The 57,671-nt window shown below is 66.7% G+C and carries 49 protein-coding genes (1 of these 49 running past the window's edge); 14 read left to right on the top strand and 35 right to left on the bottom strand.

All coding sequences use genetic code 11. The annotated features are described in order from the left end of the window. The 8 genes from AC1RQG_RS13355 to AC1RQG_RS13320 form a co-directional block, all read right to left on the bottom strand. A protein-coding gene (locus AC1RQG_RS13355) for a succinylglutamate desuccinylase (protein WP_493132052.1) crosses the window boundary here: on the bottom strand, positions 1-280 show its 5' portion. It extends 752 nt beyond the left edge of the window; only the first 280 of its 1,032 coding nucleotides appear in the window; it begins with the start codon at positions 278-280; the stop codon falls past the left edge of the window. A gap of 10 nt (positions 281-290) precedes the next feature. After that, entirely contained in the window at positions 291-5,003 is a 4,713-nt protein-coding gene (locus AC1RQG_RS13350) for an NAD-glutamate dehydrogenase domain-containing protein (RefSeq protein WP_493132050.1), read from the bottom strand. A gap of 315 nt (positions 5,004-5,318) precedes the next feature. Next, positions 5,319-6,662, bottom strand: coding sequence for an N-succinylarginine dihydrolase (gene astB, locus AC1RQG_RS13345; protein ID WP_493132048.1), 1,344 nt, complete (start codon positions 6,660-6,662; stop codon positions 5,319-5,321). Positions 6,663-6,670: 8 nt separating this feature from the next. After that, entirely contained in the window at positions 6,671-8,164 is a 1,494-nt protein-coding gene (gene astD / locus AC1RQG_RS13340) for a succinylglutamate-semialdehyde dehydrogenase (protein ID WP_493132046.1), read from the bottom strand. Next, the gene (astA, locus tag AC1RQG_RS13335) at positions 8,157-9,215 is read right to left on the bottom strand and encodes an arginine N-succinyltransferase (protein WP_493132044.1); all 1,059 of its coding nucleotides are present in this window, start codon (positions 9,213-9,215) and stop codon (positions 8,157-8,159) included. Before astA ends, astD begins: the two co-directional genes overlap by 8 nt. Positions 9,216-9,241: 26 nt before the next feature. Further along, on the bottom strand, positions 9,242-10,279 hold the full coding sequence (locus AC1RQG_RS13330) for an arginine N-succinyltransferase (RefSeq protein ID WP_493132042.1): 1,038 nt from the start codon (positions 10,277-10,279) through the stop codon (positions 9,242-9,244). Between the two features lie 99 nt (positions 10,280-10,378). Beyond that, positions 10,379-11,599, bottom strand: a complete 1,221-nt coding sequence (astC, locus tag AC1RQG_RS13325; protein ID WP_493132524.1) for an acetylornithine/succinylornithine family transaminase — start codon at positions 11,597-11,599, stop codon at positions 10,379-10,381. 158 nt (positions 11,600-11,757) lie between these two features. After that, positions 11,758-12,849 carry a porin gene (locus AC1RQG_RS13320; protein WP_493132040.1) on the bottom strand — a complete coding sequence of 364 codons (1,092 nt, stop codon included), beginning with the start codon at positions 12,847-12,849 and terminating at the stop codon, positions 11,758-11,760. Between the two features lie 77 nt (positions 12,850-12,926). Between AC1RQG_RS13320 and AC1RQG_RS13315 the strand changes: the two genes are divergently transcribed. Then, positions 12,927-15,527, top strand: a complete 2,601-nt coding sequence (locus AC1RQG_RS13315; RefSeq protein ID WP_493132038.1) for a transporter substrate-binding domain-containing protein — start codon at positions 12,927-12,929, stop codon at positions 15,525-15,527. A 136-nt stretch (positions 15,528-15,663) separates the two neighbouring features. On the opposite strand, the gene AC1RQG_RS13310 is transcribed toward AC1RQG_RS13315, so the two are convergent. Both AC1RQG_RS13310 and AC1RQG_RS13305 read right to left on the bottom strand, forming a co-directional pair. Then, positions 15,664-16,617, bottom strand: coding sequence for a GlxA family transcriptional regulator (locus AC1RQG_RS13310; protein ID WP_493132036.1), 954 nt, complete (start codon positions 16,615-16,617; stop codon positions 15,664-15,666). A 42-nt stretch (positions 16,618-16,659) separates the two neighbouring features. Then, on the bottom strand, positions 16,660-17,571 hold the full coding sequence (locus AC1RQG_RS13305) for a DMT family transporter (RefSeq protein WP_493132034.1): 912 nt from the start codon (positions 17,569-17,571) through the stop codon (positions 16,660-16,662). A 107-nt stretch (positions 17,572-17,678) separates the two neighbouring features. Between AC1RQG_RS13305 and AC1RQG_RS13300 the strand changes: the two genes are divergently transcribed. The 3 genes from AC1RQG_RS13300 (at position 17,679) to AC1RQG_RS13290 (ending at position 19,363) form a co-directional block, all read left to right on the top strand. Then, positions 17,679-18,143 (top strand): MarR family winged helix-turn-helix transcriptional regulator, encoded by a 465-nt coding sequence (locus tag AC1RQG_RS13300; protein WP_493132032.1) that lies wholly within the window; start codon positions 17,679-17,681, stop codon positions 18,141-18,143. Beyond that, positions 18,140-18,421 (top strand): hypothetical protein, encoded by a 282-nt coding sequence (locus tag AC1RQG_RS13295; protein ID WP_182157007.1) that lies wholly within the window; start codon positions 18,140-18,142, stop codon positions 18,419-18,421. Before AC1RQG_RS13300 ends, AC1RQG_RS13295 begins: the two co-directional genes overlap by 4 nt. A 105-nt stretch (positions 18,422-18,526) precedes the next feature. Next, positions 18,527-19,363 (top strand): HDOD domain-containing protein, encoded by an 837-nt coding sequence (locus AC1RQG_RS13290; protein WP_493132030.1) that lies wholly within the window; start codon positions 18,527-18,529, stop codon positions 19,361-19,363. Positions 19,364-19,498: 135 nt separating this feature from the next. Here the strand turns inward: AC1RQG_RS13290 and AC1RQG_RS13285 are convergent, their stop codons facing one another. After that, on the bottom strand, positions 19,499-20,194 hold the full coding sequence (locus tag AC1RQG_RS13285; protein WP_493132028.1) for a helix-turn-helix transcriptional regulator: 696 nt from the start codon (positions 20,192-20,194) through the stop codon (positions 19,499-19,501). A gap of 166 nt (positions 20,195-20,360) precedes the next feature. Between AC1RQG_RS13285 and AC1RQG_RS13280 the strand changes: the two genes are divergently transcribed. From AC1RQG_RS13280 to AC1RQG_RS13270, 3 genes are all read left to right on the top strand, one after another. Then, complete coding sequence (locus AC1RQG_RS13280) at positions 20,361-20,798, top strand: lipocalin-like domain-containing protein (protein WP_493132026.1); 438 nt, start codon at positions 20,361-20,363, stop codon at positions 20,796-20,798. 88 nt (positions 20,799-20,886) lie between these two features. Continuing rightward, positions 20,887-21,099 (top strand): antitoxin MazE family protein, encoded by a 213-nt coding sequence (locus tag AC1RQG_RS13275; RefSeq protein WP_493132024.1) that lies wholly within the window; start codon positions 20,887-20,889, stop codon positions 21,097-21,099. Beyond that, the gene (locus AC1RQG_RS13270) at positions 21,096-21,419 is read left to right on the top strand and encodes a type II toxin-antitoxin system PemK/MazF family toxin (protein WP_493132022.1); all 324 of its coding nucleotides are present in this window, start codon (positions 21,096-21,098) and stop codon (positions 21,417-21,419) included. Before AC1RQG_RS13275 ends, AC1RQG_RS13270 begins: the two co-directional genes overlap by 4 nt. Before the next feature lie 76 nt (positions 21,420-21,495). On the opposite strand, the gene secF is transcribed toward AC1RQG_RS13270, so the two are convergent. The 7 genes from secF to queA form a co-directional block, all read right to left on the bottom strand. Next, on the bottom strand, positions 21,496-22,518 hold the full coding sequence (secF, locus tag AC1RQG_RS13265) for a protein translocase subunit SecF (RefSeq protein WP_493132020.1): 1,023 nt from the start codon (positions 22,516-22,518) through the stop codon (positions 21,496-21,498). A gap of 48 nt (positions 22,519-22,566) precedes the next feature. Next, on the bottom strand, positions 22,567-24,432 hold the full coding sequence (gene secD / locus AC1RQG_RS13260) for a protein translocase subunit SecD (protein WP_493132018.1): 1,866 nt from the start codon (positions 24,430-24,432) through the stop codon (positions 22,567-22,569). Between the two features lie 87 nt (positions 24,433-24,519). After that, positions 24,520-24,849, bottom strand: coding sequence for a preprotein translocase subunit YajC (gene yajC / locus AC1RQG_RS13255; RefSeq protein ID WP_493132016.1), 330 nt, complete (start codon positions 24,847-24,849; stop codon positions 24,520-24,522). 126 nt (positions 24,850-24,975) lie between these two features. After that, positions 24,976-26,115: a tRNA guanosine(34) transglycosylase Tgt gene (gene tgt / locus AC1RQG_RS13250; protein ID WP_493132014.1), complete on the bottom strand. Its 1,140-nt coding sequence runs from the start codon at positions 26,113-26,115 to the stop codon at positions 24,976-24,978. A gap of 27 nt (positions 26,116-26,142) precedes the next feature. After that, on the bottom strand, positions 26,143-26,748 hold the full coding sequence (locus tag AC1RQG_RS13245; RefSeq protein ID WP_493132012.1) for a DUF4276 family protein: 606 nt from the start codon (positions 26,746-26,748) through the stop codon (positions 26,143-26,145). After that, a complete protein-coding gene (locus AC1RQG_RS13240; protein WP_493132010.1) occupies positions 26,748-27,947 on the bottom strand; it encodes an AAA family ATPase in 1,200 nt (399 codons plus the stop codon). The genes AC1RQG_RS13245 and AC1RQG_RS13240 overlap by 1 nt, the downstream gene beginning before the upstream one ends. 95 nt (positions 27,948-28,042) lie before the next feature. Continuing rightward, positions 28,043-29,068, bottom strand: a complete 1,026-nt coding sequence (gene queA, locus AC1RQG_RS13235) for a tRNA preQ1(34) S-adenosylmethionine ribosyltransferase-isomerase QueA (RefSeq protein WP_493132008.1) — start codon at positions 29,066-29,068, stop codon at positions 28,043-28,045. A 129-nt stretch (positions 29,069-29,197) separates the two neighbouring features. Between queA and recG the strand changes: the two genes are divergently transcribed. Then, a complete protein-coding gene (gene recG, locus AC1RQG_RS13230; protein ID WP_493132006.1) occupies positions 29,198-31,258 on the top strand; it encodes an ATP-dependent DNA helicase RecG in 2,061 nt (686 codons plus the stop codon). A gap of 27 nt (positions 31,259-31,285) precedes the next feature. Here recG and AC1RQG_RS13225 read toward each other — a convergent pair whose 3' ends face one another. The 9 genes from AC1RQG_RS13225 to AC1RQG_RS13185 form a co-directional block, all read right to left on the bottom strand. After that, positions 31,286-31,414, bottom strand: coding sequence for a hypothetical protein (locus tag AC1RQG_RS13225; RefSeq protein WP_493132004.1), 129 nt, complete (start codon positions 31,412-31,414; stop codon positions 31,286-31,288). Then, on the bottom strand, positions 31,411-32,628 hold the full coding sequence (locus tag AC1RQG_RS13220) for an MFS transporter (protein ID WP_493132002.1): 1,218 nt from the start codon (positions 32,626-32,628) through the stop codon (positions 31,411-31,413). Before AC1RQG_RS13220 ends, AC1RQG_RS13225 begins: the two co-directional genes overlap by 4 nt. A 42-nt stretch (positions 32,629-32,670) precedes the next feature. Continuing rightward, positions 32,671-33,666: a Gfo/Idh/MocA family protein gene (locus AC1RQG_RS13215; RefSeq protein ID WP_493132000.1), complete on the bottom strand. Its 996-nt coding sequence runs from the start codon at positions 33,664-33,666 to the stop codon at positions 32,671-32,673. A gap of 29 nt (positions 33,667-33,695) precedes the next feature. Further along, positions 33,696-34,496: a DUF3025 domain-containing protein gene (locus AC1RQG_RS13210; protein WP_493131998.1), complete on the bottom strand. Its 801-nt coding sequence runs from the start codon at positions 34,494-34,496 to the stop codon at positions 33,696-33,698. 3 nt (positions 34,497-34,499) lie between these two features. Beyond that, positions 34,500-35,552, bottom strand: a complete 1,053-nt coding sequence (pyrC, locus tag AC1RQG_RS13205) for a dihydroorotase (RefSeq protein ID WP_493131996.1) — start codon at positions 35,550-35,552, stop codon at positions 34,500-34,502. A gap of 132 nt (positions 35,553-35,684) precedes the next feature. After that, complete coding sequence (locus AC1RQG_RS13200) at positions 35,685-36,377, bottom strand: amino acid ABC transporter permease (RefSeq protein ID WP_493131993.1); 693 nt, start codon at positions 36,375-36,377, stop codon at positions 35,685-35,687. Between the two features lie 2 nt (positions 36,378-36,379). Continuing rightward, positions 36,380-37,111, bottom strand: a complete 732-nt coding sequence (locus tag AC1RQG_RS13195) for an amino acid ABC transporter permease (protein ID WP_493131991.1) — start codon at positions 37,109-37,111, stop codon at positions 36,380-36,382. Between the two features lies 1 nt (position 37,112). Next, on the bottom strand, positions 37,113-38,030 hold the full coding sequence (locus AC1RQG_RS13190; protein WP_493132522.1) for an amino acid ABC transporter substrate-binding protein: 918 nt from the start codon (positions 38,028-38,030) through the stop codon (positions 37,113-37,115). A 126-nt stretch (positions 38,031-38,156) separates the two neighbouring features. Then, complete coding sequence (locus AC1RQG_RS13185) at positions 38,157-38,882, bottom strand: amino acid ABC transporter ATP-binding protein (RefSeq protein ID WP_493131989.1); 726 nt, start codon at positions 38,880-38,882, stop codon at positions 38,157-38,159. 249 nt (positions 38,883-39,131) lie between these two features. On the opposite strand from AC1RQG_RS13185, the gene AC1RQG_RS13180 reads away from it, so the two are divergent. Continuing rightward, positions 39,132-40,391: a dicarboxylate/amino acid:cation symporter gene (locus tag AC1RQG_RS13180; protein WP_493131987.1), complete on the top strand. Its 1,260-nt coding sequence runs from the start codon at positions 39,132-39,134 to the stop codon at positions 40,389-40,391. A 142-nt stretch (positions 40,392-40,533) separates the two neighbouring features. Here AC1RQG_RS13180 and AC1RQG_RS13175 read toward each other — a convergent pair whose 3' ends face one another. After that, the gene (locus AC1RQG_RS13175) at positions 40,534-42,408 is read right to left on the bottom strand and encodes an ABCB family ABC transporter ATP-binding protein/permease (RefSeq protein ID WP_493131985.1); all 1,875 of its coding nucleotides are present in this window, start codon (positions 42,406-42,408) and stop codon (positions 40,534-40,536) included. A gap of 61 nt (positions 42,409-42,469) precedes the next feature. Between AC1RQG_RS13175 and AC1RQG_RS13170 the strand changes: the two genes are divergently transcribed. Genes AC1RQG_RS13170 through AC1RQG_RS13160 form a run of 3 tightly spaced genes read left to right on the top strand, consistent with a single transcriptional unit; the run spans position 42,470 to position 44,851 of the window. Further along, positions 42,470-42,907: an acyl-CoA thioesterase gene (locus AC1RQG_RS13170; protein WP_493131983.1), complete on the top strand. Its 438-nt coding sequence runs from the start codon at positions 42,470-42,472 to the stop codon at positions 42,905-42,907. 13 nt (positions 42,908-42,920) lie between these two features. Beyond that, positions 42,921-44,504 (top strand): alkaline phosphatase D family protein, encoded by a 1,584-nt coding sequence (locus AC1RQG_RS13165; RefSeq protein WP_493131981.1) that lies wholly within the window; start codon positions 42,921-42,923, stop codon positions 44,502-44,504. 59 nt (positions 44,505-44,563) lie between these two features. Beyond that, entirely contained in the window at positions 44,564-44,851 is a 288-nt protein-coding gene (locus AC1RQG_RS13160; RefSeq protein WP_493131979.1) for a hypothetical protein, read from the top strand. A 104-nt stretch (positions 44,852-44,955) separates the two neighbouring features. Here the strand turns inward: AC1RQG_RS13160 and AC1RQG_RS13155 are convergent, their stop codons facing one another. The 4 genes from AC1RQG_RS13155 to AC1RQG_RS13140 form a co-directional block, all read right to left on the bottom strand. After that, complete coding sequence (locus AC1RQG_RS13155) at positions 44,956-46,626, bottom strand: long-chain fatty acid--CoA ligase (protein WP_493131976.1); 1,671 nt, start codon at positions 46,624-46,626, stop codon at positions 44,956-44,958. A 111-nt stretch (positions 46,627-46,737) separates the two neighbouring features. Further along, a complete protein-coding gene (locus AC1RQG_RS13150; protein WP_493131974.1) occupies positions 46,738-48,429 on the bottom strand; it encodes a long-chain-fatty-acid--CoA ligase in 1,692 nt (563 codons plus the stop codon). Between the two features lie 218 nt (positions 48,430-48,647). Then, positions 48,648-49,775, bottom strand: a complete 1,128-nt coding sequence (locus tag AC1RQG_RS13145; RefSeq protein ID WP_493131972.1) for an aminopeptidase — start codon at positions 49,773-49,775, stop codon at positions 48,648-48,650. Between the two features lie 9 nt (positions 49,776-49,784). Continuing rightward, a complete protein-coding gene (locus AC1RQG_RS13140; RefSeq protein WP_493131970.1) occupies positions 49,785-51,863 on the bottom strand; it encodes a molybdopterin-containing oxidoreductase family protein in 2,079 nt (692 codons plus the stop codon). 162 nt (positions 51,864-52,025) lie between these two features. Between AC1RQG_RS13140 and AC1RQG_RS13135 the strand changes: the two genes are divergently transcribed. Further along, positions 52,026-53,222 (top strand): M20 aminoacylase family protein, encoded by a 1,197-nt coding sequence (locus AC1RQG_RS13135; RefSeq protein ID WP_493131968.1) that lies wholly within the window; start codon positions 52,026-52,028, stop codon positions 53,220-53,222. Between the two features lie 24 nt (positions 53,223-53,246). Here the strand turns inward: AC1RQG_RS13135 and AC1RQG_RS13130 are convergent, their stop codons facing one another. Further along, on the bottom strand, positions 53,247-54,137 hold the full coding sequence (locus AC1RQG_RS13130; RefSeq protein ID WP_493131966.1) for an NAD(P)-dependent oxidoreductase: 891 nt from the start codon (positions 54,135-54,137) through the stop codon (positions 53,247-53,249). Between the two features lie 214 nt (positions 54,138-54,351). On the opposite strand from AC1RQG_RS13130, the gene AC1RQG_RS13125 reads away from it, so the two are divergent. After that, positions 54,352-54,825, top strand: a complete 474-nt coding sequence (locus AC1RQG_RS13125) for an acyloxyacyl hydrolase (protein ID WP_493131964.1) — start codon at positions 54,352-54,354, stop codon at positions 54,823-54,825. Positions 54,826-54,871: 46 nt separating this feature from the next. Here the strand turns inward: AC1RQG_RS13125 and AC1RQG_RS13120 are convergent, their stop codons facing one another. Both AC1RQG_RS13120 and AC1RQG_RS13115 read right to left on the bottom strand, forming a co-directional pair. Next, the gene (locus AC1RQG_RS13120) at positions 54,872-56,068 is read right to left on the bottom strand and encodes a L,D-transpeptidase family protein (protein WP_493131962.1); all 1,197 of its coding nucleotides are present in this window, start codon (positions 56,066-56,068) and stop codon (positions 54,872-54,874) included. A gap of 41 nt (positions 56,069-56,109) precedes the next feature. Beyond that, entirely contained in the window at positions 56,110-57,471 is a 1,362-nt protein-coding gene (locus tag AC1RQG_RS13115; RefSeq protein WP_493131960.1) for a L,D-transpeptidase Cds6 family protein, read from the bottom strand. Positions 57,472-57,671 lie beyond the last annotated feature (200 nt).

Genomic DNA, 57,671 nt, shown 5'->3' with positions numbered 1-57,671 from the left:
CCACCGTCACATCATGCGACAGCGCGTCGAGCAGGTGGGCCACCACTTCGATCGGCCCCGTCTCGTCGCCATGCACGCCGACCGACACCAGCACGCTGGCGCGGGCCGGCGCGCCGGGACGCGAGGGAAGCTTGACGGTGAGGATGCCGTCGGCCGGCTGCGCCACCGTGAACCCGGCGCTGGAAAAGCGCCCGGCCACGGCGCTGAAATCCGCCTCGGCCAGGGCCCGCACGGCCTCCGGCAACGGCGTGGCCGATGCGGAGGAAGTCGTCTGCGTCATGCTCATCCGCTTACGCCGCCACGGTGGCGTTGCTGGCCTCGGACAAGGCCCACACATCCAGCATGGCCTGCTCCAGGTCCGCCACCGGCGCATAGCCGGACAGGCCCAGCGTGCACGTCACCAGCTCCACCGCCTCGCTGGCGTCGTGGCCGTCCGTGGCCCGCGCCAGCACCTGGGTCAGCAAACGATGCTGGGTGCGGCGCAGCGCCTGCTGGGCGTAGCTGCGCAGCTGTTCCTGCGACTTGCTGCGGGCCGGCATTTTCAGGCCGCGCTCCAGCGTGTCGATGCCGGCCTGGGTGCGCAGGTTCATGCCCACTTGCAGGAAGGCCGGCAAGTCCATGCCGGCCGGCCGGTTGACCGACAACGCGGCGAACACGAAACCGGCCACCGCTTCGATCGCGTCGACCGCCTTCCACGCTTGCGCGAACTCGGGGCGCAGGTCGGGCACGGCGTCGGCGTCGGCCGTGCCGTCGGCCGGCATCAGCTGCTTGAGCAGCTCGGGCTGGGCGAACACGCGGGTCAGCTCGGCCAGACCGCCGGCCGCGCGCAACTGCTCGGCGGGCACCGACAGCACGCCTTCGATCACGGCCTTCTGCAGGCTGCGGGTGCGGCCATCGACCTTGATCGAGACCACGCGCGGAATCTTCAGCGCGTCCGCGTCCAGCGTGTCGAACACGGACGACAGGCTCAGGGCCGACCATGCCTGGCCCCAGGCCTGGATCACGTCCGCCTCGTCCACGTTGTGCGCGGCCGCCAGATCGCGCAGCATCAGCGGGCCGCAACGGTTGACGGCTTCATTGGCCAGCACGGTGGCCAGGATGGCGTTGGCCAGCGGGTGCGCCAGCGCGCTGCGGGTGGACACCAGCAGCGCCGGGAAGTACGGCTTCAGCACCGACTCGGCCCAGCTGTGCTCCGTCAGCGGCAGGGCCGACAGGATGCGCTTGTAGCGGTTCTTGACGTTGGCGATCACCACCGCCAGTTCCGGCGTCGTCAGGCCGCGGCCGTCGGCCTTGCGGCGCGCCAGTTCGGCCACCGTGGGCAGCTGCTCCAGCTCGCGCGACAGGGCGCCCTCCTCCTCCAGGCTGGCGATCAGGGCGGCGTAACCGTCCTGCACCGACGCGCCCGACTGGTCCTGCGCCTCGCGCACCAGCAAATGGGTTTGCAGCGTGTTGTCGCGCAGGACCAGGCGTTCGATGTCGGCCGTCATGTCGTTCAGCAGACGGTTGCGGTCCGCCTCGGCCAGCTGGCCGGCGTTCATCTCCACGTCCAGCCACATCTTGGCGTTCACCTCATGGTCAGAGCAATCGACACCGGCCGAGTTGTCGATCGCGTCGGTGAAGATGCGGCCGCCGGCCAGCGCGAACTCGATGCGGCCGGCCTGGGTCGCGCCCAGGTTGCCGCCCTCGGCCACCACCTTGCAGCGCAGCTGGTTGCCGTCCACGCGGATATGGTCGTTGGCGCGGTCCTTGACCTGGACGTGGCTCTCGGCCGACGACTTGATGTAGGTGCCGATGCCGCCGTTGTAGAACAGGTCCACCGGCGCCTGCAGGATGCGGTGCATCAGTTCCTCGGGCGACAGCGTCGTCTCCTCGATGGCCAGCGCGGCGCGGATCTGCGGCGACAGCTCGATGCTGCGCTGCGTGCGCGGATAGACGCCGCCGCCGGCCGAGATCAGCTCCTTGTTGTAGTCGTCCCACGACGAGCGTGGCAGCGCGAACATGCGGGCGCGCTCGTTGAACGACGCCTCCAGGTCCGGGTTCGGGTCGAGGAAGATGTGGCGGTGGTCGAACGCGGCCAGCAGCTTCAGTTTGCGCGACAGCAGCGCGCCGTTGCCGAACACGTCGCCCGACATGTCGCCCACGCCCACCATGGTGGTGGCGGTGGCGTGGATGTCGTGGTCCAGTTCATAGAAGTGGCGCTTGACGGCCTCGAACGCGCCCTTGGCCGTGATGCCCATCTTCTTGTGGTCGTAGCCGTTCGAGCCGCCCGAGGCGAACGCGTCGCCCAGCCAGAAGCCGCGCTGCACGGCGATGCTGTTGGCGATGTCGGAGAAGGTGGCCGTGCCCTTGTCGGCCGCCACCACCAGGTAGGGGTCGGCGCTGTCGTAGCACACGGTGTCGGCCGGGTGCACGATGTTGCCCAGCACCCGGTTGTCGGTCATCTCCAGCAGGCTGGCGACGAACAGGCGGTACACGGCTTCGCCTTCGGCCGCGATGGTTTCACGCACGGCGTCCTTGGGCATCTGCTTGCACACGAAGCCGCCCTTGGCGCCGGCCGGCACGATCACGGCGTTCTTCACCATCTGCGCCTTGACCAGGCCCAGCACCTCGGTGCGGTAATCCTCCATGCGGTCGGACCAGCGCAGGCCGCCGCGCGCCACCGGGCCGCCGCGCAGGTGCAAGCCCTCGAAGCGGCGCGAGAACACGAAGATCTCGCGGAACGGCCGTGGTTCCGGCACCAGCGCCAGGTTGCTGGTGTCGAACTTGAAGATGATCTTGTCGCCCTTCTGCGCGTTCTGGAAGTAGTTGGTGCGCAGCGTGGCCAGCATCAGGTCGATGATGGCGCCCAGGATCTCCTCGCTGTCGGCGTGGTTGATGGCGGGCAGGCCGCGCTTGATGTCGTGCATGGCCTGCAGGGCCGCCATGCGGCGCGCCTCGTCCAGCGCCGGATCGAAGCGCTGCAGGAAGGCCTGCACCAGTTCGCGCACCACGGCCGGCTGCTTGCGCAGGCACTCGGCCACGTAGCGCACCGAGAAGCTGCTGCCGGCCTGGCGCCAGTAGTTCATGTAGGCGCGCACCAGCTGCACTTCGCGCATGCTGAGGCCACCCTCGATCACCAGGCCGTTCAGGCGGCCATCCTCGGCGTCGTCGTTGAACAGGGCCGTGAACAGTTCCTGCGCCACCGGCACCACGTTCGGCTGCGCCAGCTTGGCGGCGCTGGCCGCGTCCACCGTCAGGCTGCTGACGAAGTGGCGCTGGCCGCCCACGTTGATGGAATGGGCGCGTTCGCGGTCGATCGCCACGCCCGCGTTGTGCAGGGCCGGCATGATGGTCGACAGGGCCGGCACCTTGTCCACCGAGTACAGGCGGATGGTGGTGGCGTCGTCGGCCGTCTCGATGCGCACCGTCACACGCGACGGATCCTCCATGCCCAGCAACGCGCCGAGGTCGCGGAAGGCCACGGCCGGCGCGGTCGATGCCACGTACTCGGTCGGCAGCGTGGCGCACAGCTTGCGCAGGCTGGCGCGCGTGGAAACGTCGAACACGGCGTCGGCCAGCGCGGCGAACTGGTCGTGCCAGCCATCGAGCACGGCCAGCAGCGGTTGTTGAATGTCCGTCTCCAGGTCCAGCGGGTAGCGGGCCGCGTGCGCGATCAGGTACACGCGGGCCAGCGGGCCATCGGCCACCAGCGTCTGGGAGCTGATATGGGTGGCGCCGGAGCTGCCCTGCAGCGCCTTGGCCAGGGCCGAGGCCACGCTGGCGCTGTAGCGTTCACGCGGCAGGTAGACCAGCACGTTCAGGTGGCGCGCATACACGTCGCGGCGCGCGAACACCTTGGTGCGCGGCTGCTTGTACAGCGACACGACGCCGCCGCACACTTCGGCCAGCCATTCCGGTTCGGCCTCCAGCGCCTCCGTGCGCGGCAGCGATTCCAGGATCTCCACGAACTTCTCGGCGCGGAAGCCCTCCTGTCGCACGCCGGCGATGCTCAGCACCTTGGCGATGCGCCCGCGCGCGAACGGCAGGCGCGCCAGCGGGGTGGATTTGGCGGCGCGCGTGAACAGGCCCACGAAGCAGTATTCGCCGAGGATCGCGCCCTGCGCGTTCACATGGCGCACGCCGATGAAGTCGAGCTGCTGGTCGCGGTGCAGCGTGCCCTCCACGTCGGCCTTGACGATGGACAGCGTGTGGGCGCGCTTGGACAGGGTGTCGAAGTCGCCGGGGATGTTGGCCAGGCAGGTGCCGTAGACCGGGTGGCTGGTGTCCTGCAGCACGCCGATGCGGCTGGGGATGTCGCGTTCCAGTTCGCGCTCGCCCGGTTTCACCTGGTAGTAGGCGTAGCCGAACGGCTCGAAGCCCTCGGTGCGGGCCCAGTCCAGGAAGGCCGCCACTTCCTGGCCTTCCTCGCCGTTGACGGCGGCCGCTTCGGCCGCCACGGCCTTGAAGTGTTCCAGCATGGCGCCATGGTCGCGGTGCACCACGGCCGCGTCGCGCGCCACCATCTCGATGCGCGCCAGCAGCGCGTCCAGTTCGGCCTGCGGCAGTTCCTCGGCCAGCAGGCACATGACATACGATTCGGCCTTGTCGCCGGGCTGGCCCACGGCCGTCACCACGCCGTCGGCGCCGCGGCGCACGGACAGCACGGCGTTCAGCACGCCGTTGGCGGCCACGCGCTGGTGGCGCAGCGCCATCACGATGGAGTCGACCAGGTAGGGCATGTCGTCATTGAGGATCAACAGCGCGGTGGCCATGCCGCCACGGCCGTCCGCGTAGCGCAGCGCGGCGATCTGGCAGCCGGCGGCGGCGCGTTTGGACGCCCGCGTGAAACCATCCCACAACGCCGGCGCCAGGCTGTCGGGCGCGATGCCCGCGAAATCCTCGACGTCCAGGGAACCGAGCCAGGCGCTGATCAGGGCCGCAACCTGGCTGCCATCGGTAGCAGGCTTGCTGGCGTTGACCAGGTCGAGCGTCTGCTTGCGCAGGTCTTGTGGCATTTGTTTCATCTGTTTTCTCCGTTAGTGTTTTGAGTCCGGACGCGCGCTCAGGCTTGTGGCCTGGCGCAGCGGCCGGATGCTGCTAAAAGAACGGGGTTGGCCCGTTCAAATTCTTTTCTAACCTACGCAGTGTATTTAACCGCTTTCGTCCGGTTCCGTCCACCTCAACCGGGGACAGACCCCGCGCGTCACGCGCCCCGGCTTTTTCCCGCAGCGCTGGTCGCGGGGTCAGGCCCCTTGCTGGCGGCGGCGGTGCACTGCTTTACAAATCGTACACGCTGGTCGCGGGGTCTGGCCCCTTGCTGGCGGCGGCGGTGCACTGCTTTACAAATCGTACAAGCCGGGCAGGCCCAGGATGCGGGTCAGCTCATCAAGCGCCGTGTGCACTTCGATGGCCAGCGCCGGATCGGCCAGGTCGGCCGGCTCCAGCCGGTCGCGGTGGTGCTTCTCGACCCAGGCCACCAGCGTGTGGTACAGCGGCTCCGTCATCACCACGCCCTGGTGCATGGCGCGCGCCTCGGCGTCCGTCAGCGCCACGCGCAGGCGCAGGCAGGCGGGCCCGCCGCCGTTGCGCATGCTCTGGCGCAGGTCGAAGTGGATCAGCTCATCAATCGGGCCGCCGCTGGCCACCAGCTCCTGCAGGTAGCTGGCCACGGCCGCGTTTTCCTGGCACTCGTGCGGGATCACCAGCGCCATCCTGCCACCATCCTTGGACAGCAGCTGGCTGTTGAACAGGTAGCTGGCCACGGCGTCCGCCACTGATACCTTTTTGGTATCAACGCGGATGGCGTTCAGCTCCGCGCCCACGCCTTCCATCGCGCGGCGCAGCTGCGCCAGCCCGCCCGCCTCGTCCGCGAACGCCTGCTCGTGGTAGAACAGCACATTGCCGTTGCCGACCGCGATCACGTCGTTGTGGAACACGCCCTGGTCGATCACGTCCGGGTTCTGCTGCAGGTAGACGGTGCGCTCATTGTTCAAGCCATGCAGGCGCGCCACGGCCTGCGACGCTTCCAGCGTCTGGCGGGCCGGATAGCGCTTGGGCGCGGGCGCCGAGGCGTCGAACTCCACGCGGCCGTACACGAACAGCTCCACGCCCTGCTGGCCATGGCTGGCGCACAGACGCGTGTGGTTGGCCGCGCCCTCGTCGCCGAAGGCCGGGGTGCCGGGCAGCGCGTCGTGCACGGCGAAATGCTTGTCATCGCTGAAGATGGCGCGCAGGCTGCGGGCCGATTGCGCGTGCTCGAACGCGCGGTGCAGCTTGTTGTTCAGGTTGGCGGCCGTGAAATGGGCGCGGCCGTCCGCGCTGTCGGCCGACGGGCTGACGGTGGCCGCGTTGGCCGTCCACATGGGCGAAGCCGAATACGCGCACGCCAGGATCACGGGCGACTCCTTGTAGGCGCGGGCCAGCACCTCCGCATCCGTGCCGGTGAAGCCGATGCTGCGCAGCAGGCGGAAGTTGGGCCGGTCCTGCGGCGGCAGCAACGCCTGGCCGAAGCCGCGCGCGGCCAGCGCGCGCATCTTGGCCAGCCCCTGCAAGGCGGCCTGCTTCGGATTGGATGCGCTCTTGACGTTGCTGAACGAGGCCACGTTGCCGAACGAGAGGCCGGCGTAGTTGTGCGATGGCCCGACCAGGCCGTCGAAGTTGAATTCGCGTGCGGAGTTGCCCATGATGGTCCTCAGAAGTGCATGCCCGGCGACAGCTTGGCCGGCATTTCAAGCGCGCTGTTCTCGATCGAAGCGACCGGGTAGGCGCAGTAGTCGGCCGCGTAGTAGGCGCTCGGACGGTGGTTGCCGGACTGGCCCACGCCGCCGAACGGCGCGCTGCTGGCCGCGCCCGTGGTGGGGCGGTTCCAGTTGACGATGCCGGCGCGCGCGCGCACCTGGTAGGTCTTCCACAGCGCCTCGTCGTTCGAGATCAGGGCCGAGGCCAGGCCGAAGGCGGTGGCGTTGGCGGTCTTGATGGCGGTGTCGAAATCGGCCACGCGGACCACCTGCAGCAGGGGGCCGAACCATTCCTCGTCCGGGATGCCCTTGGCGTCGGTGACGTCGACGATGCCGGCCGTGACGAAGCCGGTGTTCTCGTCCAGCTGGCGCATCTGCAGCAGCGATTTGCCGCCGCGCGCCACCATGTCGGCCTGGGCCTGCACCAGCCGGCGCGCCACGGCGGCCGACACCACGGGGCCCATGAACGGCGCCGGTTCCGCGTCCGGCGCGCCCACGGTCAGGCGGCTGGCCACGTCCACCAGGCGCGCGATGATGGCCTGGCCTTGGGCGTTGTCGGGCACGATCAGGCGGCGCGCGCAGGTGCAGCGCTGGCCGGCCGAGATGAAGGCCGAGGAGACGGCCATGAACACGGCCGCGTCGATGTCTTTCACGTCCCAGATCACGAGCGGGTTGTTGCCGCCCATTTCCAGCGCCAGCATCTTGCCCGGCTGGCCGCCGAACTGCTTGTGCAGCGCGGTGCCGGTCTGGCAGCTGCCGGTGAACAGCACGCCGTCCAGCTCCGCGTCCTGGCCCAGCGCGATGCCGGTGTCGCGGCCGCCGTTGACCAGGTTGACCACGCCGTCCGGCAGGCCGGCCTGCTGCCACAGCTGCACCGTGCGCACGGCCGTGCGCGGCGCGAACTCGCTGGGCTTGAAGACGATGGTGTTACCGGCGATCAGGGCCGGCACGATATGGCCGTTGGGCAGGTGGCCGGGGAAGTTGTACGGGCCGAACACGCCGAACACGCCGTGCGGACGGTGGCGCAGCACGGCCTCGCCGTCGGCCACCTTGTTGTGGCTTTCGCCCGTGCGCGCCGCGTAGGCCTGCACCGAGATGTCGACCTTGTTGGCCATGGTGGTCACTTCCGTGCGCGACTCCCACAGCGGCTTGCCCACCTCCTCGGAGATCAGCTGCGCCAGTTCCTCGGCGTTGGCCTTGAGCAGGTCGCGGAAACGGGTGCAGACGGCGATGCGCTCGTCCAGCGGGGTCTGCGCCCAGCCCTCGAACGCGGCGCGCGCGGCGGCGCTGGCGCGCGCCACGTCCTGCGCCGTCGCCTCGCGGCTGGCCCAGGTCTGGCGGCCATTGGCCGGATTGACGGTGACCACTTCGGCGCCGCTGCCGGGCAGCCATTGACCGTTGATGCAGTTGCTCAATGCGTTGCTCAATGGGGTGTTCGCTTCAGACATTTGGGTTCTTCCTCACGTTGAGAGACAGGGTGCGCACGGTGTCGCCGGTATGGCAGTGCAGCAGCTTTTGTTCAGCTTCGGGCAGCGCGATGGCGCCGTTGACGGGGGCCGCATGCGACAGCAGCATGCGGAAGTCGCGCATATTGGTGTTCGACACCAGCATCGGCTCGGCCGGCGCCGTCTCGGGCGCGCACGCCGCGTCCCAGTCGCCGGCCCGGCCGATCTGGGCCAGCGTGCTGTCGCGCATCGCGCGCAGCTCGGACACGCGGGCCTGCAGCACGGGGCCGGCGTCGAAGATGTCGACATAGCCTTCGAAGTGCATGCCCTCCTGCTCCAGCAGGCGGCGCGCCGGCGCCGTGGACGGGTGCACCTTGCCGATCACGTCGCGCGCCTCCTGCGGCAGGTAGGCCACGTACAGCGGCTGGCGCGGCATCAGCTCGGCGATGAAGGACTTCTTGCCCAGCGCCGTCAGCTCGTCCACGTGGTTGAAGTCCATCTTGAAGAAGTGGCGGCCCAGGCCCTCGTAGAACGGCGAGCGGCCCGCCTCGGCCTGGTAGCCGCGCATCTCCGCGATCAGCTTTTCCGTGAACAGGTGCGGGAACTGGGCGATGAACAGGAAGCGGCACTTCGACAGCAGCTTGCCGTTGTTGCCGCAGCGGTAGTCCGGATGCAGGAACAGCGAGCACAGTTCCGTGCTGCCCGTCAGGTCGTTCGACAGGTACAGCGTCTCCATGCGCGTGAACACGTCGAGCTCGCGGCTCGAATGCACGAGCGTGCCGATGCGGTAGTTATAGAACGGCTCCGTCAGGCCGACGGCGCTCTTGATGGCGCACACGCCGGCGATGCGGCCGGTGTCGGTGTCCTCCATCACGAACATGTAATCGCGTTCGTCGGGCGGGATGGTTTCCGCGAACGAGGCCACGGCCACGCGGACCCGGTCGCCCAGCATCTTCATGTCCGGCTTGAGGGTGGTCATGCCGCTGCCGACCTGGGTGGCCATGACGTACAGGGCGTCGAGATCGTCGGCCCGGATTGCGCGTACAACTAGCATAGGATTTCCAATGTTTGACTGAGTGCTCACAGACGGACGCAGACCACGGTGTCGCCGTCGGTCACCTGCAGCGCGGCCTGCACGGCGGCCGGCAGCGCCACCACGGCCAGCGATTCGAGCGGCGCGCAGGCCATCACGATGGCGCGGAAGTGCTGGTCGGCGCCGGTGGCGATGGCGTAGGTGACGGGCGGTTCGCGGTTGCGGTCCGGCTCGGCCGGGCAGGTCGCCACGCGCCGCTGCAGCGCGCCGGTGAAGGTGCGCAGCGCGTGCTTGTGGGCTTGCAGGATCGGGCCGCCGTCGAAGATGTCGATGTAGTCGTCGGCCTCGAAGCCCTCCGCCGTCAGCAGGTTGAACGCCAGTTCGCCCGACGGGTGGATCTGGCCCATGGCCGCCTGGGCGTCGCCCGGCAGCAGCGGCACGTACACCGGATAGTGCGGCATCAGCTCCACGATCAGGGTGCGGTTGCGGGCGCCGCCGATCACCTGTTCGGCGTCCAGGAAGTCCATCTGGAAGAACTTGCGGCCCAGCGCGTCCCAGAACGGCGAGCCGCCGTGCGCGTCCGTGATGCCGGCCAGCGGCACGAAGAAGCGCTCGGCGAAGCGCTGCGGCGCCAGCACGGCGAACAGCAGCCGCGCGCGCGACAGGAGGGCCGCCTCCGGCGCGTCCTGCATGGTGGGGTCGACGTAGAAGGTCGACAACTGGGAGTAGCCCGTCAATTCCGAGCACAGCGTGAGCGCGTGCACGCTGTGGCTGATGTTCAGGTCGCGCGACACCTGCTGGATCACGTCGTTGCGGAACGAGAAGTAGGTGCCGTTGGAGCCGGCCGCCGCGTAGATGGACGCGGTGCCGACGATGGTGCGGTCGGCCAGCGATTCGAGCACGAACAGGTAGGTCTCTTCGCTGGGCAGGTCGACGTGGGCGGCGAACGAGGCGATCGAACGCTCGACCAGCGCGGCGATCTTCTCGCGCGTCTTGGGCAGCGTGTGCACACCCGGCATGGTCACTGCCGCCAGCGCTTCCAGGGCCGCGATATCCGCAATTTCTACCGGACGGACAACATACATGGGAGCTCCTTCAATTTCTAACCAGGCTTGCGGATGCCGGTGGGGTAAAACGCAGCGCTCCCGCGCGAAGGCGGGAGCGGCGGGTTGCGGTGGACGCGCTTACGCGGCCTTGAGCAGGTCGTCCAGCGCGGCGCGCAGCAGGCTGTCGGCCTTGGCGATCTGGGCGTCCGACACGATCAGGGCCGGCGCCAGGCGCACCACCTCGGTGCCGGCGATCAGCAGCATCAGGCCGTGCGCTTCGGCGGCCTTCTGGATGTCCTTGGAGCGGCCCTTGAAGCCCTCCGCCACGACGATGCCCAGCAGCAGGCCGGAGCCGCGCACGGTGGCGAACACCTGCGGATAGTCGGCCACCAGTTTCTGCAGCGTGGCCACCAGGTGCTTGCTCGCCTCCTTCACGCGCGCCAGGAAGGCCGGCTGGTTGATCGTCTCCAGCACGTTCAGGGCCACGGTGGCGGCCAGCGGGTTGCCGCCGTAGGTGGTGCCGTGGCTGCCCACGCCCAGGCTCTTGGCCAGTTCGTTGGTGGTCAGCATGGCGCCGATCGGGTAGCCGTTGCCCAGCGCCTTGGCCGAGGTCAGGATGTCCGGCGTCACGCCGTAGCCCATGTAGGCGAACAGGTCGCCGGTGCGGCCCATGCCGCACTGGACTTCGTCGAAGATCAGCACGGCGCCGGTCTTGTCGCACAGCGCGCGCAGCTCTTTCAGGAATTCTGCATCGGCCGGCACCACGCCGCCCTCGCCCTGCACCGGCTCCACCACCACGGCGCACACGTCGTCGGTGATGGCCGCCTGCGCCGCCTCGATGTCGTTGTACGGGATGTGGTCGATCGACGGCGGCAGCGGCTCGAAGCCTTCGGTGTACTTGGCCTGGCCGCCGACGGACACGGTGAACAGGGTGCGGCCGTGGAACGAGTGGAAGCACGACACGATGCGCGACTTGTGCGCGCCGTATTTGGTGTGGGCGTGCTTGCGGGCCAGCTTCAGGGCCGCTTCGTTGGACTCGGCGCCCGAGTTGCAGAAGAAGGCGCGGTCGGCGAAGGTGGCTTCGGTCAGCGCCAGCGCCAAGCGCAGCACGGGTTCGTTGGTGTAGCCGTTACCGAGGTGCCACAGGGTGTTGGCCTGCTTGGTCAGCGCCTCCACCAGCACGGGGTGGCAGTGGCCCAGCGAGTTGACCGCGATACCGGACGTGAAGTCCAGGTACTGCTTGCCGTTCTGGTCCCACAGGTCCAGGCCGGCGCCGCGCACCGGCACCATGGCCGACGGCGCATAGGTCGGCACCAGCACCTCGTCGAAGGTCTGGCGAGTTACAGGACGTGTGGTCACGGTCGAATCAAGCTTGGCGTTCATGGCTATCCCTATCAAAGTGGGGTCGGTGGCGGCACTGCGGCCGCGCGGGAGCACCCATTATAAAAAGCGGGATGCTAAAACTCTTTTGAAATGGCGACAAGGATTTTCATTTTTACCCTGCCGCGCCGGCGGGCCTAGAAGGTGTGCAGCACGCCCAATTGCACGCCGTCGATGGCGCCGCCGGGCGCGGGCGAGCGGATCTGGGCCGCCGGCGCCACCACGGCCGCCCCCACCAGCGCGAAATTGTTGCGCTGGCCGCGCTGGCGCAGCCGGGCCAGCGCCCCGTACAGCGACGTGCGCGCCGACAGCCGGTACTGGCCCTGCGCGCCCAGCTCGGCCGCGTCGCCGTGGCCGGCGCCGGCCAGCCGGTCGCGCAGCCCGGCCCAGCCGAACGACAGGGCCAGCGGACCATCTGCGCGCCAGCGCACCGACAGCGAGTACAGCATGGAGCGCTGGCCGCCGTCGTTGCGGCGCTCGCTGCCCACGGCGCCGAACACGGTCCAGCGCGGCGCACATGTCCAGGACGCGCCCACGCTGGCGCGCCGCACGCGGTACGGCAGGTCCGCGTTGTCGACCTGCTGGTAGTTCGCCCCCAGGTACAGGCCGGGGCGCGCGTACTCGGCCGCCAGCTGCAGGTTGCGGTTGGCGGCCGTCGCGGCCAGCGGCGCGGCCCCGCCCGTGGCGCCGCGCGCGGCCAGCACCTGCAGCGTCAAGCCGCCCAGCTCGGGCGAGAAATAGCCGACGGCGTTGTCGACGCGTGGCGGCGCGCCGTACATATTGTTCCAGCCCGAAGCCTGGGTGGCGCTGGTGAAAGCGTCGAACTTGCCGTTCATGTAAAACTGCGGCGTGTTCTGGCGGCCCAGCCGCACTTCGCCCAAGGGCCCGCCCAGGCCCACCCATGCCTGGCGGTTGAACAGGCGCTTGCCATCCGCGCCGCTGCCGTCGTCGCCGTTCAGGCCCGCCTCCAGCACGAAACTGCTGCGCAAGCCGCCGCCCAGCTCCTCGCGGCCGCGCAGGCCCAGGCGGCTGGCCAGCAGGCCGCTGGCGTCGACCCGCGCGACGGGCGCCAGGCCGTCGGCCGCGATGCGGGTGGCGAAGGTGTCGATCACGCCGTAGGCCGTCACGCCGGTGTCGGCCAGCGCACTGTGGCAGCTTCCCCACAACGCGGCAGCAAGCAGTTTCAGATTTGCCCTGTGGATTGTGTCTTTGCCGTGAAGATTATTCATGGTTGGCTGTATTCCGCAGTCGGAGTGGGCTATGCTGTCAAGCATCCGGGGGCGCATCGCAAAAGGCTACTCTCAAAATGCACACAGCACGAGCCGCACTGGCCACTTTTTTTTGCATGCTGCTCGCATGGCCCGCCATGGCGGCGGCGCAAGTCGCACTCACGCCACAGGAGCAAGCCTGGGTCCGCACCCATCCGGTGCTGACCATGGCGCTCGACCAGTTCAACCCGCCCATGGTGTTCCGCCGCGCCGACAGCGACGCCTCCTACGCGGGCGCCTGCTACGACTATGCGGCACTGGTGGCGCGCAAGACCGGCCTCACCTTCCGCTACGTCGGCTCCACCTGGGACCAGGCCCTGACCAAGGGCATGGCGCACGAGGTGGACGGCGTGCTGTGCGCGCGCGAGCGCCCGGAACGCCGGACCCGCCTCAATTTCTCGCTGCCCTACCTGGAACTGCCGATCGCCATGGCGACCCGCGCCGACCACGCCGCCACCCGGGTGCTGGCCGACTACGCCCGCGAGCGCGTGGCCGTGGTGCGCAACACGGTGCGGGTGCCGGTGCTGAAGGCGCGCTGCCCCGATTGCGTGCTGGTGGAGGTCGACAGTTCGCAGGACGGCATCGGACGCGTGCAGCGCGGCGAGGCGGACGCCTACTTCGACGACCTGCCGGTGGTGCAGCGCGCCATCGGCGAAGGCGGCGCGGCGCTCAAGATCGCGCTGCTGTACTACTACTCGGAAGCGGCCACCATCCGGCTGGCGCTGCGCAACGACGCGCCCGAACTGCTGTCCATCATCGACAAGGGCGTGGCCGCCATCACGGCCGACGAGCATGCGCTGATCCGCTCGCGCTGGCTGGCGGCGTCCGAAGGCACGCCGGTGCAGCGCGAACTGGCCCTCACGCCCGCGCAGCGCGCGTGGCTGGCGGCGCATCCGGTGTTGCGGGTGGCCGTCGACAGCGCGCGCGGTCCGATCGAGTGGCGCGGCGAGGACGGCGTGATGCGCGGCATCTCGCTCGACTTCCTGCGCCGCGTGGAGGAACAGCTGGGGGTGCGCTTCGAACTGGTGCCGACGCGCGACGTGGCCGACGAGATCAGCCGCATCGAGCAGCGCCAGGTGGACCTGGTGTCGGCCATCTCGCACACGCCGGGACGGGCCGGCTTCATGCTGGTGACGGAACCGTATCTGAGCACGCCGGTGGTGATCTTCGCCGGCACGGCCACCCCGCCCATGGGCGGCCTGGCCGGGCTGACGGGCCAGCGCGTGGCCGTGGCCGCGCGCACCGCGGTGGCCGACGCGCTGCCGCACGACTGGCCCGGCATCGCCATGGTCCCGGTCAGCAACTTCCGGTCCGGCACCGGGCTGCTGCGCGACGGCAAGGTGCGCGCCTTCGTCGGCCCGCTGCTGACCGGCACCCACCAGCTGGTGGAGCTGGGCGCGACCGACGTGCGGGTGGCCGGCGAGACCGACTACCGCTACCACGTCGGCATCGGCGTGCGCTCCGACTGGCCGGAACTGCTGCCCATCCTGAACGCGGCGCTGGCGGCCATCCCCAAGAGCGAGCGCGAGGCGTTCCGCCAGAACTGGAGCACCGTCCACTACGCGCACGACATCGACTACCGGCCGCTGGGCGCGCTGGCGCTGGCGGTGCTGGTGGCCATCACCTTCATCGTGCAGCTGCGGGTGATGGTCAAGCGCCGCACGGCCGAGCTGCGGCAGGAGGTGGCCGCGCGCCGCGCGCGCGAGGCCGAGATCCAGGAGTTGAACAACGTGCTGGAACAGCGGGTGACGGCCCGCACCGCCGAACTGCGGCAGGCCAACGAGGACTTGCGGCTGGCCGCCGAGCAGTTGCTGCAGACGGAGAAAGTGGCGTCGCTGGGCCGCCTGGTGGCCGGCATCGCGCATGAACTGAGCACGCCGCTGGGCAGCGCGCTGACGGCCTCCACCACGCTCAGGGCCCACGTGGACAGCTTCGCCCAGGCGCTGGCGGCCGGCCAGCTGAAACGCTCGTCGGCCGACACCTTCGTGGCCCACTGCCAGCAGGCCACCGAGATCATCGAGCGCAACACCTTCCGCGCGGCCGGGCTGATCGACAACTTCAAGGAGCTGGCCGTGGACCAGGCCAGCGTGCGGCGCCGCGTGTTCCCGCTGCGGCGCACGGTGGAGGAGGTGATCGCCAGCCACCACAATACATGGAAGCACCGCGGCCACCACATCGCGCTGGACGTGGCGTCCGACATCGAGCTCGACAGCTTCCCCGGCCCGCTGGCCCAGGTGCTGTCGAACCTGCTGGAGAACTCGCTGGTGCACGGCTTCGAGGGGCGCAAGGGTGGCCAGGTCCGCATCGGCGCCCGGCGCCAGGACGAGCGCGTGCTGCTCACCTACACGGACGACGGCAAGGGCATCCCGGCCGAATTCCGCAACAAGATCTACGACCCGTTCTTCACCACCCGGCTCGGCCAGGGCGGCTCCGGCCTGGGCCTGTACATCGTGCAGACGCTGGTGACGGGCGTGCTGGGCGGCACCATCACGCTGCAGGGCGAACCGGGCGCGGGCACCGTGTTCCAGATCAGCCTGCCATTGAAGGCGCCCCAGCTCACCGAGCGCAACGCCAGCGGCGCGCACGGCATGGTGGCGCTGCCCGACACCGGCGGCCCGGCGCCGGTGCAGACGAGTTAAGAGCGTCGTTCCCGCGCAGGCGGGAACCCATGCTGAGCGTCCATATACGCGACCTATGGAGGGAATTCAGGCAATGCCTGGATTCCCGCCTGCGCGGGAACGACAGTACGCTTGTTGCAACGAGCTGCGGGCGGGCTCAGGCCGCCGGCGGCATCAGCTTGCGCTGGCGCTCCTCGCGCGGCGTGTTGCCGAACAGCGCGCCGAACGCGGTCGAGAAATGCGAGCCGGACGAGAAGCCGCACATCAGCCCCACCTGCACGATCGAGTGGTTGGTCTCCAGCAGCAGCTGGCGCGCGCGCTGCAGGCGCAGCTCCAGGTAGTAGCGCGACGGCAGGCTGTCCAGGTATTGCTTGAACAGCCGTTCGAGCTGGCGCCGCGACAGGCCGACCAGGCCGGCGATGTCGTCGGTCGACAGCGGCTCCTCGATATTGGCCTCCATCAAGGTCACGGCCTCCGACAGCTTGGGCTGCAGCGCGCCGAAACGGGCCTGCAGCGCCACCCGCTGGCGCTCGTCGTGGGGCCGCACACGCTCGATGCACAGGCTTTCCTTGATCGCGGCCTGGACGGTCGCGCCGTACAGGGCCGCCACCAGCGTCAGCGCGAAGTCGATGCTGGCCGCGCCGCCGCAGCAGCTGAGCAGGCGGCCGTCGAGTTCGAACAGATGGGGGGTGAGGATGGCGCGCTGCGTGACCGCCTCCGTCTCCGCGTACAGGGCCCACGGCAGCGCGATGCGCACGCCGGCCATCAGGCCGGCATCGGCCAGCCACAGCACGCCGGCCCCCACCCCGCCCCAGAAGCGGGCCGAGCGGCAACGCTCGAGCACCGTGCGCAGCAAGGCCGGCGGCGGCGGCGCCTGCTGCTCGTCGGCCACCAGCAGGGCCAGGTGCCAGCCCGGCTGGGGCTGGGTCAGCGCCGCCTGCTGGGGACTCAGTATGTCGAGCCGCAACTGGTCCGGCCCCAGCATCCGGGCCGCCAGCCGCAACGGCTGGATCAGGCCGGCCCAGGTCAGGCTGTCCGGTTCGCCCGCGTTGACCAGCAGCACGCGCAATGGCTGTTCCTGGGCCAGACGGGAGAGCGGTGAAAATGGCATGCGGCGATTAGGTGTAAGGGGACGGGATCGGTGGGGCGGCGCTCACTCGGGCGCCAGCACGGCGGCGGGCCGGCTGCTGCTCCACTGGCTCACTATCATACCGGAGATCAACAAGGCGGCGCCCAGCAGGCCGTTCCAGGCCAGCGTCTCGCCCAGCCAGAAATAGGCGAAGATGGCGGCGCAACCGGGCTCGAAGGCGTAGATGACGGCCGCCTCGTTGGCGCTGCTGTGGCTCTGGCCCCACGTCTGCAGCGAGATGATGGCGGCCGTGGCCACCACGCCCAGATAGATCAGGTTGCTCTTGTAGGCCAGCACGGCCTGCCAGGCGGCCGCCTGCCACGGTCCGGCCTGGGCGCCGGCCGGCATGTCGTGCCACAGCAGCCAGCCGGCCGCGCACACGGCCACGGTGGCGATCTGGGCCGCCGTCAGCGTCATCAGCCGCCGCACCTTGCGGGTGGCCGCCTCCATCAGCTTCACGTACAGGCCGAAGCACAGGGCCGCCAGCAGGGCCAGCGTGTCGCCGCGGCCCCAGCTGATGCCGCCGTCCCAGCACAGCGCGAACAGGCCGGCCAGCGCCAGCAGCAGCGCCACCACGATGCGGCGCTCGGGCGGCTTGCCGGCCGCCATGCCCAGCAGCGGCACCACCAGCACGTTCAGGCCGGTCAGGAAGGCGTTGCGGTTGGAACTGGTCAGGCTCAGACCTTCGATCTGGAACACGTAACAGAAAAACAACACCACCCCGGCCAGCACGCCCTGCCCCACGTCGCCGGCGCGGGCGCGCCACAGGAACGGCGCCAGCAGCAGGCCGGCCAGCGTGAAGCGCACCAGCACGATCGTGCTGGCCGACAGCGCGCCCGTCATGTCCTTCATGGCGGGAAAGGTGGTGCCCCAGACGAGGGTGACGGTCAACAGGGCGGCGATGCCGCGCAGATGCAGTGGGGCGGAAGGCTTCAAACAGGTCTCGACACGATGGCGGTGGCGGCGCGCGGGCCGGCGCCGGGGAGGCATAGTGTACCCGGCCACGGCCGACTTGGCGATCCGGCCCGTTATAATCATGGTCTATGGGTGAACGCTATTTGAAAAGTATCCGGCTGCTGGCCGAATGCATGCAGGGCTTCGAGCGCCTGTCGGGCGAGCACGTGCGCGCGTGCGGCCTGACCCACGCCCAGTTCGACATCATCGCCACGCTGGGCAACACGGCCGGCATGTCCTACAAGGAGCTCGGGGAGCGTACCCTGATCACCAAGGGCACGCTGACCGGGGTGATCGAGCGGCTCGAACAGAAGGGCCTGGTGGAGCGCCAGCGCAACGCCGACGACAAGCGCTCGTTCTTCGTGCGCCTGACGGCGGCCGGCGAGGCCACCTTCCGCGACGCGTTTCCGCGCGTCGTGGCGCTGGGCGCCGCCGTGTTCGCCGAATTCACGCCCGATGACTACGCGGACCTTGAAAAATCCCTGTCCAGGCTCAAAACTGTCATTATTGGCGGCAGCCCAGCCACCCACGACTCAACCAAGGAAACCATTTGAAAACGACTCTGCTCGAAGGCAAGAAACCTGCCAAATTCGATAAACACATCATCGGCAACCTGCTGCTCAACGTCAGCACCCCGGACGAAGTGCGCCAGGAAAAGCTGTTGATCGGCATCCGCAACGAAGCGGGGGAGATCTACCGCCTGATCGGGGCCACCAAGCACAACAGCTTCATGAACGCGATCGAGGAATTGTTCGACCTGGGCCTGGTCGACGAACTGCAGGACACGGACGCCACCCAGGACGGCTGCGACGCCATCTTCAGCGAAGCCTGATCCGCGTTCCCCGCCCTTGCGGCATGCTATCGGCAAGCCGCAAGGGATAGAAAAGTATTTTGCGAAAAAGTTCCACACGGCAATATTCCGAGTATAATTTTTTCGATGGACAGACTGGACGCCTTCAAGCAGATCGCAGCTCAAGCGAGCCGGGGGGAGCTGACGTTCCCCACCAATGTGAACGCCTCGTTGCGCCTGCAGCAGGCGCTGGGCGATCCCGATTGCCACATCGACGCGGCGGCCAAGCTGATCCAGGCCGACCCCCTGCTGGCGGCCCGCACCGTGGCCATCGCCAACGCCGTCGCCTACAACCGTTCCGGTAACGAAATCTCCAGCGTGCGCGCGGCCGTGCAGCGGCTCGGCATGCGCACGCTGCAATCGCAGGTGGCGGCCCTGATCGTGCGCCAGCTCGGCGGCCAGTCCAGCGACCCGGCCGTCAAGGCCAAGGCGGCCCAGTTGTGGGAACACACGGCCCACGTGGCCGCGCTGGCCCAGGTGATCGCGCGCCGCGTGACCCATGTGGACCCCGACACGGCCATGTTCGCCGGCATCGTGCACGAAGTGGGCGGCTTTTATCTGCTGTCGCAGGCGGCGGCCTGGCCCGGCATCCTCGACGGCGACCCGGGCGACTGGATCGAATCGGGCGAGGCCGAGATCGGGCGCGGCGTGCTCAGGAAGCTGGGGGTGCCCGAACCCGTGGCCCAGGCCGTGGAAGCCATGTGGGTGGGCATGCGCGCGCTGCCGCCGGAAACCCTGGGCGACACGCTGCTGCTGGCCAACGACCTGGCGCCGGTGCCCTCGCCTTTGCAGGAGCGCCCCGGCGCCACCACCCTGCTGGGCGCGCGCACCATCGATTTCCTCGTCGGCGAAGGCACGCTGCACGACATCCTGGCCGAATCGGCGCACGAAGTGCAGGCGCTGTTCGCCGTGCTGATGCTGTAGCACGGCGAAAAAAAAGCCCGCCGGGAAGGCGGGCAAAGTCCAAAACTAGGGATCTCCCGAAAGAGATGGACGCAGCTTACGCCCCACCGGCCGCCCTTTCCGTGCGGCAGCGCACATAGCGCGCCCCATTCACCGTCAGGCATCCTCGCGCAAGCCCTGTTCGCGGCGCCACGTCTTGAGCAGGTCGTGGCGCCGCACCGGGTAGCGTTCCCCGGTCGACGCGGCGGCCGCGATGCGGTCGATGCGGAAATGGCGGTAGGCGCCGCGCAGTTCGCACCAGGCCGCCAGCAGACGCTTGCCTTCGAGGAAGGCCAGCGCGAACGGCCACACGTAGCGCTCCGATTCGGCGCCCTGCTCGTCGCGGTACTGGATGCGCAAGCGGTGCTGGTAGCGGATCGCCTCGCGCACGGGGCGCACGAAGGCGTCGCTGGCGTCGGGCTGGCTCACGCCCAGCGGCACCCACAGGCTGGTCTCGGCCATGTCGTCGCGCAAATCCTTGGGGGTGGCGGCGGCGATCTTGGCCAGCGCGTTGGTGGCGGCCTGGGCCAGCGCCTCGTCGCCCTGGCGGCGCACCCAGCGCGCGCCCAGCACCAGCGCCTCGAGCTCGTCGGCGCCGAACATCAGCGGCGGCAGGAAGAAGCCGGCCCGCAGCATGTAGCCGACGCCGGCCTCGCCCTCGAGCGGCGCGCCCAGCCCGCTCAGGGTCTGGATGTCGCGGTAGATGGTGCGCTCGGACACGCCCAGCTGCTCGGCCAGCCGGGCCGCCGTGACGGGCCGGCGGTAGCCGCGCATGGCGTCCATCAACATGAATAATCGGCCGGTACGGCTCATCGTCTTCCCATTCCCGCGACAGTGACCTTACGGCCGGTAAGGCATTATGACAAATTTATGGCTATCAACATGCATCCTGGATTATCCTTATGCACACTGTTATTTCCATTAACCAACACTCTGCGCCGCCGGCCCCCACCCCGCCCTGCCGGCGCAAGGATCCGCCATGTTAGAACAATCCGCCGCCGCGCTGCTGGCCGTCGCGCTGGCGCTGGCGCCGGCCTGCTGCGCCGCCGACGTCGAGGCCGATGACGCGGCCCTGAGCGCGCTGCTGGTCGGCACCTGGATCAACCCGCCCGACAGTCCCGACTTCGAGCGCGTCCCGTCGCGCGAAACCTTCAGGGCCGACGGCAGCTACACGTATTTCGAATACAAGGACATGGCGTGCCGCAAGCTCAGCGAGCGCATCACGGTGCGCTGGACGCTGCGCGACGGCGTCCTCACCTCCATCCTGTCGGACGGCGCCATCCTCAAGGACAAGATCGTCAGCCTGACGCAGGAAAAGATCGTGCTGCGCTCGCTCGACGACGGCCGCAGCTACTTCCGCATCCGCTCCAGCGCCTGCCCCACCGCGCTCAAGGGCGCGCATCCGGCCAACCACTGAGGCACACCAAGGACTCGCCGCATCACCGCTTGCCCGCGCCCGTCGTCCGCCGTATATTGTGATGTGTAACAGCGGCAGGAGCGACGACATGGTAAGCAATAATCCCGAACGTGTAGAGAAAGTCGGGCTAACGCTGCGCGCGGCCCGGTTGCGGCCTGTGCAGATCTGGGTGCCCGACACGCGCAGCCCGGACTTCACGGAAGAATGCAGGCGACAGTCCTTGTCCTTGCGCGCCGCATCGGACGAGGCAGCAACATTGGCCTGGCTGTGCGCCGCCGCTGACACGGACGGATGGAAATGAGGCGCGGCGATCTTGTCACGATCGCCCTGCATGGCGATTACGGCAAGCCCCGGCCAGCACTGGTCATCCAATCCGATCTATTCACCGAACACCCGTCCGTCGCCATCCTGCCCGTGACCAGCGAGTTGCACGACGCCCCCCTATTCCGCATCACAATTGAGCCGACAGAAGCCAACGGGCTGCATAAACCCTCCCAAGTCATGATCGACAAACCGCAGAGTGTGCCGCGCGACAAGATTGGCGCCGCCTTCGGCCGACTGGACAATGCCACCATGCTCATCGTCAATCGCGGCCTGGCTTTGTTCCTGGGCTTCGCGTGACAGTGCGCCGGACTCCAATATGAAAAATCCCCCCTGGCGCTGCCGCGAGGGGGGGGGGTTTGAGTGCGGAACCGGCTTACACCACGGCGCCGTCCGTCTCGTCCTTCTCCTTGATCGGCTTGATCAGGTCTTCGCGCTTCACGCCCAGCCACATGGCCACGGCCGCCGCCACGAACACCGACGAGTAGATGCCGAAGCAGATACCGATCGTCAGCGCCACGGCGAAGTAGTGCAGCGTGGGGCCGCCCAGGAACAGCATCGACAGCACCATCATCTGGGTGCAGCCGTGGGTGATGATGGTGCGCGAGATGGTGCTGGTGATGGCGTTGTCGATCACCTCATGCACCGACATCTTGCGCTGCTTGCGGAAGTTCTCGCGGATCCGGTCGAAGATCACCACCGATTCGTTGACCGAGTAACCGAGCACCGCCAGCACGGCGGCCAGCACCGTCAGCGAGAATTCCCACTGGAAGAAGGCGAAGAAGCCGAGGATGATGACCACGTCGTGCAGGTTGGCGATGATGGCCGCCACCGCGAACTTCCACTCGAAACGCACGGCCAGGTAGATCATCACGCCGATGATCACCATGGCCAGCGCGTTCATGCCGTTCTGGGCCAGCTCGTCGCCCACCTGCGGGCCGACGAATTCGACCTTCTGCAGCGACACCGATTCCACGCCGGCGGCGTCCATGCAGGCGGTCTTGGTCACCTGCTCGCCCTTGGGGCTGACGCTGTCGATCTGCTTGAGCGTGCCCTGCTCGGCCTTGCACAGGCCGTCGAACACCAGCTGCGAGGCGGCGTTGCCGCTCACGGTCTTGATCACGGGCAGGCGCAGCATGACGTCGTGCGCGGTGCCGAAGCTGGTCACTTCCGGCTGTTCATAGCCGACCTTTTCCAGCGTGTGGCGGATGCCCTCCAGGTTGGCCGGCTTGGCGTACTTGAGCTCCATCACGGTGCCGCCCGTGAATTCGACGGAGAAGTGCAGGCCCTTGTGGAACAGGAAGAACACGGCGGCCACGAAGGTCAGCGCCGAGATGGCGTTGAACACCAGCGCGTGGCGCATGAACGGTATGTCTTTTTTGATGCGGAAAAATTCCATGAAATCCTCTGAGGTTGGAGCCCGTCCCGCCGCGGCGGGACGGTGAACTTATTTCGACAGGCCGGGCACCCACACGGTGCCGATGGCGATCGATTGCAGTTTCTTCTTGCGGCCATACCAGAGGTTGACCACGCCGCGCGACATGAACACGGCCGAGAACATGGACGTCAGGATGCCCAGGCAGTGCACCACGGCGAAGCCGCGGATGGCGCCCGAACCGAACACCCACAGCGCCAGGCCGACGATCAGCGTGGTCACGTTGGAGTCGAGGATGGTGGCCCAGGCGCGGTCGAAGCCGACCGAGATCGCTTGCTGCGGCGAGGCGCCGCCGCGCAGTTCCTCGCGGATGCGCTCGTTGATCAGCACGTTGGCGTCGATCGCCATGCCGAGCGCCAGCGCGATCGCGGCGATGCCGGGCAGGGTCAGCGTGGCCTGCATCAGCGACAGCAGCGCGATCAGGAGCAGCAGGTTGCAGCCCAGCGCCAGCACGCTGAAGAAGCCGAACATCATGTAGTAGGCCATCATGAACACGGCGATGGCGGCGAAGCCGTACATGGTCGAATGCAGACCCTTGCTGATGTTCTCGGCGCCCAGTTGCGGGCCGATCGTGCGTTCCTCGATCACGTCCATCGGCGCGTACAGCGCGCCCGAGCGCAGCAGCAGCGCCAGTTCGGCCGAGTTCTCGGCGTTGCCCATGCCGGTGATCTGGAAGCGGCTACCGAGTTCGCTCTGGATGGTGGCCACCGACAGCACTTCCGGCTTGCCCTTCTCGAACAGCACGATGGCCATGCGCTTGCCCACGCGCTCGCGGGTGGCGTCGCGCATCTTGCGCCCGCCGTCGCCGTTCAGGTCGATGCCCACGGCCGGTTGCTGGTTCTGGTCGAAGCTGGCGGTGGCGCTGGAGATGTAGTCGCCGGTCAGCACCACGTCCTTGCTCAGCACCACGGGCACGCCCTTGCCGACCGTGAACAGCTCGGAGTTGAAGGGAATGGCGGCCGTCAGCTCGGTGCCGGGGGTGATGGTGTCGTCCACCATGCGCACTTCCAGCGTGGCGGTGCGGCCGATCACGGCCTTGGCGCGCGCCACGTCCTGCACGCCGGGCAGCTGCACCACGATGCGGTCCGGGCCCTGCTGCTGGATGATCGGTTCGGCCACGCCCAGCTCGTTCACGCGCTTGGACAGGGTGGAGATGTTCTGCTTGACGCCTTCCTCGATGGTCTGCTTGAGCGCGGCCGGCTTGAGGCTGACGATCAGCTTCAGGTCGGGGGCGGCGCCGGCGTCCACCAGCGACAGGTCGCCCATGGACGAGGACAGCTCGTCGCGCGCCTTGGCGCGGGTGGCCTCGTCGCGGAATTTGATCTCGATGGTGTCGCCCACGCGGTCGATGCCGGCGTGGCGCACGTTCTTGTCGCGCAGCAGGCTGCGGGCCGAGGCCTGGATGCCCTGCACGCGCTTGGTCAGGGCCGCCTTCACGTCCACCTGCATCAGGAAGTGCACACCGCCGCGCAAGTCCAGGCCCAGGTACATGGGCAGGGCGCGCAGGCTTTGCATCCATTTCGGCGTGTTCGGCTGCAGGTTCAGGGCCACCAGGTAGGTCGGATCGGCCGGGTCGGCGTTCAGGTCCTTCTCCAGCACGGCCTTGGCCTTGAACTGGGTGTCGGTGTCGGCGAAGCGGGCCCGCACCGAGGCGTAGGTGCCGGTGCCGTCGAAGCTCACGCCCTCCACCGCCAGGTTCTCCTTGCGCAGCACGGCCTCCACCTGGGCGGCCATCTCGCCCGTCATCTTGACGGTGGACTTGCCGCTGGTGACTTGCACGGCCGGCGATTCGCCGAAGTAGTTAGGCGCCGTGTACAGCGCGCCCAACAGGATGGCGATGCCGATGACGATGTATTTCCAGACAGGATAGCGATTCATAGGGTTTAACGTTCAATGTTAGGCGTCGGATGCAAGTCGGGACGGCGGCGCGCTGCTGGCGCGCGCCGTCCGGGGCCGTGGCCGGTGTTACAGCGCCTTCAGCGTGCCCTTCGGCAGCAGCACGGTGACGGATTGCTTCTGCACCACGATCTCGGTGCCGCTGGACACTTCCAGCGTCACGTAGGCGTCCGTGACCTTGGCCACTTTGCCCAGCATGCCGCCGGCCGTGACCACCTCATCGCCCTTGGCCAGCGCGTCCATCATGGCCTTCTGTTCCTTGGCCCGTTTCTGCTGGGGGCGGATCATCAGGAAATACATGGCCACGAACATCAGGATCAGCGGCAGGAAGCTGGTGAGGTTGCCACCAAGGCCGAGGGCGTCGCCGGCCGATTGTGCGTAAGCGTTGGAAATGAACACTGCGTACTCCGTTTATCAGATTGAAAAAATAGCGCTGTATTCTAGCACTGGCGGGGAAGGGTCCACCCCTCCCCCATGTGGGTGGCATGCATCTTTTTACAAGATTGCAACAAGCCGCGCCCCGTTTCAGACGCCGCGCGCCCGGTCGGCATGGAATTGCAGGGTCCAGGCGTGGAAGCGGTCCTCGTCGAGCGCGTCGCGCATCTGCTGCATGATGTCGAGGTAGTAATGCAGGTTGTGGATGGTGTTCAGGCGCGCGCCGAGGATCTCCTGCGAGCGGTGCAGGTGGTGCAGGTAGGCGCGCGAGAAGTTGCGGCAGGCGTAGCAGCCGCAGGTCTCGTCCAGCGGCGCCTTGTCGTCCTTGTAACGGGCGTTCTTGATCTTGATGTCGCCGAAGCGGGTGAACAGCCAGCCGTTGCGGGCGTTGCGGGTCGGCATCACGCAGTCGAACATGTCGACCCCGTTCGAGACGCCGGCCACCAGGTCCTCCGGCGTGCCCACGCCCATCAGGTAGTGCGGCTTGTTGGCCGGCAGGCGCGGGCCCACGTGGGCCAGCACGCGCATCATGTCCTCCTTCGGCTCGCCCACCGACAAGCCGCCGATGGCCAGGCCGGGGAAGTCGATCTCCTCCAGCTTGGCCAGCGACTCGTCGCGCAGGTTCTCGAACATGCCGCCCTGGACGATGCCGAACAGCGCGTTCGGGTTGCCGCCGCGGTGGAACTCGTCGTGCGAACGCTGGGCCCAGCGCAGCGACATGCGCATCGACTTGGCCGCCTCGTCCAGCGTGGCCGGCCGGCCGGCGATCTCGTACGGCGTGCACTCGTCGAACTGCATCACGATGTCGGAATTGAGCACGCGCTGGATCTGCATCGACACCTCGGGCGACAGGAACAGCTTGTCGCCGTTGATGGGCGAATTGAAATGCACGCCCTCCTCGGTGATCTTGCGCATCTCGCCCAGCGAGAACACCTGGAAGCCGCCCGAATCGGTCAGGATGGGCTTGTCCCAGCCCATGAAGTCGTGCAGGCCGCCGAACTTGGCCATCACGTCGTTGCCGGGGCGCAGCCACAGGTGGAAGGTGTTGCCGAGGATGATCTGGGCGCCGACCTCCTTCAGCTCCAGCGGCGACATGGCCTTGACGGAGCCGTAGGTGCCGACCGGCATGAAGATCGGGGTCTGCACCACGCCGTGGTTCAGTTTCACGGTGCCGCGGCGGGCCTTGGTCAGGCCGCTGCTGTCGGTTTTGATGAGTTTAAATTCCAGCATTCAATATTTTCCAATTTCCAAATTTATTTAGACCGTTGTGCCCGGTACTTGGGCGCGTATCAGTTTCGTCCAGTCACTGCACAGCTTGCGAAATGACCGGCTGTTGCCATGGGCCATGGCAAGGTCGATCAACGCCGAAAAAGCAGGCTGATCGATGACCTCATGGTAGGCACCACGGCTAATTTGTTTGCAGAGCCATTGTTTTGCTCCGCGCAAATGTTCGGCCTCCGGTATCTCGGCGGGAGCGGCGAATCCCCGGCGGCCCGTCAATGACGGCGCCGCCGCGACGAACCATGCTTCGTATTCATGATTGGCGAGGACAACGGCAACTTCCCGACCCGGCAATATCGCCCTAGCCCTGGCAACGATGTCGGCAGCCAGATCTCTGGGACAATCATCGTCGGCATCCAGCAATACCATGATGCCCCCCGGCGCAGGACACATGGCCGAAGCCAATTGCATTTTTTTAGCAAACTCGGCTGGACGATGAAGGAACTGGTCCCGGCGCACCCGGATCGGATGGGCCACGTGCACCGGCAAACCCGGGAACAACCACTCGCTGACGCGCCGCAGCAGGACCGGGAAAGCGGCCACTTCGCCGTCCCCCTCGACAATCGCGACAATGTTGATCATTATTTCTCTTCGAACAATGCGACCTGCTGCATGGACGACGCCCCCGCTGGCAGTGGGTCGGGTTGCAGCTGGTTCAATCGCAACAACTCGCCCGCCGAGCACAAATGGGCGCGCATCGCCTCATGCGCTCCCTTGCCCAACGGTGTGATCCGCGTCACACCAGCCTCGGCAGCTACGACCAGCAAGGCTTCCGGTGCAATTGCCACATCATCCAGCAGATCCGGACTATGGCTCGTCACGATCACTTGGGTACGCTCCGACGCCCGCACCAAGGCTTCGCGCAACGCTGCGGAAGCGCCGGGATGCAAGGCCGTCTCCGGCTCCTCGATACCAATCAGTGTCGGCGCATGATCCTTGTTACCCTGGAACAGCGCTGTGAGTATGCCAAGCGCGCGCAAGGTTCCATCGGACATATTTTGTGCAGGGAACCGCCAGCGATGTTCAGCCCCGGCCATGTCCTGTTGAAAAACCAGCGATTCCATCGGCCCCACAGGTTCCCGTTCCACGCCATGCACTGTCGATACCACTGCATGCAGATAGTCTTCGATGATGGCGATCGCTTCTGGATTCGTCCTCGTTAAATGGCCAATCACACTGGCGATGTTTTCACCCGCCGGCTTCAACAACCGCCCATCCTGAGGCTTTTGCAATTCACGTATGAGCTTGGGATTGAGGTTGTAAAAACCCATGGCAGTCAGCGCATCGTAGACGGGCCGGAACGCTGCCAGTCCGGACGCGCTCACCAATGCGAGACGATCAGCGGTAACGGCCGGAAAAGTCTCCTCGCTCGTTTCCAGCAATTTCCCCTTCTCCAGCGAAAAAAACGGTCCCTTGCCTTTGCCGCCGATACTGCAACGTTCCTTCTGCACCTCGTAGCCGCCACTGCCCAGCGCGCCGACCGAAAAACCATAAGTGCCCTCCTCCCCACCCGGCAAACTGAATTCCAGTTCAATACCAAAATGGGTAGGATGGCCGTTTGAACGGCGCCGTACGGCCGACAATCCGCCGCGCTCGTTGATTGCGTTGTCCAGCGAACTGCTGAGCGCATCCCTGACCAGGTGCAGGGCATCCAAAAAGTTGCTTTTCCCCGAACCGTTTGCCCCCACAAGGTAGGTCAGGGACGACAACTTGACGTCACAAATACCTATGCTCTTGTAGTTCCGCAGAACCACGCGCTTGAGAAAAATAGCAGATTTCATGTCTGGCCCCTTGTTTGCGCAATCCCTGGCAAAGACCCATTGTACCCGCGCATAATCACCCGTCCTTAACCAGACGCGCATGCGGCATCTGCCGCTTACGCCTTGTTCACCGTCGTCAGCAGCATCGCGTCGCCATAGCTGAAGAAGCGGTACGCGCTGGCGATCGCGTGGGCGTAGGCCGCGCGGATCTCGTCGAAGCCGGCGAAGGCCGACACCAGCATCAGCAACGTCGACTTGGGCAGGTGGAAGTTGGTGATCAGGCGGGTGACGGTCCTGAACTGGTAGCCGGGCGTGATGAACAGGGCCGTGTCGGCGCTGCCCGCCTCCAGCGTACCGCTCTGCGAGGCCGATTCCAGCGCGCGCAGGCTGGTGGTGCCCACGGCCACCACGTCGCGTCCGGCGGCGCGGGTGGCGCGCACGGCGTCCACCGTGGCCTGCGGCATGGTGTACCACTCGGTGTGCATCTTGTGCTCGGACAGCACCTCGGTGCGCACCGGCTGGAAGGTGCCGGCGCCCACGTGCAGCGTGACGTAGGCGAAGTTGACGCCCTTGGCCTTCAGTTTATCCAGCAGCGGCTGGTCGAAGTGCAGGCCGGCCGTGGGCGCGGCCACGGCGCCGGGCACCTTGTTGAACACGGTCTGGTAGCGCGTCTCGTCGAACGCGTCGGCCGCGTGCTCGATGTAGGGCGGCAGCGGCAGGCGGCCGTGGGCCTCGATCAGGTCGAACACGTCGGCGTCGAAATGCAGGGTGTAGAACTCGCCGGCGCGCTCGCCGACGGTGACGTCGAAGGCGTCGGCCAGGCGGATCTTCACGCCGGGGCCGGGCGACTTGGAGGCGCGCACCTGGGCCAGCACGGTGCGGTTGTCGAGCACGCGCTCGACCAGCGCCTCGACCTTGCCGCCGCTGTCCTTGACGCCGAAGAAGCGCGCCTTGAGCACGCGCGTGTCGTTCATCACCAGCAGGTCGCCCGGCTGCAGCAGGTCGATGATGTCGGCGAACTGGCGGTCCACCAGCCGCGCGCCGTCCACGTGCAGCAGGCGGGATGCGCTGCGGTCGGGCAGCGGGAACTGGGCGATGCGCTCGGGCGGCAAGTTAAAATCGAAATCGGAAAGCGAATACATGAGCAAACTTCTAATGTGATGGAATACCGGAACTGGCCCCGTGCTTTCTGCGCAAGCCTTACAATACTGGCGTTGCCGCGCGACGGCCAACCCTCTATTTTACGCTAGTACACCCTGAAGCACCCGAATATGCCTGTTTCAAAGCCCAAGACCGCCAAGAAGACCGTCAGCCCGCAAGCCCGGCTGGCCAAACTGGGCCTGCACACCGACATGGACCTGGTGCTGCACCTGCCCATGCGCTACGAGGACGAGACCCAGGTGGTGTCGATCCGCGAAGCCTGCCTGCATGGCGGCGAGTCGTCCCAGGTCGAGGGCCTGGTGGTCAAGAATGAAATCGCCTTCAAGCCGCGGCGCCAGCTGCTGGTCCATATCGCCGACGAGACGGGCGATCTGCAATTGCGCTTCATGAACTTCTACGGCAGTCAGGTCAAGCAACTGGCCGAGGGCACGCGGGTGCGCGCGCGCGGGGAGCTCAAACACGGCTTCTTCGGCGCCGAGATGGTGCATCCCACGTACAAGGTGGTCAACGAGGGCGCGCCGCTGCCCACCTCCCTCACGCCGGTCTACCCGGCCGGCGAGGGCCTGTCCCAGCCCGTGCTGCGCCGTGCCATCGGCGACGCCATGAAGCGCGTGGACTGGACCGACACGCTGCCGCCGGAACTGGTCGACAGCATGCGGCTCACCAATTTCGAACCGGCCGTCAAGCTGCTGCACTATCCGCCCCAGCAGGTGGACGAGCACGCGCTGGCCGACCGCTCGCACCCGGCCTGGGTGCGCATGAAGTTCGATGAACTGCTGGCCCAGCAACTGTCGCTGAAACGGGCGCAGCGCGCGCGCCGTGCGAAAGGGGCTGCCGCGCTCAAGGTGGTGGGCGATTTGTCGGCCCGCTTCGAGGCGGCGCTGCCGTTCAAGCTGACGGGCGCCCAGCAGCGCGTGCTCAACGAGATCCGCGCCGACCTGCGCCATCCCTACCCCATGCAGCGCCTGCTGCAGGGCGACGTGGGCAGCGGCAAGACGGTGGTGTCGGCGCTGGCCGCCACCCAGGCCATCGACAGCGGCTTCCAGGCGGCCCTGATGGCGCCCACGGAAATCCTGGCCGACCAGCACTTCCGCAAGATCGCGGCCTGGCTCGAACCGCTGGGCGTGAAGGTGGCGTGGCTGACCGGCAGCCTGAAAAAGAAGGACAAGCTGGCCGCCACCGCCCTGATCGAATCGGGCGAAGCGCAGCTGGTGATCGGCACCCATGCCCTGATCCAGGACGGCGTGAACTTCGCCAACCTGGGCCTGGTGATCGTGGACGAGCAGCACCGCTTCGGCGTGGGCCAGCGCCTGACCTTGCGCAACAAGGGCAACGAGGGCGCCATCCCGCACCAGCTGATGATGTCGGCCACGCCGATCCCGCGCACGCTGGCCATGACCTACTACGCCGACCTGGAAGTGTCGGTGATCGACGAACTGCCGCCGGGCCGCAGCCCCATCGTCACACGGGCCGTGGACCAGAACCGGCGCGACGAGGTGATCGCGCGCGTGCACGCGGCCGCGCAGGAGGGACGCCAGGTGTACTGGGTCTGCCCGCTGATCGAGGAGTCGGAGGCGCTGCAACTGCAAACGGCGACCGACACCCACGCCCTGCTGGCCGAAGCCCTGCCCGACCTGAACGTGGGGCTGGTCCACGGCCGTCTGAAACCGGCCGAGAAGCAGGAGGTGATGGACGCCTTCAGCGCCGGCCAGATGCATGTGCTGGTGGCCACCACCGTGATCGAGGTGGGGGTGGACGTGCCCAACGCGTCGCTGATGGTGATCGAGCATGCCGAGCGTTTCGGCCTGTCGCAGCTGCACCAGTTGCGCGGCCGGGTGGGCCGGGGATCGGCGGCCAGCGTATGCCTGCTGCTGTACCAAAGCCCGCTGGGCGGCGTGGCGCGCCAGCGCCTGATGACGATGCGCGAGACGACGGACGGTTTCGAGATCGCCCGGCGCGACCTGGAGATACGCGGCCCCGGCGAATTCCTCGGCGCGCGCCAGTCCGGCCAGGCCATGCTGCGCTTCGCCGACCTGGAGACGGACGGCTGGCTGGTCGACCAGGCGCGCGACGTGGCGCACGACCTGCTGCACGCGCCCGACAAGGCGGCCACGGTGGAAGCCCACCTGGCCCGCTGGCTGGGCGGGCGCGAGGAATTCCTCAAGGTCTGAAGGTCAGAACTACAATCAGAAGCACCGTCAGAAGCACATATACAGCCGGGTGGCCATGTCCAGCATGAAGTCCGGCTTCAGATAGGCGGCGAACACCAGCGCCAGCACCACGGCCAGCGCCAGCCGCATCAGCCACGGTTTCAGCCGCCTCGTCATGCCGGCTGCAACTGCGCCCGCACGACCGGGCGCTCATTGATGGGCAGGTTGACCAGCGCCGCCATCACCCCGAGCGCGATGGCGATGCCCCACACCACATCGTAGCTGCCCTGGCGCGCGAACAGGTAGCCGCCCAGCCACACGCCGAGGAAGCTGCCCACCTGGTGCGAGAAGAACACCACGCCCGCCAGCATGGACATGTGCTTGACGCCGAAGATGCCGGCGATGATGCCGTTGGTGAGCGGCACGGTGGACAGCCAGATCAGCCCCATGGCCGCCGCGAACGCATACACGGTCCACTGCGACAACGGCGCCAGCAGGAACAGGCTGATGAACACGGAGCGCGAGAAGTAGATCGCCGCCAGCAGCATGCGCTTGGGCAGGCGGCCACCGAGCTTGCCCGCGAAGTAGGAGCCGAAGATGTTGAACAGGCCGATCAGGGCCAGCGCCGTCATGGCCACCTTGGGATTGCCGATGCCCTTGTCGGCCAGGTACACGGCCAGGTGCGCGCCGATGAACACCACCTGGAAGCCGCACACGAAATAGCCGGCCACCAGGAACAGGAAGGAGCGGTTGCCGACCGCCTCGCGCATCGCCTCGCCCGCGCTTTGCTGCGGGCCGTGGCTATGGCTGACCTCCGGCTCGCGCAGGAACAGCGCCATGGGGATCATGGCCACGATCACCAGCACGGCCAGCAGGTAGAAGGCGTTCTGCCAGCCGGCCGACGAGATCAGCTGCTGCGCGACGGGCAGCATGAAGAACTGGCCGAACGAGCTGCAGGCGCCGGAGATGCCGAACGCCCACGAGCGTTTTTCGACCGGCGCCACGCGCCCGATGATGCCGCTGACGGCGCCGAACGCCGTGCACGACAGGGCCAGGCCGATGAACACGCCCGAGCCGATCACGAACAAGGTGGCGTCGTTCACCATCGCCATCCACACCAGTCCCAGCATGTAGCTGACGGCGCCCACCAGCACCACGCGCATGGTGCCGAAACGGTCGGCGGCCATGCCGGCGAACGGGCCGAACGCGCCCCACATCAGATTCTGCAGCGCCATCGCCAGCGAATAGGTTTCGCGCGTCCAGCCGTGGGCTTGCGAAATGGGCTGCATCCACAGACCGAAGCCGTGGCGCACGCCCATCGCGAGGGTGAGGACGACGCCGCTGGCCAGCAGCACGGTTTTGAGCGACGGGGCGCGGGAGGTGGTGATCATGTCTGAACTCTTCTTGGATTTGTATTGTGCGTTTATTGTGCGTTATCGGTCGGTGTTGTAGCGCAGGCCGATCTGCTCCCGGATCGTGTCGAGCACCCCCATGATGGCCAGCGTCTCCTCATGCGGCATGACGGGGCTTTCGATCAGGCCCAGGCGCATGCAGCGCACCACTTCCTGCGCCTCGTGCGTGTAGCCGTTGCCGCTGTGGGGGATGGTGAGCGTGCGTTCGTTGCGCGCCAGTCCGTCCACCAGCGTGACGGAGATCTTCTCGGTCTTATAGAAGCGGTCGTGCAGGCGCACGAAGCCCTTGTCGCCCGAGATGGTCAGTTCGGTCGGCGTGCGCGCGCGCAGGCTGCAGCCGCAGGCGGACATGGCGCCGCCTTCGTGGCGCAGCGTGAACATGGTCTGCAGGTCGATGCCGGTGGTGGCCATCTGGGCCTGCGCCTGCACGGCCGCCACCTCGCCGAGGAAGAACGACGCCATCGACAGCGGGTAGATGCCCACGTCCAGCAGCGCGCCGCCGCCCAGTTCCGGATTGAACAGGCGATGCTCGGGCCCGACCGCCGCCGTGAAGCCGAAATCGGCGCTCAAGTGGGTCGGAACGCCGATCTCGCCGCTATCGACGATGCGCTTGGCCTCGACCACGGCCGGCATGAACCGGGTCCACATGGCTTCCATCACGAACAGCTGCTTGCGGCGCGCCAGCGCGATGATATCCTCGGCCTGCCCGCGGTTCATGGTGAACGATTTCTCGACCAGCACACCCTTGCCGCCGTGCAGGCACATCATGGCGTTCTCGTGGTGCATGGGGTGCGGCGTGCCGATGTAGACCACGTCCACCTGGTCGTCGTCGGCCAGCGCCTGGTAGGAGGCATGGCAGCGGTCCACGCCGAAGCGGGCGCCGAAGGCGGCGGCGCCGTCGGCGCTGCGCGAGGCGACGGCCACCAGTCTGGCGCCGGGGGTGTCCTGCAAGGCGGTGGCGAACGCCGTCGAGATTTTGCCGGTGCCGAGGATGCCCCAGCGGATGACCTGCCCCATGTCCCCATCGCTTTCCGCCGCCGCGCGGCTTAGTTGGCCACCGTCCCCCGTTTAGGCCGGAACACCGTGGCGTCTGCATAAAAAGTCTCGTCCTGCCCCGGCCACCATTCCGGCACACCCAGCACCGGCAGTGGCGTGAAGCAGGCCGTCGTCAAGCCGTCCTGCGCCAGCTCCTGCGCCACTTTCCCGTCCAGCCAGGCGCGCCGGCCGGTCTGGTCGAGCGCAAAATAATCGTCGCCGGCGACGACCACGCGGGTGTGCGCGGTGATCGCCTTGTAGGGCGCCACCAGTTTCTCCATCAGCGCATGGCCGAACAGCCAGACCTGCGCATCGCGTCCCCAACTGGCGCGTTGTTCGACGAACGCGGCGCGCCACCGATGGCCGCGCAACGCATCGGCCAGCGCGTGGCCGGCGGCGCTGTCGCGCACCACCAGCAAGGCGGCGTTCTCGTCGAACAGCGTGGCCGCGTCGCGGGCCGGGCCGCGCGACTTGCCGACCCCGTCGCGCGCGATCTGCGCCGCCTGCAGCGCGTTCAGCTGGCGCTTGATGCGCGGGAAGCTGAGCCACACCAGGGCGTTGAAGAAGTCGTGCAGGTTGTCGCGCGTGGGCACGCAGCCGGTGGCGCCGATGAATTCCTCATAGGCGGTGCCGTCGGGCAGCGCGCTTTGCGGCACGAAACTCAACGGCAGGTCCCGATGATTACATAATTCGAGCGCGGCTGCTTGCGCGTTGAATTTTTCGATTTCGCTGCCGGCGCCGGGCGCCAGCAGGGTCGCCGCCGCCCGTACCGTCTCGTACCACGGGCGCGGCCAGTCGATGGCGCCGAACACGCCTCAGACCATTTTCCAGTTGATGGTTTCACCGGCGTTGAGCGGCACCACCTGCTGGTCGGCCAGCGGCAGCGTGGCCGGCAGTTCCCACGCTTCGCGCTTGAGGGTGATGGTGCCCATGTTGCGCGGCAGGCCGTAGAAGGCCGGACCGTTGAAGCTGGCGAACGCCTCCAGCTTGTCGAGCGCGCCGGCGCGCTCGAACGCTTCCGCATACAGTTCCATCGCGTGCAGGGCCGTGTAGCAGCCGGCGCAGCCGCAGGCCGCTTCCTTGGCGCCCTGCGCGTGCGGCGCCGAGTCGGTGCCCAGGAAGAAGCGCTCGTCGCCGCTGGTGGCGGCCGTCATCAGCGCCAGGCGGTGCTCCTCGCGCTTGAGCACGGGCAGGCAGTAGTAGTGCGGACGGATGCCGCCCTTGAAGATCTCGTTGCGGTTGTAGAGCAGGTGGTGGGCCGTGATGGTGGCGGCAATGGGGCCGTCCGCCTCGGCCACGTACTGGGCCGCGTCCTTGGTGGTGATGTGCTCGAACACGATGTTCAGGGCCGGGAAGTCGCGGCGCAGCGGGCGCATCACGCGCTCGATGAACACGGCCTCGCGGTCGAACAGGTCGATGTCGGGGTCCGTCACCTCGCCGTGGACCAGGAAGGGCATGCCCACCTCCTGCATCATTTCCAGCGTCTTGTAGCAGTTGCGCAGGTCGGTCACGCCGGCGTCGGAATTGGTGGTGGCGCCGGCCGGGTACAGCTTGACGGCATGGATGAAGCCACTGTCCTGGGCGCGCACGATCTCGTCGGGCGGGGTGTTGTTGGTCAGGTAGAGCGTCATCAGCGGCTCGAAATCCATCCCCTGCGGCAGCGCGGCCAGGATGCGCTCGCGGTAGGCCAGCGCCATGGCCGTGGTGGTGACGGGCGGCTTCAGGTTGGGCATGACGATGGCGCGGCCGAACTGGCGCGCGCTGTGCGGCAGCACGCTGGCCAGGGTGGCGCCGTCGCGCAGGTGCAAATGCCAGTCGTCTGGACGGGTGATGGTCAGGCTCTGGGGGATGTGTTCGAAATCGGACATGGCGGCGGACTCTCAAATTGCGGATCCCGCCATTTTAACTGGTCACGGCGGCGCACGCCCGGTTGCGGGGTCACGGTTGGCATATCCGCCAGAAGATGAAATTATTGCAACCACCTGGGGACGCAATCGGCCCTAGCGGATAATCGCCACCCGCCGCTGCAACCGCCGGGCCGCCCACGACAGCAAACAGCACAACACGAAATACACCACCGCCACGAACGTGTACATTTCCACCAGCCGTCCGTCGCGCTGGGCCACCTTGCTGGCGGCGCCGACGAAATCGGGCACCGACAGCACGTACACCAGCGACACGTCCTGGAACAGCACGATGGTCTGGGTCAGCAGCACCGGCAGCATGTTGCGGAACGCCTGCGGCAGCACGATGTGCCACATGGTGCGTCCATAACCCAGCCCCAGCGCCTGCGCCGCCAGCACCTGCCCGCGCGGGATCGCCTGTATCCCGCCGCGCATGATCTCGCAGTAGTAGGCGGCCTGGAACAAGGTGAACGTGATCAGCGCCGACCAGAACGTACCCACCTTGACCGGCTCGTCCGCCCCGATCAGCCACGCCGCCACGTACGGCACCAGGAAGTAGAACCAGAAGATCACCAGCACCAGCGGCACGGCCCGCACCAGATTGACATAGCCGGCCGCCGCCAGCGCCAGCGGCCGGCGCCGCGACATGCGCCCCAGCGCCAGCAGCGTGCCCAGTACCACGCCGCCCAGCATGGCCAGCACCGTCAGCTCCAGCGTGAACGCCATCCCCACCTGGAACAGGTAGACCCAGGAACGGGCGATGACGTCGAAGTCGAATTGGGCGAACATGGTCAGTGCCTTCCCAAGCTGCCCGGCAGCGCCAGCCGCCGTTCCAGCCAGTGCATGGCGGCGATCACGACCAGGTTGGCCAGCACGTAGATGGCGGTGGCGGCGGAAAACGCTTCGAACACCTGGAACGAGAATTCCTGGATGGCGCGCGCGCTGGCCGTCAGTTCCATCAGCCCGATGGTGAGCGCCACCGAACTGTTCTTGATGATGTTGAGGAATTCACTGGTCAGCGGCGGCAGCACGATGCGCAGCGCCAGCGGCAGCAGCACGTAACGGTAGGCCTGCGGCAGGCGCAGCCCCAGCGCCAGCGCGGCCAGCCGCTGGCCGCCGGACAACGCTTCGATGCCGGCCGTGACCTGCACCGCCACGCGCGCCGAGGTGAAAAAGCCCAGGCACACGACGGCCGTGATGAACGGCGCGTTGGGCAGCGCCTTGAGCCAGTCGCCCGCCGCCTGCGGCAGCAGTTCCGGCATCACGAAGAACCACAGGAACATCTGCACCAGCAGCGGCACGTTGCGGAACAGCTCCACGTAGGCCGTGCCCAGCCGCCGCAGCCACGGCGAAGGCAGCGTGCGCAGCGTGCCCACGGCCAGCCCCAGCGCCAGCGCCATCAGCCAGCCGCACAGCGAGGTGGCCAGCGTCCAACCCAGGCCCGACAGCAGCGTGTCCCAGTAGGTATGGACGCCGTCGGGCGACAGCTCGCCGAAGATGGCCCAGTTCCAGTGGTAGTGCATGTCACTTCCTGCGGCTGGCCGCCTTCTGCGCGGCCGGCACCTCGGCATAGGCGGCCGGATCGGGCGAGTCGGTCGGCTTGGCGATCACCGCCTTCAGCTGCGGCGGCATGGGGAAGTTCAGGTTGATGTTCTTGGGCGGGATGGGGCTGAGGAACCACTTGTTATAGATCTTGACGAAATCGTCGGACTGGTAGAGCCGCGTGAGCGCCGCGTCCACCACCTGCTTGAAGGCCGGGTCGTCGCGCCGCAGCATGATGCCGTACGGTTCCACCGACAGCGCCTCCTTGGTGATCTCGTATTCGCCCGGATTGCGCGAGGTGGCCACCTGGCTGGCCAGCAGGATGTCGTCGTTGGCCTCAGCCACGGCGCGCCCCGTCTCCAGCATCAGGAACGATTCGGGATGGTCTTTGCCCACCACGATGGTCATGCCCAGCTGCTGCTCGTTGTTCAGGATCGTCATCTGCTTGAGGGTGGTGGTGCCGGCCGTGGCCACCAGCGTCTTGCCCTTCATGTCGGCCAGGCTGCGGATGTGCGACGACTTCTTGGCCAGCAGGCGGTTGGCGATCACGAACATGGTCGGCGCAAAAGCGACCTGCTTCTGGCGCTCGGCGTTGTTGGTGGTGGAGCCGCATTCGAGGTCGATGGTGCCGTTGGCCATCAGCGGGATGCGGTTGGCCGCCGTGACGGGGTTCATCTGCACCTTCAGCCCCGTCATGCCCAGCTGCTTCTGCACCGCCACCACCACCTTCATGCACAGGTCGACGGAATAGCCCTGGTACTGCTGCTTGTCGTCCAGGTAGGAGAACGGGATGGAACCGTCCCGCACGCCCAGCGTGATGGTGCCGGTGCGCTTGATCTTGGCCAGCGTGCCGCCGGCCTCCTCGGCGCCGGCATGCGCCGCCAGCAGCAGGCCCGCCATGCAGGCCAGGGAGATGAACAGGGTTTTGCGTACGCTACTCGAACCAGCCATGATTCCTCCTTCATCAGAAAAAATCCAACCATTACGAACGGTACCGCGCATTTCTCCAGCTAGTGGACTAGTGGACTAGTGGATGATACGCGCCAGGAAGTCACGCGCCCGCTCGGAACGGGGCGCGCCAAAGAATTCGTCCTTGCCGCAGTCCTCGAGGATGCGGCCGTGGTCCATGAACACCACACGGTTCGCCACCCGTTTGGCGAAGCCCATCTCGTGGGTCACCACCATCATGGTCATGCCATCCTGCGCCAGGCCCACCATCACGTCCAGCACTTCGTTGATCATTTCCGGGTCCAGCGCCGACGTGGGCTCGTCGAACAGCATCGCTATCGGGTCCATCGAGAGGGCGCGGGCGATGGCCACGCGCTGCTGCTGGCCGCCCGACAGCTGGTTCGGGAACTTGTCCTGCTGCGCCAGCAGGCCCACGCGGTCCAGGTACTTCAGGCCACGGACCGTGGCTTCGTCCAGGCTGCGGCCCAGCACCCTGGTCTGGCCCAGCGTCAGGTTGTCGCGCACTGATAAATGGGGGAACAGCTCGAAATTCTGGAACACCATGCCGATCCGCGCCCGCAGCGCCGGCAGGTCGGTGCCGGGCGCGCCGACGGACACGCCGTCCACCGTCACCGTCCCCTGCTGGAACGGCTCCAGCCCGTTGACGGTCTTGATCAGGGTCGACTTGCCGGAACCGGACGGTCCGCAGATGACCATCACATCGCCCTTGGCCACGCTGGTGCTGCAATCGGTGAGCACCTGGAACTGGCCGTACCACTTGCTGAGGTTTTCGATCGCTATCATGTGCTTTCCGTCGCCAGAGCGCCCCTGGCGCTGCCCCGAACGGGCGTCGGCGCGCGCTTGACAGCACCCTTGGCCACAAGGATACTGCGGGACTTGCCCATAGTTTCATCAGTTTACAAGACTGGTTCGCGCGATCTTCCGCCATCGCCGCGGCCATTTGACGCTATTGTGCACGAGATCGCGCGGCGACAGCGACCCTGTTGCAGCGCCGGCCACGCCAGAGAGACACTACCACAGGAACTCAAAAATATGAAAAAACAAAGCCGATTGACCACCTACATCCTCGTCGGACTGGTGCTGGGCATCTTCGCCGGCTACCTGGCCAACCTCAATCTGGCCGATCCGGCCGGATTCGCCGACATCATGTCGCTGGTTACGACCCTGTTCCTGCGCCTGATCAAGATGATCATCGCGCCGCTGGTCTTCTCCACCCTGGTGGTGGGTATCGCCCGCATGGGCGACGCCGGCGAAGTGGGTCGCATCGGCATCAAGACGCTGGGCTGGTTCTTCATCGCCTCGCTCATTTCGCTGACCCTGGGCCTGATCCTGGTGAACCTGTTCCGCCCCGGCGACGCGCTGCTCGGCCACCTGCCGGCCACCACGGCCGCCACCGGCATCACCGCCTCCGGCCTCACGCTGAAGGAGTTCGTCACCCACCTGGTGCCGGCCTCCATCATCGAAGGCATGGGCAAGAACGAGATCCTGCAGATCGTGATCTTCTCGCTGTTCTTCGGTTCGGCCGCCGCCGCCGTGGGCGAGAAATCGGCGCCCATGGTCGACGCGCTCGACGGCGTGGCCCACGTGATGCTGAAAGTGACGGCCTACGTGATGCGCTTCGCGCCGTTCGCCGTGTTCGCGGCCGTGGCCGGCGTGATCGCCAAGAGCGGCCTGGGCGTGCTCAAGACCTACGGCGTGTTCATGTCCGAATTCTATTTCGGCATCGCGCTGCTGTGGGCGCTGCTGATCGCCATCGGCTTCCTGTTCCTCGGCAAGCGCGTCGGCGGCCTGATGGCCGAGATGCGCGGCCCGGCCCTGCTGGCCTTCTCCACCGCGTCGAGCGAAGCGGCCTACCCGAAGACGCTGGAAGGCCTGGAGCGCTTCGGCGTGCGTAACCGCATCGCCGCCTTCGTGCTGCCGATCGGCTACTCGTTCAACCTGGACGGCTCGATGATGTACTGCACCTTCGCCACCGTGTTCATCGCCCAGGCCTACGGCATCGAGATGTCGCTGGGCCAGCAGATGACGATGATGATGGTGCTGATGCTGACCTCCAAAGGCATGGCCGGCGTCCCGCGCGCCTCGCTGGTGGTGATCGCCGCCACGCTGGGCCAGTTCAACATTCCGGAAGCGGGCCTGGTGCTGCTGATCGGTATCGACCACTTCCTGGACATGGCCCGTTCCGCCACCAACGTGATCGGCAACAGCATCGCCACCGCCGTCGTGGCCAAGTGGGAAGGCGAACTGGTCGACCCGATCCGCCGCGACCTGGCCGACGCGCCGCTGCCATAAAACAGGCGCCGCTACCCAACAAAAAGGCTTCCCGAGGGAAGCCTTTTTTCATGGTCGCCGCCGTCAGCGCCGTTGGCGCCGTTAGGGCGCCGTTAGGGTCTGACCCTCGGGTCAGACCCTGGTTTACTGTTTCGGCACCGGCTCAGGACTGCTCGGCCACCATCCGGTCCGCGTCCGGGCCGGGGCTGGCCGGCGACGCCAGATCCTCGTCGGCGCGCGCCTGCTGGCGCAGCCACATCTGCGCATACAAGCCGTCGGCCGCCAGCAGCGAATGATGGGTGCCGCGCTCCACGATGCGGCCATGGTCGAGCACCAGGATCTGCTCGGCGTCGGCCACGGTCGACAGGCGGTGCGCGATCACCAGCGTGGTGCGGCTGCGCGCGATCTCCTTCAACTGCGCCTGGATCGCCTGCTCGGCCTTGGAGTCCAGCGCCGACGTGGCCTCGTCGAAGATCAGGATGGCCGGATTCTTGAGCAGCGTGCGGGCGATGGCCACGCGCTGCTTCTCGCCGCCCGACAGTTTGAGCCCGCGCTCGCCCACCATCGAGCCATAGCCATCGGGCAGGCTTTCGATGAAGTCGTGGATCGACGCCGCCTTGGCCGCCGCCACGATCTGCTCCTTGGTGGCGCCCGGTTTGCCGTAGGCGATGTTGTATTCGATGGTGTCGTTGAACAGCACCGTATCCTGCGGCACGATGCCGATCGCGTGGCGCAGCGAATCCTGCGTCACGGCGCGCACGTCCTGGCCGTCGATGGTGATGCTGCCGCCGTTGACTTCATAGAAGCGGAACAGCAGCCGCGACAAGGTGGACTTGCCCGATCCGCTGTGTCCCACCACGGCCGTGGTGGTGCCGGGCGCGATCGTGAAATCGACATCGAACAGTATCTTGCGCTTGGCCTCGTAGCTGAAATCGACGTGCTGGAAACGCACCTCGGCGCCATGCGTGCGCAGCGGCCTCGCGTCCGGCGCGTCGGCCACTTCACGGTGCTCGTCGAGCAGCGAGAACAGGCGCTCCATGTCGGCCAGGCTTTGCTTGATCTCGCGGTAGATCACGCCCAGGAAGTTGAGCGGGATGTAAAGCTGGATCATGAACGAGTTGACCAGCACCAGGTCGCCCAGCGTCATGGTGCCGGCGATCACGCCGGCCGTGGCGCGCCACAGGATCAGCGTGACGGCGCTGGCGATGATCAGCGACTGCCCCGTGTTGAGCAGCGACAGCGACGTTTGCGATTTGACGGCGGCCGACTCGAAGCGCTGCAGGCCCTCGTCGTAGCGGCGCGCCTCGTAATCCTCGTTACCGAAGTATTTGACCGTCTCGTAGTTGATCAGCGAATCGATGGCCTTGGTGTTGGCCTTGGAGTCGAGGTCGTTCATGGTGCGGCGGAAGTGGGTGCGCCAGTCCGTCACGAACACGGTGAAGGCGATGTAGAGCACCAGCGCGCAGACGGTGATGACGGAGAACCAGATGTCGTAGTGCGTGACGAGGTAGCCGAGCACCAGCGTGATCTCCACCAGCGTGGGCAGGATGTTGAACAGCGTGTACGAAATCAGCGAACCGACGCCGCGCGTGCCGCGCTCGATGTCGCGCGTCATGCCGCCCGTCTGGCGGTTCAGGTGGAAACGCAGCGACAGCGAATGCAGGTGGCGGAACACCTTGAGCGCGATGGTGCGCACGGCCCGCTGCGTGACGCGCGCGAACAGGAATTCGCGCAGCTCCGTGAACAGCGTGGTGGACACGCGCAGCACACCGTAGGCCAGCAGCGCGCCCAGCGGCAGCACCAGCAGCGCCTGCGGATGATGGGGATCGATGCTGAGCGCATCGATCAGGCGCTTCATCACCAGCGGCACGCCGACGTTGGCCAGCTTCGCGCCCACCAGGCACAGCAGCGCCAGCAGCACGCGCCACTTGTAGACCCACAGGTAGGGCAGCAGGGTTTTCAAGGTGGCCAGGTCGCTGCGGGAGGCGGCACGGGCGTCCGGCGCGGGACCGGAGGAGGATGGGGGATGGCGGCGCATGGCAAAGGTCAGCTTTTTATGGTTCAATCTAAACCATTGTAGCCCTTCACGAGATTTTGCGATGACCACCCCTGAAAACACGACACCCTACCCCGAGCACCGCGGCCTGCCCGCCGGCCGCATGCCGGAACTGCGCATGATGCCGGCGCCGTCCGATGCCAACGTCTACGGCGACGTGTTCGGGGGCTGGATCATGTCCCAGGTCGACATCGCCGGTTCGCTGCCGGCCACGCGCCGCGCCAATGGCCGCGTGGCCACCATCTCCGTCAATTCCTTCGTGTTCAAGAACCCCGTGTTCGTGGGCGACCTGCTGTCGTTTTATGCCGACATCGTCAAGGTCGGTAACACCTCGATCACCGTCAACGTGGAAGTGTATGCCGAGCGCAACCGCCTGCAGGCGTGCACCGTCAAGGTGACGGAAGCCACGCTGACCTATGTGGCCACCGATTCGGACCGCAAGCCGCGCAAGGTGCCGCCGCTCGAAACGCTGCTGGTGTAAGGCGCGCCGGCGCATGAGCACGGCGCGCCGCGACTTCCTCGCATTCAGCGCGCGCCTGGCCGCGGCGGGCGCCACTGTCACCGGCGGCACCGCCGCCGGACAGCCCAACGCCCCCTACCCGTTCACGCTGGGCGTGGCCTCCGGTTCGCCGCTGCCGGACGCGGTGGTGATCTGGACCCGCATCCTGTTCGATCCCCTCAACGCGGCCGCCATGCCGCCGCTGGCCTACGCCGTGCGGTGGGAGATGGCCGCCGACGAAGGCTTCCGCCGCGTCGTCGCGCGCGGCACGGCCAGCGCCATTCCCGCGCTCGCGCACAGCGTGCACGTGGACGTGACGGGCCTGTCGCCCGACCGCTGGTACTGGTACCGCTTCCTGCTGGGCGAAGCCGTCAGCGCCGTGGGCCGCACCCGCACGGCGCCCGCGCCGGACACCATGCCGGACCGCCTCAAGCTGGCCGTGGCCTCGTGCCAGCACTGGGAATTCGGCAGCTACGCGGCGCACCGCCACATCGCCGCCGCCGCGCCCGACCTGGTGGCCTTCCTGGGCGACTACATCTACGAATGGGGCCCCTACCAGCTGCACCATCCGCTGGCGGCCACGCGCACAGCCGAGAGCTTCACGCTGGCCGAGTACCGCGCCCGCTACGCCCAGTACAAGACCGATCCCGACCTGCAGGCGGCGCACGTGGCCGCACCGTGGATCGTCACCTGGGACGATCACGAGGTGGCCAACGACTACGCGAACGACCATGACGAGCGCCTCGATCCGCGTTTCGCCGAACGGCGTGCGGCCGCCTACCAGGCCTTTTATGAGCACATGCCGCTGCGTTTGCCGATGCCCGCCAACATCCCGCCCGGCGGCTTCGGCCAGCTGCGCATGTACCAGCGCTACGATTGGGGGCGGCTGGCCCGTTTCCATGTGCTGGACGATCGCCAGTACCGTGCCTACCCGGCCTGCCTGCCGCCGGGCCGGGGCGGCTCCAGCTCGGTCTACCTACGCGACTGCCCGGCCCTGCGCGATCCGTCGCGCACCATGCTGGGCGGGCAGCAGCAGGCGTGGCTGGAGCAGGGCTTGCAATCGTCGCGCGCGCGCTGGAACGTGCTGGCCCAGCAGACGCTGATGGCGCAGAACAGCCAGGTGCCGCTGCGCACGGGACAGGATGGGCGTTTCTGGACCGATGGCTGGGATGGTTATCCGATGGCGCGCCAGCGCCTGTACGACGCGCTGCGCGCCAGCCATGCGGCCAATCCGCTGGTGCTGTCGGGCGATGTGCACAGCTTCTTCGCCGCCGAGTTGCGCCGCGATCCGCTGCGACCCGTCTCGGCGGCCAATCCCATCCTGGCCACCGAGTTCTGCGGCACCTCCGTCACCTCGCCCTCGCGCCCGCAGGCGCGCACGGCGCAGTACGTGGCCATGAACCGGGAACTGAAATTCGGCCGCAGCGACCTGCGTGGCTACATGCTGCTCACGCTCGCGCCGGATGACTGCACGGTGCTGTTCCAGGCGCTCGACGACGTGCATGATGCCGCGTCCGGCGTGCGCACGCTGGCCCGCTTCCGGGTAGCGAATGGCAAGCCGGGACTGGCGCCAGGCTAGGCTTGCATCGCTGTCAAGGCGGCTTATACTGGGTAAAGCAATCTCGCAGGAGGCCGGTCATGTTGAAGGTGAAGGAAGACGAGCTCGCGCAGGCGTTCGAGGTCTGGCTGCAGCGCGCACTCACGCGGCCACTCGTGATCGAGCCGGCCGCCGGCGATGCGGTGGTCATGCTGTCGCTGGCGGAATTCGAGCGGCTGCAGGAGGTGGACGACGAACACTGGGCCGCCTGCGCCCGCCGCGCCAACACGGAAGGTTATCTCGACCACGACCACGAAGTGCGCCAGCGCCTGGCCGAAGCCATGCGCGCCCGCTGCCTGAGCCGCGTGCGGGAGAACACCGCCGCCTGAGGCCGGCCCCGGCCGCGCAAAAAAAATCGCCCGGCTTGGCGGGCGATCTTCTGTGGCGAGTATGGGGGCGTAACATGCGCGCCCCCCACTCCAGGCGGCGTGCGTCAGGCCGCCTGCTTCTCGTCGCGCAGCTGGCGGCGCAGGATCTTGCCCACGTTGGTCTTGGGCAGCTCGTCGCGGAACTCGATGTATTTCGGCTTCTTGTAGGCCGTCAGTTCATGCTTGCAGTAGTCCTGCAGCTGATCGGCGGTCAGGTTCGGGTCTTTGCGCACCACGAACAGTTTGACGGCTTCGCCCGAGTTCTTGTCCGGCACGCCGATGCACGCCACCTCCAGCACGCCCGGATGGGCCGCCACCACGCCTTCGATCTCGTTCGGATACACGTTGAAGCCCGACACCAGGATCATGTCCTTCTTGCGGTCGACGATGCGGGTGTAGCCGCGCTCGTCCATGATGCCCACGTCGCCGGTCTTGAAGAAGCCGTCCGGCGTCATCGACTTGGCCGTCTCGTCGTCGCGCTGCCAGTAGCCGGCCATCACCTGCGGGCCGCGGATGGCGATCTCGCCGGGCTGGCCGAATGGCAGTGCATTGCCATCGTCGTCCAGGATCTGGATTTCCGTCGACGGGATCGGCAGGCCGATGGTGCCCGTGAACTCCTTGATGTCGACCCGGTTGGCGGTGGCCACGGGCGAGGTTTCCGACATGCCGTAGCCTTCGATGATCGGGGTGCCCGTCAGCTTCAGCCAGCGGTCGGCCACGGCTTGCTGCACGGCCATGCCGCCGCCGTTGCAGATCTTGTAGGACGAGAAGTCGAGCTTGGCGAAGTCGGGGTTGTTGAGCAGCGCGTTGTACAGCGTGTTCACGGCCGGGAACACGGCGACCTTGTACTTGGCCAGTTCCTTGACGAAGCCGGGAATGTCGCGCGGATTCGGGATCAGCAGGTTCATGCCGCCCAGACGCATGCCCATGAAGCCGCTGATGGTCAGCGAATAGATGTGGTACAGCGGCAGCGCGCACACGAACACCAGCTGTTCCTTTTGCGGCGGCAGCTGCAGCCACGCCTCGTTCTGCAGCACGTTGGCCACCACGTTACGGTGCAGCAGCACGGCGCCCTTGGACACGCCCGTGGTGCCGCCCGTGTATTGCAGGAAGGCGATGTCGTCGTGGCCTTGCTTGACGGGCTTGAGCTTCAGGCGCGCGCCCTCGGCCAGCACCTGCTTGAAGCTGATGGCCTTGGGCAGCGAATACGCCGGCACCATCTTCTTGACCTTGCGCACCACGAAGTTGACCAGCATGCCTTTCAGGCCGCCCAGCAGGTCGCCCATGCTGCCCACGATCACGTGCTTGACCTTGGTGTTGGCCACCACCTGCTGCACCGTGGTGGCGAAGTTTTCCAGCACGATGATGGCTTCGGCGCCCGAGTCGTTCAGCTGGTGTTGCAGTTCGCGCGGCGTGTACAGCGGGTTGACGTTGACCACCGTGTAGCCGGCGCGCAGGACGGCGGCCATGGCCACCGGATATTGCAGCACGTTCGGCAGCATGATGGCCACGCGCGCGCCCTGCTTCAGACCCTTGCTTTGCAGCCAGGCGCCCATGGCGGCGGACAGGCGGTCCAGCTCGCCGTAGGTGAGGAACTTGTCCATGCAAACGTAGGCGTTGCGGTCGGAGAACTTGCGGAATGCCTCCTCCAGGATGTGGGTGACCGAGCGGTATTGCGTGATATCGATGTCCGCCGGCACGCCTTGGGGGTAGGACTTCAGCCAAATCTTTTCCATCTATTGCCTCATTATCAGGTTAACGGCGCCAGCGCCAAGTTCGTTTTCTATGGTTTTAAAAACAGTAAGGCCGGCAAGCCACCACGCTTGCCGGCCGCATCTCCGCTACCGCTAGGCCGCCTGCTTGACGGCCGCTTGCGGTTCGTCGCGCAGCGCGCGCCGCAAAATCTTGCCGACATTGGTCTTGGGCAGCTCGTCGCGGAACTCGATGTATTTCGGTTTCTTGTAGCCCGTGAATTGCTCCTTGCAATAGGCCATCAGCTGGTCCACGGTCAGGTTCGGATCCTTGCGCACCACGAACACCTTGACGGCCTCGCCCGAGTGCTCGTCCGGCACGCCCACGCACGCGCATTCGAGCACGCCGGGGTGGGCCGCGATCACGCCTTCCAGTTCATTCGGGTACACATTGAAGCCGGACACCAGGATCATGTCCTTCTTGCGGTCGACGATCTTCACGTAGCCGCGCTCGTCCATCACGCCCACGTCGCCGGTCTTGAAGTAGCCGTCCGGTGTCATTACCTTGGCCGTCTCGTCCGGACGGTTCCAGTAGCCCACCATCACTTGCGGGCCACGGATGGCGATCTCGCCGGCCTGGCCCAGCGCCACGGGCTGGCCGTCGTCGTCCAGGATGGCCACCTCGGTCGAGGACACGGGCAGGCCGATGGTGCCGGAGAAGGCGGTGCTGTTGGCCGGGTTGCTGGTGGCCAGCGGCGACGTTTCCGACAAGCCGTAGGCTTCCACGATGGACTTGCCGGTGGCCTTCAGCCATTTGTCGTTGACGGCTTGCTGCACCGCCATGCCGCCGCCGTTGGCGACCTTGAGCGCGGAGAAATCGAGATGGGCGAAATCGGGATGGTTGACCAGCGCGTTGTACAGCGTGTTCACGGCCGGCAGCACGTTGATCTTGTACTTGCCCAGTTCCTTGATGAAGCCGGGAATGTCGCGCGGATTGGGGATCAGCAGGTTGAGCGCACCGGCGCGCGCGCCCCACAGCGCGCAGGCCGTCAGCGCGAAGATGTGGTACAGCGGTAAGGCGCACACCACCGTCAGCGCTTCCTGCGACTGGCCGATGGCCGGCGCCGACCACGCCTCGACCTGCAGCACGTTGGCCACCAGGTTGCGGTGCGTGAGCGTGGCGCCCTTGGAGACGCCCGTGGTGCCGCCCGTGTATTGCAGGAATGCCACATCGGACGGTTGCAGTTCTACCGGCGTCAGCTTCATGCGGCCGCCCTGCGACAGCGCATCCTTGAAGCGCACGGCGTTCGGCAGCGAGAACGGCGGCACCATCTTCTTGACGCTGCGCACCACGAAATTGACCAGCATGCCCTTCAGGCCGCCCAGCATTTCGCCCATGCTGGCCACCACGATATGTTTGACAGGCGTCTTGCCCAGCACCTGCTCCAGCGTGTTGGCGAAGTTTTCCAGCACGATGATGGCTTCGCTGCCCGAGTCGCGCAACTGGTGTTCGAGCTCGCGCGGGGTGTACAAAGGATTGACGTTGACCACGGTATAGCCGGCGCGCAGGATGGCGGCCACGGCGATCGGATATTGCAGCACGTTGGGCAGCATGACGGCCGCGCGCGCGCCCGGCTTCATGCCCCGGCTTTGCAACCAGGCGCCCAGGCGCTTGGACAGGGCGTCGATCTCGGCGTAGGTGAGAAATTTGTCCATGCAGACGTAGGCGTTGCGGTCCGCATACTTGTGAAACGATTCTTCCAGCAGTTGCACCAAGGAACGATATTGATTAGGATCAATATCGGCCGGTACACCAGGGGGATACGACTTCAACCAGATTTTCTCCATCCTGTGCCTCTTGTCTCGATTTTATCGTTGTGGGGACCGGCGCACAGGGCCGGGAAGCAGGGTCAGGCGCTCCCCCGGCGCGCGAGCGCCGTGAAAGTACTTGAACCGATGCTATATAAACGAACGCTCGTGCGCAAGCGCTTTTGCGCCGATTGGAGCAAGCCTTCTAAGCGTACCAAAGCGTATCTTTTTGCAAACACTCATGCTGCGGCGCAGCATCACCGCACGGCGCCGGCGCCCGGGACGGGACCGGCGTTGTTCTCCGCGTTGAGCATGGCCGGGCGTCCCAGCCACTGCAAGCGTTGCTGGCGTTGCGCCACCGTCATGTCCGCCAGCGATTGCACCGCAGCATAAAAACGCGGAAAACTCTTTTCCTGCGCCAGCAGTGCGCGGAAACCCGGCAAGTCCTGCTGGTAGGTGGCCACGGCGCTCAGGTGGGCGTTGTTCAGCGGTTCGGCGAACCAGCGGTCGTAGCCGGCGTAACCGCCCCAGCTTTCCTTGAGTTTCAGATAGTCGGCCTTGAGGGCGGCGAAGATGCGCGCCTTCTCCTCGCGCTTGTGGTGGGCGCTCACGTGGCGCGCATAATTGGCGGCCAGCGCCGCGCGGTGCTTGACCAGCAGGGCCAGGAATTGCTCGCGCCGCGCATGGTAGCGGGCATAGCCTTCGCGCATGGCGTCGTTGCCGTACAGGTCCAGCCACAGTTGCACGCCGGCCTCCTCCACCGCCGTGGCGAAGCCCTCGTTGAACTGGCTGTCGCCCTGCACATACACGACCTGGTGGGCCAGTTCGTGGAAGATCATGCGCGCCAGCTCCGCATCGGAATAATTGATGAACGTCGACAGCAGCGGATCGCTGAACCAGCCCAGCGTGGAATAGGCGGGCACGCCGCCCACCTGCACGTCGTCGCCCTCGGCCCGCAGTTCGGCGGCGTAGGCGAACGCGTCCTCCTTGCTGTAGTAGCCACGGTAGCTGACGCAGCCGGCGATGGGGAAGCACCATTTGATGGGCCGCAGCGACAGTTCCGGCGTGGCCACCACGTTCCACAGCACGAACGGCCGCGACAGCGACGCATAGTTTTTGTAGCTGGCGTTGTCGGGCAGGCCCAGGTGGCGCACGGCGAAGCGCCGTATCAGCAACGCTTTTTCCAGCCTGGCCTTCAGTTTGGGATCGGTGCTGGGATCGCCCAGCCAGTCCTCAATCGGGCGCGCGTCCGACCACAGCGCGTACTGGCCCTGGGCGGCCTGGATGTAGTACTTGAACTGGGCGCAACCGGCCAGCATCAGCGCAAGCCCGCTCCCCACCAGCCAATACCTGGCGCGGAAGAAGACGCTGCGAAACTGGCCCATTGCTCACCTTCATGCGGCAACTTTCTCGACTTGTACCAGTGTATCGTAAAACGTGGGGCCCCGGCCCATGTCGGTCAGCGCCTGGCTGGTCACCTCGTTGGCGTTCTTGCCGTCGCTGGCCAGCTTCTTCCACCACACGGACAGGCCCACCACCAGCCCCGGCCGCGCCTTGGCCGTCACGCGCGCCTTGGCCACAAAAGTGCCTCGGTCGTTGAAGATGCGCACCATGTCGCCGTCGGCGATGCCGCGCGCGGCGCAGTCGTCCGGGTGGATGTCGAGGTGGGGCTCGCCTTCGGCCGCCCGCAGACTCTTCACGTTGACGAAGGTGGAATTGAGGAAGTTGCGGGCCGGCGGCGAAATCATGGCCAGCGGATAGCGCGCCGCCAGTTCGGGGTTGCTGCCCGGCGACTCGTACGGGGCGTTGTACGACGGCAGCGGATCGAGGCCGTCGGCGGCCATGGTGGCCGAATAGAATTCGCACTTGCCCGACGGCGTGGGGAAACCACCCTCGGCGAACGGCGCGTCGGGCAGGGCCAGCTTTTGCCAGCCCTTGCGCTTGAGCGACTCCCAGTCGAAGTGGATGGCGCGCGGGCTGTCGCGCCGGAAGGCCTGGGCCGCCAGCTGGTCGTCGCTTTCCTGGAAGCAGGGATCGTCGAAGCCCATGCGGGCCGCCAGCAGGCGGAAGATCTCCGTGTTGGGCTTGGCTTCGCCGACCGGCGCGATGGCCGCGTTGTTGGCCATCATGTACGAGTGGCCATAGGCGGTGTGGACGTCCGCGTGTTCGAGCTGGGTGGTGGCGGGCAGCACGATGTCGGCGTAGTCCGCCGTGTCGGTCTGGAAATGTTCGAGCACGACGGTGAACAGATCCTCGCGCGCGAAGCCGGCCGCCACCTTGGGCGAATCGGGCGCGATGGCCACCGGGTTGGCGTTGTAGACGATCACGGCCTCGACCTGGGGGCCGAACGCGGCCGATGCCGGACGCAGCAGGTCGTCGCCGATGGTGGCCATGTTGATGGTGCGCGGCGCGTTCGGCAGCAAATCGGGCCGCTGCAGGGCCGGCTTGTCGGTGGGGAAGCCGCCGGACGCCGACAATTGCACGCCGCCGGCCGGGTGGCGCCACGCGCCCACCAGCGCCGGCAGGCAGGTGATGTTTCGTACCGACATGCCGCCGCCGCGCACGCGCTGCACGCCATAGTTGAGGCGGATGGCCACCGGCTCGCCGGCCCTGGCCATCTGGCCGTACAGGCGGGCCAGTTCCACCACCTCGTCCACGGTGATGCCGCAGGTGGTGGCCACGCGCTCGGGCGTCCACTCGGCGGCGCGCAGCCTGAGCTCGTCGAAGCCCAGCGTGTGGCGGGCCACGTAATCATGGTCGAGCAAATCTTCCTTGATCAGCACGTGCATCATGCCCAGGGCCAGCGCCGCGTCCGTCCCCGGCATCAGCGCGATGTGCTGGTGGCATTTTTCCGCCGTCAGCGAGCGGTAGGGGTCGATGGCGATCAGCTTGGCGCCGCGCCGCTTGGCTTCCTGGGCCCGGGTCCAGAAATGCAGGTTGGAGGCGATGGGGTTGCCGCCCCAGATCAGGATCAGTTTGGCGTTCTGGAATTGCTCGAGGTCGGTGCCGATGGTGGCGCCCACCGTGTATTTGTAGCCGGTGGCGCCGGCCGAGGCGCAGATCGTGCGGTCCAGCAGCGACGCGCCCAGCTGATGGAAGAAGCGGGCCGACATGGAGTCGCCCTGCACCAGCCCCATGGTGCCGCAATAGCTGTACGGCAAAATCGCTTCGGGCGCGCGCGCGGCGATGCCCTTCAGGCGCCCGGCGATGGTGTCGAGGGCCTCGTCCCAGCTGATGCGCTCGAACTTGCCCTCGCCCTTCTTGCCCACCCGGCGCAGCGGATGCAGCAGGCGATCGGGGTGGTAGGTGCGCTCGGTGTAGCGCGACACCTTGGTGCACAGCACGCCGGCCGTCGGCGGATGGTCGGGATCGCCCTTGACCTCGGTGGCCACGCCATCCTCCACCGTGACCAGCAGGGCACAGGTATCGGGGCAGTCATGCGGGCAGGCGGCGCGGACGTGGGTGATGGTCATCTCGGGTTCCAAAAAGCGTACACTGAAACCGCTATCGTAAACGATTCCGGCGCTGCGCACCTGCCGTCGGGCTGGCGCTGGATTTCCCGCTGTTACAAGGGCTACAATGCCTGATCTCGCAGGCGGCCTCGGCGGTCTGCGACACCCAACACGGAGACAGCAATGAAACTAGTTGAGCCCATCCTGGCGTTTCAATCCGAATTGCAGCAGATCCGGCGCGACCTGCATGCCCATCCCGAGCTGTGCTACGAGGAGCGGCGCACTTCCGACGTGGTGGCGGCCAAGCTGACGGAATGGGGCATCCCCATCCTGCGCGGCATGGGCCAGACCGGCGTGGTCGGCATCATCAAGCATGGCACCTCGCAGCGCGCGGTCGGCCTGCGGGCCGACATGGACGCGCTGCCCATGCAGGAGATCAACACCTTCGCGCACGCCTCGCGCCATCCCGGCAAGATGCACGCCTGCGGCCACGACGGCCACACGGCCATGCTGCTGGGCGCGGCCCGCTACCTGGCCAGCCACCGCAACTTCGACGGCACCGTCTACCTGATCTTCCAGCCGGCCGAGGAAGGCGGCGCCGGCGCGCGCAGCATGATCGCCGACGGCCTGTTCGAGAAGTGCCCGATGGACGCCATCTACGGCATGCACAACTGGCCCGGCGCCCCCACCGGCACGCTGAGCGTGACGGAAGGGCCGATGATGGCATCGAGCAATGAATTCCATGTCACCATCAAGGGCAAGGGCGCGCACGCGGCCCAGCCCCACAACGGCATCGACCCGGTGATGGTGGCGGTGCAGATCGCGCAGAGCTGGCAGACCATCATCACGCGCGAAAAGAGCCCGCTCGACACGGCCGTGCTGTCGATCACCCAGATCCATGCCGGCAGCGCCACCAACGTGATCCCGGACGAGGCGAAGATGGTGGGCACCGTGCGCACCTTCACCACGCCGGTGCTCGATTTGCTGGAAACGCGCATGGGCGAGATCGCCCGCCACACGGCCGCCGCCTTTGGCGCCGAGGTGGATTTCGAGTTCAAGCGCAACTATCCGCCGCTGGTCAACCACGCCCCGGAGACCCGGTTCGCGATCGAAGTGATGAAGGACGTGGCCGGCGCCGACCATGTGAACCCCAACGTGGAACCGACCATGGGCGCGGAAGACTTCGCGTTCTTCCTGCAGGCCAAGCCCGGCTGCTACGTCTTCATCGGCAATGGCGAAGGCGGCCACCGCGACGGCGGCCACGGCCTTGGCCCGTGCGTGCTGCACAACGCCAGCTACGACTTCAACGACGAGCTGCTGCCGATCGGCGCCAGTTTCTGGGTCCGGCTGGCGGAAATGAGCTTGCCGCTGGCGAAGTAAGTCACGGGCGGGGCCGGCGGCGACTCAGGCCAGCTGGTCCGGCGCCGTGCCCACGCGCTGGCCCGGATTCAGCCGTTCCAGTGCCAGCAGCGCGGCCGAATGGTCGGCCTGCGGGTAGACCTGCTCTATCGTTTCGTAGCGCTGCGTGACCAGCTCGGTCACGGGCAGGGTCACGCCGGCCGCCGCTGCGGCCGCCAGGATGTTGCGCTGGTCCTTGATCTGCGTCTTGACCTGGCCGCCGGCGACGAAATTGCGCTCCAGCATGCGCTGGCCATGCACCTCCAAAATCTTGCTCTCGGCAAAGCCGCCCCGGATGGCCGTGCGCACGGCGGCCGGATCGGCGCCGGCCGCCCGGGCCAGCAGCAAGGCCTCGGCCACGATGTTGAGGGTGGCGCCGACGATCAGCTGATTGCACAACTTCGACACCTGGCCGCTGCCGGCCGGCCCCACCAGCGTGGGCCGGCCCATGGCCGCCAGCACCGGCTCGGCCTGGGCGAAATCGTCGGCGCTGCCCCCGGCCATGATGGCCAGCGTGCCGGCCTGGGCGCCGCCCACGCCGCCGGACACGGGCGCGTCGATGAAGCGCCGGCCCTGGGCCGTCAGCAGGGCGTGGAACTGCTGCGCCTCCGACTGGCGCGTCGAGCTCATGTCCACCCACAACGCGTTGGGCGCCAAGGCCGGCATGGCGGCGTCCAGCACCAGCGCCACGGTCGGGCCCGCCTCAAGCATGGAGATGACGAGGTCGGCATCGCGCACGGCCGCATCGAGCTGCGGCACGGGCACGGCGCCGGCCGACGCCAGGGCCTGCGCCTTGCTGTGGGTGCGGTTCCAGACCTTGACGGTATAGCCAGAATTCAACAGCCGGCGTACCATCGGGTCTCCCATCAAGCCGATGCCAAGAAAGGTGATGCGCATGGGGTTACTCACTCCTGAAAAGGTCGATATTGCTATCAAATTAAGAAAAATTTCTCGCTAAAACATTTTATTGGAACCCCGGTACAATCAGGTCAGCCGTATCCATGGGGAGATACAGCTTTTTAATTATTAGGATACTATGTTCGCTAAAAAGTTGATTGCGGCAGCCGCCGCATTGTTGGCCGTGCACGCGGCACAGGCAGCAGATGGTAGTGTGATCGATTCCGTTTCCGTTGACTATGGCAGTGCCGCCAAGGTCCGTATGGTGCGTGTCGGGGTGCAGAAGGATTGGAGCGCGCGCTGGTTCCAGTCCAACGGCAGCCACCTGAGCGGCTACTGGGACGCCAGCTTCGGCTTCTGGCGCGAATACCAGTACCGGAACGTGTCGGGCGCCCATGAAAACCTGACCGACATCGGCTTCACCCCGGTGTTCCGCTGGGAGCATGACAACAAGAAGGGCATCTACTACGAAGGCGGCATCGGTGTGCACCGGCTGTCCGAGCTGTACAACAACGATACCTACCGCTTGTCCACGCTGTTCCAGTTCGGCGACCACATCGGCATCGGCTATGTGCTCGACAACAACTGGGAGATCGGCGCCAAGATCCAGCACTTTTCCAATGGCGGCTATCGCAAGCCGAACACGGGCGTGAACTTCCTGGAGCTGAAAGCGTCGTACCATTTCTGACGATCATTTCCTCCCGAAAAAAAAAGCGCCAGACATGGCGCTTTTTTTATGCGTTGGACTCGGCCACAATTTTCCAGGCCTGGCCTTCCTTGGCCCAATATTGTTTCTTGCGCACGGCGTGGCGGTAGCGGCCCACCACGGTTTCCTGCGTGAAGTTGCTGACGATGATTTCTTCCTTGCTGGGCTCGCGGAAATAGCTGGGATCGCTGACGGTCACGCTGACCTTCTTGGCGCCGGGCAGGAATTGCTGCTTGGCCAGCCAGGTGTCCACGTCCTCGTCGGTGGCGGACTTGAAACGGGCCGAATAGTGCGAGCGCAGACCCGCTTCGTCGCGCCGCTCCACGTCGCGGCGCCAGCTTTCCACCAGGCCGGTGGCCAGCTTGAGGTCCTTCTCCATGACGGCCTTGGTGACGAACTCGACCTGGTCGCCGATCAGCACCGGCGTCTTGCCGATCTCCACCGTGCGGGTCAGCTTGAACAGGTCGTCATTGCTGACCACCACGCAACCGTCCGTGGACAGCGGCGGCCGGCTGAACGTCTCCGGCGGCGTGCCATGCACCCAGATGCCGGAACCGCCGCGGCCGTGCACCTTGTCCCAGTCGTTCGGATAATCGAGCGGCAAGGCGCCCTTGCCATACATGTCGGGCAGCCTCACGCCGGGCAGGCGGCCGACGATGTAATAGACACCGATCGGCGTGCGCATGTCGCCTTCGCGCGATTTATTGATGCCCAGCTTGCCCTGGCTGACATAGAAGTCCGACAAGAGGCGCAACTGGTCATTGCGATTCTCGTACAGGTAGAGGCGGGAATGCTTGGCGTCCACGATCAGCGCGTGGCGCTGATCCTTGCGCATCTGCAGCAACGCGCGCGGCACCAGCGAGGCGGCGGGACGGCCGGGCTGGGCCTGGAAGCGCACGGCCGCCTCGCGCCGCAAGTCGGCCAGCCGGGCTTCCGCCCCCACGGGCACGGCCGCGCCCAGCATGGCGACGGGACGGGTATGCATCAACAGCAAGTCGCCGCGCAGCAGGTGGCCGAGCCGGAAATTCGGGTAGGCCTCGACCAGCGCGTCGGCCTTCTCTTGCGCCGCCCGCAGATTGTTCTCGGCCAGCTCGCGGTAAATATCGGACAGCAGCGCCTCAGGGTCGGCCTTCTGCGCCACCGGCGCATGGCGCGCCTTGACGGGCTTTTTTGCGGCGAAGCTGGTCCCTCCCCCCAACAACCCCATGAGGAGGACGCACAGCACACGACTTGTCCGCCAATCTTGCATAAATCTAAAGTGTGACATCAGCTACCCGAGGACTCCTGCTTGATCTGCCATTTTCCACCATTTTTGATCAGCACGAGCGTTTTCCGGCTACGAGCCGTCAATCGGTCGGATTCATAGGTCTGCCGGAACGTCACTTTCGCCGTATTGCCATGGACATTGACCTCGGGCGTGCCGATCTCCACATGAATACGGCCCTTGCCGGCGATACGCGCGCGGCGCTCCTCGGCCCAGGCCTTGCGCGACATGCCCTTGGGCGGTTCAAACTCGCTGGCGTAATAGCCCAGGTAGCCATCGACGTTCTGCGCCGACCAGGCCTTGGCCCAGCCATGCACCTGTTTCAGCACGGCATCGCTCTCGCTGTTGTCCGGTTTGGATGGTTCCGCCTTGGGAGCCGGCTTGGGCGGTTCCACCTTGGCCAGCACAGGCGCCGGCGCGGGTTTGGCCGGCTCCACTTTCACAGGCGCAGGCTTGGCCGGTTCCACTTTGGCCGGCACAGGGACCGGCGCGGCCACGGACTTGGCAGGCTCAACTTTCGCCAGCACCACGGGCGCCGCCGGTTTGCGCGCCACTGGGACGGGCGCCGGGGCCGGCTTAGGCGGTTCGACTTTTGCCAGCACCGGAGCGGGTGCCGGCTTGGCGGCCACGGCCGCCGGCGGCGTCACCGCCAAAGCCGGAATGCGCTGCGGCGGCATGGACTTGGCCGTATTCGGCGACAATGGCGTAATCAATTGCACAGGTGCGTTGGCGGCCGGATGTGCCGGCCCTGGCGCCGCTTGCGCGACTTGCGGCTCCGGCACCGTCACCTTCGCGCCGGTGCTGCTGGAGAACGTACGCAGCAAGGTCAGCTTGGACTTGGTGGGCGTGTTGTTGGCGCCCAGGGCCAGCGCCTTGTCGTAGGCCTGGCTGGCCATCTTGCCATAGACGTCGCCCAGGTTCTCATAGGCCGTCATGTAGCTGGGATTGGTGCGGATGGCTTTTTCCAGCGCGATGCGCGCCTTGTCATACTGGCCGTTGGCCGCGTACAGGACAGCCAGGTTGTTATAGGGTTCGGGCAAATCGCGATAATCTTCGGTCAGCTTGGTGAAGACGGCAATGGCTTCGTCCGATTTGTTCTGCTCGGTCAGCAATACGCCTTTCATGAAGCGCATTTGCGGATCGGCCGGATGCTTGGCAAGGAACTCATTGGTCTTGACGAGCGCCTCGGCCACCTTGCCCGCACGCAGCAATTTGCTAACGTCCGCCACCTCATCCGCCCACGAGGGCGACGCCCACAACAGTGCAATCACACCGGAATACCCCAGCAACCGGGCGATGGCGCGACGCATGCTCGGGGTGGAAACCTTGTTGTTGCTACTAGTTGGAGCGGTCTTAATTTTCATTGAGGTCGTAGGCTAGCGCGAAAGGGGACATGGTACACCTTCTGTTTCCGCATATCAAAAGTATGCAAGGATACCGATGATTTTAGTAACAGATGCCCAACAACGATGACCAACAAACAGCAGAGACGAAAAAAAACCCCGCCAACATTAAGTCGGCGGGGTTTTCTCATATAACTAGCTTGACGATAACCTACTTTCAC

It is taken from the genome of Rugamonas sp. GW822-FHT03B10, assembly GCF_058801745.1.
The sequence above is the reverse complement of the archived record's forward strand: the minus strand, read 5'-3'. Positions and strand labels throughout refer to the sequence as shown.

Coding starts and splice junctions, on each gene's coding strand:
- AC1RQG_RS13350 (WP_493132050.1), bottom strand. CDS start 5,003: ATGAAACAAATGCCACAAGACCTGCGCAAGCAGACGCTCGACCTGGTC.
- astB (WP_493132048.1), bottom strand. CDS start 6,662: ATGGGCAACTCCGCACGCGAATTCAACTTCGACGGCCTGGTCGGGCCA.
- astD (WP_493132046.1), bottom strand. CDS start 8,164: ATGTCTGAAGCGAACACCCCATTGAGCAACGCATTGAGCAACTGCATC.
- astA (WP_493132044.1), bottom strand. CDS start 9,215: ATGCTAGTTGTACGCGCAATCCGGGCCGACGATCTCGACGCCCTGTAC.
- AC1RQG_RS13330 (WP_493132042.1), bottom strand. CDS start 10,279: ATGTATGTTGTCCGTCCGGTAGAAATTGCGGATATCGCGGCCCTGGAA.
- AC1RQG_RS13320 (WP_493132040.1), bottom strand. CDS start 12,849: ATGAATAATCTTCACGGCAAAGACACAATCCACAGGGCAAATCTGAAA.
- AC1RQG_RS13315 (WP_493132038.1), top strand. CDS start 12,927: ATGCACACAGCACGAGCCGCACTGGCCACTTTTTTTTGCATGCTGCTC.
- AC1RQG_RS13310 (WP_493132036.1), bottom strand. CDS start 16,617: ATGCCATTTTCACCGCTCTCCCGTCTGGCCCAGGAACAGCCATTGCGC.
- AC1RQG_RS13300 (WP_493132032.1), top strand. CDS start 17,679: ATGGGTGAACGCTATTTGAAAAGTATCCGGCTGCTGGCCGAATGCATG.
- AC1RQG_RS13290 (WP_493132030.1), top strand. CDS start 18,527: ATGGACAGACTGGACGCCTTCAAGCAGATCGCAGCTCAAGCGAGCCGG.
- AC1RQG_RS13285 (WP_493132028.1), bottom strand. CDS start 20,194: ATGAGCCGTACCGGCCGATTATTCATGTTGATGGACGCCATGCGCGGC.
- AC1RQG_RS13280 (WP_493132026.1), top strand. CDS start 20,361: ATGTTAGAACAATCCGCCGCCGCGCTGCTGGCCGTCGCGCTGGCGCTG.
- AC1RQG_RS13275 (WP_493132024.1), top strand. CDS start 20,887: ATGGTAAGCAATAATCCCGAACGTGTAGAGAAAGTCGGGCTAACGCTG.
- AC1RQG_RS13270 (WP_493132022.1), top strand. CDS start 21,096: ATGAGGCGCGGCGATCTTGTCACGATCGCCCTGCATGGCGATTACGGC.
- secF (WP_493132020.1), bottom strand. CDS start 22,518: ATGGAATTTTTCCGCATCAAAAAAGACATACCGTTCATGCGCCACGCG.
- secD (WP_493132018.1), bottom strand. CDS start 24,432: ATGAATCGCTATCCTGTCTGGAAATACATCGTCATCGGCATCGCCATC.
- tgt (WP_493132014.1), bottom strand. CDS start 26,115: ATGCTGGAATTTAAACTCATCAAAACCGACAGCAGCGGCCTGACCAAG.
- AC1RQG_RS13245 (WP_493132012.1), bottom strand. CDS start 26,748: ATGATCAACATTGTCGCGATTGTCGAGGGGGACGGCGAAGTGGCCGCT.
- AC1RQG_RS13240 (WP_493132010.1), bottom strand. CDS start 27,947: ATGAAATCTGCTATTTTTCTCAAGCGCGTGGTTCTGCGGAACTACAAG.
- queA (WP_493132008.1), bottom strand. CDS start 29,068: ATGTATTCGCTTTCCGATTTCGATTTTAACTTGCCGCCCGAGCGCATC.
- recG (WP_493132006.1), top strand. CDS start 29,198: ATGCCTGTTTCAAAGCCCAAGACCGCCAAGAAGACCGTCAGCCCGCAA.
- AC1RQG_RS13225 (WP_493132004.1), bottom strand. CDS start 31,414: ATGACGAGGCGGCTGAAACCGTGGCTGATGCGGCTGGCGCTGGCCGTG.
- AC1RQG_RS13220 (WP_493132002.1), bottom strand. CDS start 32,628: ATGATCACCACCTCCCGCGCCCCGTCGCTCAAAACCGTGCTGCTGGCC.
- AC1RQG_RS13215 (WP_493132000.1), bottom strand. CDS start 33,666: ATGGGGCAGGTCATCCGCTGGGGCATCCTCGGCACCGGCAAAATCTCG.
- pyrC (WP_493131996.1), bottom strand. CDS start 35,552: ATGTCCGATTTCGAACACATCCCCCAGAGCCTGACCATCACCCGTCCA.
- AC1RQG_RS13200 (WP_493131993.1), bottom strand. CDS start 36,377: ATGTTCGCCCAATTCGACTTCGACGTCATCGCCCGTTCCTGGGTCTAC.
- AC1RQG_RS13195 (WP_493131991.1), bottom strand. CDS start 37,111: ATGCACTACCACTGGAACTGGGCCATCTTCGGCGAGCTGTCGCCCGAC.
- AC1RQG_RS13190 (WP_493132522.1), bottom strand. CDS start 38,030: ATGGCGGGCCTGCTGCTGGCGGCGCATGCCGGCGCCGAGGAGGCCGGC.
- AC1RQG_RS13185 (WP_493131989.1), bottom strand. CDS start 38,882: ATGATAGCGATCGAAAACCTCAGCAAGTGGTACGGCCAGTTCCAGGTG.
- AC1RQG_RS13180 (WP_493131987.1), top strand. CDS start 39,132: ATGAAAAAACAAAGCCGATTGACCACCTACATCCTCGTCGGACTGGTG.
- AC1RQG_RS13175 (WP_493131985.1), bottom strand. CDS start 42,408: ATGCGCCGCCATCCCCCATCCTCCTCCGGTCCCGCGCCGGACGCCCGT.
- AC1RQG_RS13170 (WP_493131983.1), top strand. CDS start 42,470: ATGACCACCCCTGAAAACACGACACCCTACCCCGAGCACCGCGGCCTG.
- AC1RQG_RS13165 (WP_493131981.1), top strand. CDS start 42,921: ATGAGCACGGCGCGCCGCGACTTCCTCGCATTCAGCGCGCGCCTGGCC.
- AC1RQG_RS13160 (WP_493131979.1), top strand. CDS start 44,564: ATGTTGAAGGTGAAGGAAGACGAGCTCGCGCAGGCGTTCGAGGTCTGG.
- AC1RQG_RS13155 (WP_493131976.1), bottom strand. CDS start 46,626: ATGGAAAAGATTTGGCTGAAGTCCTACCCCCAAGGCGTGCCGGCGGAC.
- AC1RQG_RS13150 (WP_493131974.1), bottom strand. CDS start 48,429: ATGGAGAAAATCTGGTTGAAGTCGTATCCCCCTGGTGTACCGGCCGAT.
- AC1RQG_RS13145 (WP_493131972.1), bottom strand. CDS start 49,775: ATGGGCCAGTTTCGCAGCGTCTTCTTCCGCGCCAGGTATTGGCTGGTG.
- AC1RQG_RS13140 (WP_493131970.1), bottom strand. CDS start 51,863: ATGACCATCACCCACGTCCGCGCCGCCTGCCCGCATGACTGCCCCGAT.
- AC1RQG_RS13135 (WP_493131968.1), top strand. CDS start 52,026: ATGAAACTAGTTGAGCCCATCCTGGCGTTTCAATCCGAATTGCAGCAG.
- AC1RQG_RS13130 (WP_493131966.1), bottom strand. CDS start 54,137: ATGCGCATCACCTTTCTTGGCATCGGCTTGATGGGAGACCCGATGGTA.
- AC1RQG_RS13115 (WP_493131960.1), bottom strand. CDS start 57,471: ATGAAAATTAAGACCGCTCCAACTAGTAGCAACAACAAGGTTTCCACC.